The sequence below is a fragment of the Corynebacterium mycetoides genome (assembly GCF_900103625.1).
In the GTDB taxonomy this organism is placed as follows: domain Bacteria; phylum Actinomycetota; class Actinomycetes; order Mycobacteriales; family Mycobacteriaceae; genus Corynebacterium; species Corynebacterium mycetoides.
In genome coordinates, this window is sequence record NZ_LT629700.1 from 1,309,733 (window position 1) to 1,367,403 (window position 57,671).

Sequence of the window (57,671 nt, forward strand, 5' to 3'; positions counted from 1 at the left end):
AGTACGCCATTGCCCCGGCCGGGGAAAAGCTTTCTGTGCCCGGGATGCGGGTGGCCCAGGTGTCCACGCTCGGCGAAGCCATCGCACTTGTCGAAGGGCGATAGAATTGCCCACCATGACCGACCCCTCCGCTGACCCGAAGCAGCTGCGCCGCACACTCGAACGCCTGGCTCCCGGCACGGCCCTGCGAGACGGGTTGGAGCGCATCCAGCGCGGCCACACCGGCGGCCTCATCGTGCTGGGTGACACCCCCGAGGTGATCCAGATCTGCGACGGCGGCATCGAGTTCGACGTCCCCTTCCAGGCGACCCTTTTGCGTGAGCTGAGCAAGATGGACGGCGCCGTCGTACTCTCCAGTGACGGGTCCCGGATCGTGCGCGCGAACGTCCAGCTCGTGCCGTCGCCGTCCTACCCCACCGGCGAGACGGGTACACGCCACCGCGCCGCGGAACGCACCGCCCTGCAAACCGGGGTACCCACCGTCTCGGTCTCGGCGTCGATGAACACCCTGACCCTCTACGCCCACGGGCAGCGCCACCTGCTGGACGAGCCCGCGGTGCTCTCGGCGCGCGCCAACCAGGCCCTGTCCACGGTGGAGCGCTACCGCGCCCGGCTCGATCTGGCGGGCCAGCGCCTCTTCGTCGCGGAGATGAATGACTACGCCACCGTCGCCGACGTCCTCAACGTGCTGCAGCGCCAGATCATGCTGGAACGCGCGGCCAACGACATGGATGAAGGAATCGTGGAGCTGGGTGTCGATTCGCGCCAGCTCAGGCTGCAGCTCACCGAGCTGCGCGGAAGCATCACCGAGGACATCGAGATGCTCGTGCGCGACTACATCACGTCCCCCACCGTCCCCTCGGACGAGCAGGTGGCGGACGCGTTGGCCGCCCTGGGCAGGCTGCCCGACTCCGAGCTGCTCAATTCCGCCTCCCTGGCGCGCCCGCTCGGTCTGCCCGCCTCGGAGGAGAACCTGATGCAGGACGTCTCCCCGCGCGGCTACCGCGCCTTGTCACGGGTGCCCCGGGTGCAGAAGTTTCTCATGGACCAGATCGTCTCCGAGTTCGGCTCGCTCGCGGAGCTCCTCGCAGCGAGCCCCGAGCGCCTGGCGGGCGCCGAACGGGTCTCCCCGCTGTGGGCGCGCCACATTTACGAGGGGCTGCGCCACCTCGCCTAGCGGCACCTAACGGATGGTGAAGTCCGCGGGGTTGGAAGCGGTCTCCCCGATCACGGCGTGCAGGTAATACGCCCCGGCGGGCACGGGCTGCCGGTTGCTGCACTGCCCCGGCCGGGAGCCGGTGGCGGACCAGCGGGCCTCGAACATGCGCGGCTGCCCCGGCTTGAAGGTCTCCTCGCCGGCGACGACCGGCGGGTAGCAGTCCACGTCAGACCAGATGCGCTGGTTGTTGCCCATGGAGTACACCTCGAACCGCAGCTGCTCGTCGTCCAAGTTGATCACGCAATCGGCCTTGGTGGGGTTGGTGATCTTCATGTAAAACACCGGCTGATCGCCGGCGGCGTAGCTCGGCTCGCTCGTCTGCGCCTCGATGGTGAGATCGCCGACCTCGCAAGTGTCCTTCGCGGCGGCATCGACGGTGGAGGAGGCGGTAGACGAGGCGGTCGACGAGGCGGTCGACGATGCAGTAGAAGTCGCCGAGGAGGTAGCCTCCGTCGCTTCCGTCTCGTCGCTCGGCGCCGGCACCGTCGGCTCCGTGGTGATGTTCTCGGTCGGCGCAGCGGAGGTCGTGCTCTCCCCCGCGCCGCCCGCGCCGTCCCCGCCGGAGCCGGAGCGCGCCCACGCTGTCAGCCCCCACACCAGCAGACCGACTAGGACGAGGATGACTACCAGCGCGGCCACGCGGCGGCGCATGTAGATCTCGGGCGGCAGGGGCCGGTTGTCGGTGCTGCGGTGGGGCTGGTTCGTCACAGGATTGACTTTAGCGTGCGAAATGCTCGCTGACGGTCTCGACGCGGCCGTCGGCAAGGCTGTACCTGGCGGCAACCACGCCGATGGTGCCGTCGGCCGCCCCGTCCTGGAGTGCGGGAATACGGTCGATCAGGTGCTGCGCGGTGATGCGGGCGTGCTCGCGCTCGACATCGTCACGCTCGCCCTTGCCGTGGCCCTTCGCCCAAATGACGGAGGGGGCGATCTTTTCCACGAACACGCGCTGCAGCCCGAGCGGGACCTCGGCCTGCTCCACCGCCGTGTAGGCCGCGCCGATGGCGCCGCACGCCTCGTGGGAGAGCACGATGACCAGCTTCACGCCGAGGCTGGACACGGCGAAGTCGACGGAGCCGGAGACCGCCGCGTCCACACAGCCGCCGGCGGTGCGGATGACGAACATGTCGCCGAGGCCGGCGTCGAAAAGCAATTCGACGGGCACCCGCGAGTCGGAGCAGGCGAGCACCGCTGCGACGGGTGCCTGGCCGTCGCGAAGCTCGAGGCGGCGCTCGACGGTGCTGTTGGGGTGCAGGACGTTGTCGGTGGCGAAGCGGTCGTTGCCACTTAGCAGCGTCTCCCACACCTGGGCGGGAGTGGTGGTGTCAGTCATGGCAACTATTGTGGCACTTATTGTGAGCATCCAGACGAAGGTGAGCGACTTTTACCGCGAAAACGCCCGTGACCTGCCGTGGCGGCGGCCCGGCACGACCGCGTGGGGCGTGCTGCTCAGCGAGGTGATGAGCCACCAGACCCCGGTCGCCAGGGTCGCGCCGGTGTGGGAGGAGTGGATCGACCGCTGGCCCACCCCGGCGGCGTTCGCCGCGGCCGGCCCCGACGAGGTGCTGCGCGCCTGGGGGTCGCTGGGGTACCCGCGCCGCGCGCTGCGCCTTCTCGAGTGCGCGCGCACGCTTGTCGACGCCCACGGTGGCGAGGTGCCGCGCGACGTAGATACGCTCCTCACATTGCCCGGCATCGGTGCGTACACCGCGCGCGCCGTCGCCTGCTTCGCCTACGGCGCCAACGTCGCCGTAGTGGACACGAACGTGCGCCGGGTCTACGCCCGCGCCGTTGCCGGGACGTTCCTGGGCGCGCCGCGGGCCGGCGAGATCGACGACGTCGCCGCGCTGCTTCCCGCGACCGACGGGCCCGTGTTCTCCGCCGGGCTGATGGAACTCGGAGCGCGCGTGTGCACCGCCGCCAACCCCGCGTGCGACCAGTGCCCGATCATTGCGGAGTGCGCCTGGGTGGCGGCGGGAAGGCCGGCCCCGAGTGCCGGGGAGCTAGCGCGCAGGAAGGTGCAGAAGTTCGCCGGCACCGACCGCCAGGTGCGCGGGAAAATCATGAAGGTCCTGCGGGAGGCCGACGCGCCCGTGCCCCAGTCGGCCATCGACCTGGTGTGGGCGGACGCGGCCCAGCGCTCCCGCGCCCTCTACTCCCTGCTTGACGACGGCCTCGCCGCCCAGGATGCAAACGGCTACTTCCACTTGCCCCGGTAGTTCAGCCCGCCGGGCAGGTTGACCCACACGCCGCCGCGCGAATTCACCGTCACGGGGCCGACCTTGGTGGACACGGACCCGCCGGACGTGGACAGGTTGAGCCAGGAGTTCTTGCCCAGCTTCTTCTTCTGGCGGAAGTAGATTCCCATGTGGCTATCCTATCCGGCTCGTGCGCGGGGCACGGTGGAGCGCCTACACTGCGTTGGCGTGAACATTGGAACGACCTTTGACGCCTCGGCGGTGGCGGTGGCGTTTACCATCACGCTGCTCGCGGGCATCTCCACCGGCATCGGCGGCGTCCTGGTGGCGCTGAAATCCAATCCGTCGAACCGCTTCCTCGCGGGCTCCCTCGGCTTTTCCGCGGGCGTGATGATCTACATCTCGCTCATGGAGCTCCTGCCCGGCGGAATTGACGACCTCGCGGGAGTCTACGGCGACCGCGGCGACCTGTACGGGGTCCTCGCCTTCTTCGGGGGCGTGCTGCTCATCGCCGTGATCGACCGGCTGGTGCCCGAGCCCATCAACCCGCACGAGTTCCCGGACGAGGGAGGCCGCCTGCAAGCGAGCACGACGATGATGCGCGCCGGCCTGCTGACGGGCGTGGCCATCGCCATCCACAATTTCCCGGAGGGCTTAGCCACCTTCATCGCCGCGCTGGGCGACCCGACGCTGGCGCTGCCCATCGCTGTGGCCATCGCGGTGCACAACATTCCGGAGGGCATCGCCGTGGCCGCCCCGCTGCGGGAAGCCACCGGAAAAAAGTGGAGGGCCGCGGGCTGGGCAACGCTCTCCGGCCTTGCCGAACCTCTGGGCGCGGCCATCGGTTTCTTGCTGCTCATGCCGTTTATGGGGCCGGCGACCCTCGGCCTGGCATTCGCCGCCGTGGCGGGAATCATGGTGTTCATCAGCTTTGACAAGCTCCTCCCGAGCGCGATCGCGACCGGCGCCCACCACCACTGCGTCTACGGGGTCATCGCGGGCATGGCGCTGATGGCGGGCAGCCTCATCGCGCTCAACTGACGGAACCTGCTTTGCGCGATACGCCGGGGGCATCCCCTGATCAAAATTCGCTGATTTTGCCCCCGAAACTTAGTGGTTTTACTAACGTAACAAAAATGAATCTCCGCCCCCGCCTCAGCACGGCCGCAGCCGCCGCAGCTCTCGCGCTCAGCGTGGTCGCCGCGCCCTCAGCCTCGGCCCAAAGCTCCGTCAACCCGAGCCCGCAGCAGCTTGTCGACGGCGTCGCGCACGCCGCCACAACTGCCGCAGACTCCCTCTTGCACGGCTACGACCCCTTCTACGACGAGCCCGTTGCCGACCTCGGCGCGCCCGGCACGCTGCTGCGCACCCAGGACGCCCCCCACCTGCTCAACGTCCTCGGCCCCGACTTCCCCGGCTCCGCCACGAAGATTCTCTACACCTCCACCACCGTCCACGGGCAGGCCGTGGCCACTTCCGGGTTCGTCATCGAACCCGCCAACCCCTGGCAGGGCGAAGGTCCGACCCCGACCATCGTCTTCGCGCCCGGCACCCGCGGGGCGGGCGACGCCTGCGCCCCCTCGCGCGGGCCGTGGTTCACAGCCCGGATCGATGCGACGAAGCCCGCGGCCAGTCTGAACTACGAGCTCGGCTCCTACTACGCCGCCAGCCTGCTGGGGATGCGCGTGGTTGTGGTGGACTACATCGGGCTGGGAACCCCCGGGGCGCACACCTACGTGCTTCACGACGAGGAGGGCCACGCGATGCTCGACGCCGCGCGCGCCGTGGTCCCGTCCGGCGACCCCGTCGGGTTCTACGGCTACTCCCAGGGCGGGGGCGCCGCCGCGGCCGCGGCCGAAATGCACCCGACGTACGCGCCGGAGCTCAACATCAAGGGCACGTTCGCGGGCGCTCCCCCCGCAGACCTCCTGGCCACCATCGACGGCGTGGACACCTCTCTCATCGCCGCCGTTCTGGGCTACGCAGCCAACGGCTGGCTGGCGCGCTACCCCGAGTTCGAGACCCTCTTGTCCGACATCTCCAACGACCGCGGGATCGCGTTCTTTGCGGACACCGCCAACTCGTGCATCCCCGACGACGCCTTGAGGTGGGCCATGACCGACACCAGGACGCTGACCAAGGACGGCAGGTCGCTGCGAGAAGTCGTCGAGGACGCGCCCGCCATCGCGAAACTCTTCGACGACCAGAAGCTCGGCCGGGTCGCCCCGACGACACCCATCCTCGTGTCCACCGGCGGGAACGACACGGAGGTGCCCAGCTCGCAGGTGATCGCGCTGGCGCGCGACTACTGCGCCGTCGGGGCCAACTCGACCCTGCTCAACGAGAACGTCCCCGCGTTCACGCCCGGGAAGAAGTACGCGCTCAATCACGCCGCCGGAATGTTCACGCAGGCCGCGCCGTCGTTCATCTGGATGCTCGACCGGTTCAACGGAATCCCCGCGGCGTCGAACTGCGGCACCTTCTAGGCCGCCTCAACAAACACAACAAAACTGCCCTCCCCCCGCCGAGCTGGCGGGGGGAGGGCAGTTGTCTGCGGGGCGCTGCCGCCTTACAGCGGCGACCCGGCGCCGGCGGGGCCGCGGCCCTCGCCGCGGTCGTCGGCCGAGCCCTCAGCGAGCACCTCTTCCGGGGCGTCCGGCTCGTCGGACGGGCCGTTCCCGGTGGTGCCGCCCGGGTTTTCTACCGGGGAGTCCGCCTCCGACTGCGGGGCGATGTCGCGCACGTCCTCGATTTCCCCGACGTCGAACGTGTCGGCCGGCAGCGGCTTCGGGCGCGGGGTGAACGTGAACTTCGCGTCCTCCGCCACCTTGCCGCGCTCGCGCTTGGCGGACTCGACGTCGCCGTCCCAGTTCTCCACGTCTACCGTGATGATCTCACCGGCACCGATCTCGCCGTAGAGGATCTTCTCGGACAAGACGTCCTCGATCTCGCGCTGGATCGTGCGGCGCAGCGGACGGGCGCCGAGCACGGGGTCGAAGCCGCGCAGGGCGAGCAGGTCCTTGGCCTTGCCGGTCAGCTCGATGCCCATGTCCTGGGCGGCGAGGTTCTTGTCCACACGGCCGACCATGAGCTCGACCATCTGGACGATCTCTTCCTGGGTCAGCTGGCGGAAGACCACGATCTCGTCGATGCGGTTGAGGAACTCGGGGCGGAAGTGCTTCTTCAGCTCGTCGTGCACCTTGTTCTTCATCCGGTCGTACTGCGCGTCCGCGTCCGTCGCGGTGCTTCCGGTAAAGCCCAGGCCGACGGCCTTGGAGATGTCGCTGGTGCCCAGGTTGGAGGTGAAGATGAGCACGGTGTTCTTGAAGTCCACCATGCGGCCCTGGCCATCGGTGACGTGGCCTTCCTCCAGCACCTGCAGGAGCGTGTTGTAGATCTCCTTGTGCGCCTTCTCAATCTCGTCGAAAAGCACCACGCTGAACGGCTTGCGGCGGACCTTCTCGGTGAGCTGGCCGCCCTCCTCGTAGCCGACGTATCCCGGAGGGGCACCGAACAGGCGCGAGGCGGTGAAGCGGTCGTGGAACTCGCCCATGTCGATCTGGATGAGCGAGTCCTCGTCGCCGAAGAGGAACTCCGCCAGCGCCTTCGACAGCTCGGTCTTACCCACGCCGGACGGGCCGGCGAAGATGAAGGAGCCGGACGGTCGCTTCGGGTCCTTCAGGCCCGCGCGGGTGCGGCGGATGGAGCGGGACACGGCGCGGACGGCCTCGTCCTGGCCGATGATGCGCTTGTGCAGCTCATCTTCCATGCTGAGCAGGCGCGAGGACTCGGACTCGGTGAGCTTGAACACCGGGATGCCGGTCCAGTTCGCGAGCACGTCTGCGATCTGCTCCTCGCCCACCTCGGCGATCTCCTCGAGGTCGCCGGAGCGCCACTTCTTCTCCTTCTCCTTGCGATCCTCGCCGAGCTTGCGCTCGGTGTCGCGCAGACCCGCGGCCTTCTCGAAGTCCTGGGCGTCGATCGCGGCTTCCTTCTCCCGGCGCACCTCCGCGATGCGCTCGTCGACCTCGCGCAGGCCCTCGGGAGCCGTCATGCGCTTGATGCGCATGCGGGCGCCGGCCTCGTCGAGGAGGTCGACGGCCTTGTCCGGCAGGAAGCGGTCGTTGATGTAGCGGTCGGACAGGTTCGCCGCGGCGACCAGCGCGTCGTCGGTGTAGGAGACACGGTGGTGCGCCTCGTAGCGATCGCGCAGGCCCTTGAGAATGGTGACGGTGTCCTCCACCGACGGCTCGTCCACCTGGACGGGCTGGAAACGACGCTCGAGAGCGGCGTCCTTCTCAATGTGCTTGCGGTACTCGTCCAGCGTGGTGGCGCCGATCGTCTGCAGCTCGCCGCGGGCCAGCTTGGGCTTGAGCAGGGAGGCCGCGTCAATCGCACCCTCGGCTGCGCCGGCGCCGACGAGCGTGTGGATCTCGTCGATGAACAGGATGATGTCGCCGCGCTGGTTGATCTCCTTGAGCACCTTCTTCAGGCGCTCCTCGAAGTCGCCGCGGTAACGAGAACCCGCGACCAGCGAGCCGAGGTCAAGCGAGTAGACCTGCTTGTCCTTCAGCGTCTCCGGCACGTTCCCGTTGGCGATGTCGAGCGCGAGGCCCTCCACCACGGCGGTCTTGCCCACGCCCGGCTCACCGATGAGCACGGGGTTGTTCTTGGTGCGGCGCGAGAGCACCTGCATGACGCGCTCGATCTCCTTGGCGCGCCCGACGACCGGGTCGAGCTTGCCTTCGCGGGCCGCGGCGGTCAGGTTGCGGCCGAACTGGTCGAGCACGAGCGAGTTGGAGCGCTCGCCCTGCTGCCCGCCGCGGGGGCCGGAGCCGCCGAGCGGGGACGCGCCAGAGCCGGCGCCGGCGAGGCCGCCCTGCTCACTGCCCTCACCCTGCCCTTCGCCGCCCTCGTAGCCGGAAAGGAGCTGGATCACCTGCTGCCGCACCCGCGGCAGGTCGGCGCCCAGCTTGATCAGCACCTGGGCCGCCACGCCCTCGCCCTCACGGATGAGGCCGAGCAGGAGGAACTCGGTGCCGATGTACTTGTGGCCCATCTGCAGGCCCTCGCGCAGAGACAGCTCGAGGACCTTCTTGGCGCGCGGGGTGAACGGGATGTACCCCGTCACAGGCTGCGTGCCGTGGCCGATAATCTCCTCAACCTCGCGGCGCACGTCCTCGAGGTTGATGCCCATGGATTCAAGAGCCTTGGCGGCGACGCCTTCGCCCTCCTTGATCAGGCCAAGGAGGATGTGCTCTGTACCCATGTAATTGTGGTTGAGCGCGCGCGCTTCCTCCTGCGCCAAGACGATAACGCGGCGGGCTCGGTCGGTAAACCGCTCGAACATCAGGTAACCCCTTTTGCTGGAATGATCGTAAAAATGTTGTCCCCCACCATAACGCGCGGCTAGAACAACTCTTCCCCGTTTTCCATTTCACAAAAGGTTATAGGCACTAATCCCGCACGTCAGAGGCCATGTTCACCGTTAGCGAACACCAGGACGAACCGCGTGCGGGCGGGTTTTAGAGCAGGTCGCGCAGAACAGGGTCCGCGATGTTGAGCACCGCGGCGCGGGCGTCTGCGGCGGTGGGGGCATCCACGGCGTAGTTGGCCATCTGGCGGCACGTGTCAAGGTCGTGCAGGCGCAGCGCGGCGCGCACCGCGCTGACCTTCCCCGGCGCCATGGACAGGGAGGTAACCCCCAGGCCCACCAGCACGAGCGCCATGAGCGGGTCGCCTCCCGCCTCCCCGCACACGCCGACCGGCTTGCCGGTCGCCGCCCCGCCCTGGCAGGTAGCGCGGATCATCGACAGTACCGCCGGCTGCCAGGGGGTGAGCAGGTGCGCCAGCTCCCCTTGCATGCGGTCGGCCGCCATCGTGTACTGGGAGAGGTCGTTGGTGCCGATGGAGGCGAAGTCCACCAGCGAGAGCAGCTGCTTCGCCCGGATCGCCGCCGCGGGGGTTTCCACCATGATGCCCACCTTCGGAAGGCCGTGGGCGCGGGCCTTGGCCGCGAACCAGGTCGTCTCCTCCACCGTGGAGACCATCGGGGCCATCACCCACAGCTCGGCGTCCGGGACGGCCGCGCCGGCTGCCGCCAGGGCGGCCAGTTGGGCGTCGAGAAGCTCTTCGCGCGCCTGCGACAGCCGCAGCCCGCGGCGGCCCAGCGCGGGGTTTTCCTCGGGCCCGAGGTCGGCGAAGCTCAGCGGCTTGTCGGCGCCGGCGTCTAAGGTGCGCACGACCACGCGGCGGGTGCCGAAGGACCGCAGCACCGCGGTGTAGGTGTCCGTCTGTTCCTCCACGCTCGGGGCGGACTCGCGTTCAAGGAAGAGGAATTCGGTGCGGAAGAGCCCGGAGCCTTCGAGGTCCTGTGCCGCGGCCGCGGCGGCGTCGTCGGTGGTTCCGATGTTGGCGAGGAGCTTCACCCGGTGCCCGTCACGGGTCGCGCCCTCCCCGGAGGAGCCTGCCAGCGCCACGGCACGGCGGCGGGAGCGCTCGGTGAGTTCGGCGACGTCGGTCGCGCTGGGGGCGACGATGACCTCGCCGACCCCGCCGTCGATGGCGATCTCCACCCGGGCCGCGCCTGCAAGCGCCTCGGTGACACCCTTGACCTGCACGGCCGCGGGGATGCCGAGCTGGGCGGCGAGGATGGCGGTGTGCGAGGTGGCCCCGCCGGCCTCGGTGACGATGCCGCGCACCATAGCCGGGTCCAGCGTCGCCGTCTCGGCAGGCGCGAGGTCGTGGGCCACGATCACCGCGGGCTCCGGGAGGTCGGGGATGCCGGGCTCTGCGACGCCGCGCAGGCGGGCGGTCGCGCGGTCGCGGATGTCGTAGAGGTCGGTGACCCGCTCCGCCATGTAGCCGCCCACCTTGCGCAGCTTGGCCGCGTACGTCTCCACTGCGTCGTGGATCGCCCGGGTCACGCCGGAGCCCTTCTTCAGCTCCTTGTCCACGCCCTTGACCAGGCCGCGGTCCGTCGCCAGCGCCGCGGTTGCTTCGAGCACCGCCTTCGAGGTTTCGGAGTTGGCGTGCCCGGCGCGCTCGCGCAGTGACGCCGCGACGTCGGCCAGCACCTCGCGCACGCGCTGGCCGTCGGCCTCCACGTCGGTGCAGGCGGGTTCGGATTCATCCACGCCCACGGCCGGGGCGACAACGGCGGCGGGGCCGGAGGCGGTTCCGGCGGCGACGCCGATTCCGTGGAGGACGAGGCGTTGAGTCATTTCTTCTTCCTTTCGGTCTCACCCAGCCGGACGATGTGCAGGCCGAGGTAGAGGATTTCATCTTCGGTCAGGGCGGTGTCGAAGCGCAGCTCGACCACCGCGGCGATCTTGCGCGCGCAGGCGATCTCGCGCGGGTAGGCGTCGACAAGCTGGCGCGTGAGGGGCGAGTGCGCGTGATCGAGTTGCTGGTTCCGGGTCAGCCGCACGAACAGGTAGCGCACGTGGGTGATGAAGCGAGCCACGCTTATCGACGCCATGTCCAACGCTTCCCCAAGCTCCGCTTCGACGACTTCCAGCATCTGCTGGATGATCCCGGTCATGCGGTACGTGTCGGACAGGTCGCCGGTGGCGAACCCGGCGTTGACGAGGTGCAGAGCTAGGGCGGTCGCCTCGGCGTCGGGAAGCTGGGCGTCGGCGGGCTGGCGGCGGTTGACCTCGGCGAGCAGCCTCACGCTCAGGTCCCACTCGCGCGGGTAGAGGTTGATCACCTCCGAGCGCAGCAGGTACGTCGCCTCCTCCCCTGTGCGGGCGCGCCACGAGGCGTATTCCAGGTGGTCCGCAATGGCCGTGATCAAGGTCAGCTTGTCCCGCAGCTGCTCGGGGGCGCCCACCGCCTCCAGCGCGGCCGTCACCTGGGCGATGCGGTGCTCGGGCAGGTGCGCGAGCATTTCCGCGGAGTGGTCCGGGTCCCGCCCGTCGGAGGGCACGAAGACGCGCGCCACCTTGGCGTCGTCCACGACGTCGCCCCGGCGCGCGCCGAAGCCGACCCCTCTGCCCGTGACAACAACCTCGCCCTCGCCGCCACGGGCGAGCACGACGTTGTTGTTGAACACGCGCAGGATCTGCATGTCAATTGATTCTACCGACGCGCGGCTCTACCTGGTCACTTCCAGGACCGGGTCGCCGGCGCCGACGGTGCCGTCCGCGATGTCCGCGACGCCGGCCATGCTCTTGGTGTTGACCACCGTGGTGATCACCGTCGCGTCGTGGCCGGCCCTAGCGACGGCGCCGAAGTCCACGCGGGCCAGCGCATCACCCGCGCCGACCGCCTGCTTCTTGGCCACGAGCGGGGTAAAGCCCTCGCCCTTCATGTCGACGGTGTCGATGCCGATGTGCACCAGCACCTCGACGCCGTCGTCGGTCTTGATGCCGTAGGCGTGGCCGGTCTTGGCCACCGAGATCACCGTGCCCGCCACCGGGGACACGACCGTGCCTTCGGCCGTCACCGCCGGGGTGATGCCGACCGCCGTTCCCAGCGCGCCCGACGCGAACGCCTTGTCACCCAGGGCCTCCATGGCCACCGCCTCACCGGCGATGGGGGCGAGCAGCTGCGTGGCCGCGGCCGGGGCTGCGGCCGGGGCGTCCTGCACCGGCGCTGCGGCCGGGGTTTCGGCCGGGGTTTCGGCCGGGGCGTCGGCCGGGGCGTCGACAAGCGCCTGCGCCGCCGCCTTCTCCTCGGCCGTGCGGTAGTCGCTGAGGTAGATGAGGACGAACGCGGTGAAGAACGCCACCGCGATAGCCACGACGTACACCCACACCGGGTTGAACACCGGGATTGTCAGCAAGGAGGTGAACACGAACGCGCTGGTCTGCACCCCGTCGAACGGGGCGGAGAGGATCGCGATGACCACGCCGCCCGTGAAGCAGCCGACGAGCATGCGCGGGTAAATGCGCTTGAACCGCAGGTGGATGCCGTAGAGCGAGGGCTCCGAGATGCCGCCGAACAGGCCGGCCGCCAAAGCGGACCCCGCGGTCTGGCGCATCACCGTGTCGCGGTCGCGAATGGAGATCGCCAAGACGGCGGCCGTCGCGCCGAAGCAGGCGAAGTTCCACACGCCCATGGGGCCCTGGATGAAGTCGTAGCCCAGCGTCTGGATGTTGACGAGCATGAGGGCGTTGAGCGGCCAGTGCAGTCCGAGCGGGACCAGGAAGGGGTAGAGCATCGGGATGGCGATGGCGAAGATGAACGGAGCGTTGGTGTTCAAGAAGGCCAGGCCGGTGCCGATCCAGGCGCCGAGCGCGTAGCCCAGCGGGCCGATCACCAGGGCGGTGAACGGGATCATGACGAGCAGGGTGAAAAACGGCACGAACACCATGTGCACGGACGAGGGAATGACTCTCTGCAGGCCCTTGTATACAGCCGCCGCGATGGCGGCCATGATGAGCGGGACGAACACGTTGCCCGAGTAGTCAGGCAGGTACATCGGCAGCCCCATCACGGTGACGCGGGAGACCTCGGAGCCGAGCAAGGCGTTCGTCTGGGTCACCGCCTCGGGGTGCTCGGCAAGCCCGGAAAAGTCCGGGGTGAACAGGGCCAACATGACCACCGCGGGAACCCACGGGTCGATGTTGAGCTTCTTTCCGGCGTTGTAGGCCACCATGACCGGCAGGAAGAAGAACACGGAGCGCCACATGGCGTCGACGAACTGCCAGCCCGGGGTCTTAACCTCCGCGCGGAAGTCGGCCACCCCGAACGCGTCCATCACCGCGGCGAACGCGATAATCAGCGACGCCCCGAGCAGAACGCCCAGGATCGGGCGGAAGGAGTCGGAGAGGTACTCGAAGAAGGCGTCCAGCCAGGACACCTTCCCCTTCACCCGGGCGCGCTGCTCCGCCTTGATGTCGTCGGCGGAACGGGTGTCAGAGCCGGTTTGCATCTCCGGCAGCGCCTTGAGCGCGTTGTACACGTTCGCCACGTCGCCGCCGATGATGACCTGGTAGTGCGACCCGCCCTGAGGGACGGCCCCCATGACCTTCGGGACGGATTCGAGTTTGGCCTTGTCGGCCAGGGAGGCGTCGTTAAGCTCAAAGCGAAGACGCGTCGCGCAGTGGGTGAGGGAAGCGATGTTTCCGGCGCCGCCGATGCCGTCGAGAATGTCCTCGGCCTGCGACTGCAGGCTGGACGTGGAAGTGGCCATTGTGCCAATCCTTTCTGAAAAAGTGGCCAGGGAATGCAAAAGACCTGGAACCGGACGCGACAATGCGCCAGTTCCAGGTCTTGCCCCGCTGTCACAAGCGGGTAACAACCCTGTGGTTGAGATGTATCTAGATGGTAAGCCCCGCACCACAGCGGAGGCAATCGGCGGGGGTGGCGGAGACCAGAAAAAGGGGTACGTAGTGATGCGCACCACACGTCCGGCGGTTCTGCTGTGTGGGTCCCCGCTCAGCGGGCCCGCGAAAGGGGCAGAGGCTAGTTCGCCTCGGGCTTGACCATCGGGAACAGCACGGTCTCGCGGATGCCCAGCCCGGTCAGGGCCATGAGCAGGCGGTCCACGCCCATGCCGGTGCCGGCGGTCGGCGGCATGCCCTGCTCCATTGCGGCGAGGAAGTCCTCGTCGAGCACCATCGCCTCGTCATCGCCGTGCGCGGCCAGGCGAGCCTGGTCCACGAAGCGCTCGCGCTGGATCACCGGGTCCACCAGCTCGGAGTAGCCGGTGGCCAGCTCGAAGCCGCGGACGTAGAGGTCCCACTTCTCGGTCACCCCGGGTTTCTCGCGGTGGTCGCGCGTGAGCGGGGAGGTCTCGACGGGGAAGTTGATCACGAAGGTGGGCTCGTAGAGCTGGTCGGAGCACAGCTCCTCCCAGATCTCCTCCACGAGCTTGCCGTGCAGCCACCCGGCGTTGGCGGGCACCTTCAGCCCGATCGCCTCGGCGATGCCGGTCAGCTCCTCCACCGTGGAGTCGATGGTCACCTCTGGCTGGCCGGGGAACTTGCGCGCCAGGGCCTCATTGAGTGAGGGGTACATCTCCAGGACTTTCCACTCGCCGGAGAAGTCGTACACGCTGCCGTCGGCAAGCGTGACCTGCTGCGAGCCAAAGACCTCCTCCGCACAGAACTGCACGAGGCCCTTGATCATCTCCGCGCCGTCGGCGTAGGTGCCCCACGCCTGGTAGGTCTCCAGCATGGTGAACTCCGGGGAGTGCGAGGAATCCACGCCTTCGTTGCGGAAGTTGCGGTTGATCTCGAAGACGCGCTCGATGCCGCCGACGACGCAGCGCTTGAGGTAGAGCTCGGGCGCGATGCGCAAGTACAGGTCGATGTCGAGCGCGTTGGAGCGGGTCACAAACGGCCGGGCGGCCGCACCGCCGTGCAGTGTCTGCAGCATCGGGGTCTCCACCTCGACGAAGTCGAGGCCGGTGAGGTACTTGCGCACGGCCGCGGTGACTTTGATGCGGGTCATGGCGTTGTCGCGCGCCGCCTCGCGCATGATCAGGTCGGTGTAGCGACGGCGCACCCGCTGCTCCTCGTTCATCTCCGCGAAGGCGACCGGCAGCGGGCGCAGCGCCTTCGACGCCATCTGCCACCGCGCCGCCATGACGGAGAGCTCGCCGCGTTTCGACGCAATGACGCGCCCCGTCACCGACACGATGTCCCCCAGGTCGACGTCGTCCTTCCAGCTGGCCAGGGCGTCCTCGCCGACCTCGGCCAGCGACAGCATGACCTGCAGCTGCGTGCCGTTGCCCTCCTGCAGGCTGGCGAAGCACAGCTTCCCGGTGTCGCGCTTGAACATCACGCGCCCGGTCACCGAGACGGTGTCCTGGGTCTCCTCGCCCGGTGCGAGGACGGTCACGCCCGGGGCGTCGGCGGGCTCGCCCTCACCTTCGACCACCACAGTGTAGGCGGCGCGGAGGTCTTTCAACGAGGTGGTGCGCTCAACGCGTGCCGGGTAGGCGCCGCGCCCGTCGTCGATAAGCTTCTGGCGCTTGGCGCGTCGGAATTGCTGCTGCTCGCTGATGTCGTGGGTGTCCGGGCTCTGGGTAGTCACACTGACATAGGCTAGTCGGTCGCCTCCGCGGGCGTGGCGAGCACCCTGGTCTCGGCGCTTACCCCTCGATGTTTTTGAATCCCACACCCACGGGCACCCCGACGTTGTCGCTTAAGTGCACGCCGCCGAGGGTGACGGCGCCGAGCAGGCGGGCGTCGCCACGCGTCGGCGCGGGCCCGAAGGCGAGGTCGCGCAACTCGAGGTAGTCGGGGACGAGCCCGGCGGCCGCGAGCACCCCGCGCGCGGTGTCGAGGATGGCGTCGGCGCCGCGCTCGGCGACGTGCGCCCCGGCCGTCAGCGCGGCCGACAGCGCCAGCGCGGCGTCGCGGTCGGCCTCGGGTACGTCAGCGTTGCGCAGCGACATGGCCACGCCCCCGGAAGCGCGCACGGTGGGCACGCTGTGCAGCCTGGCCTCCATCCGCAGCGCGCTGACCGCCTTTTGGGTTGCCACCAGCAACTCGAAATCCTTCTCCCCCAGCACGATGTCGGTGGCGTGGGTGGCGTGGGCTGCGGCGAGCACATGAGCCACATCTCGGGCGATCGCCTCCGCGTCCTCCAGGTGGTCCATGCCCGTGCGCACCGACACCCCGCGCCCGAGCTCGCCATGGAAGACCACGTCGACCTTCTCCTCGGCGAAGACCTCCGGCACCTCGGCGCCGCGGTAGGTCACCATCACGACCGCGCCCAGCAGCGAGCGCGCCGCGCGGATCAGCTGGATGTGGCCGGCGTGGATGCCCTCGCCCAGCGGCACCACGACGACGGACTTGCCCACCTTCCGAAACGCGCGGCCGTACACCGCCAGCCGCTCCGGGTCGGTGACCACAACGGCCTGGCCTGACTCAAACGCCATCACTTACCTGCAATTCTTGTCTGTCTTCGAAAGCGCCCACAGCTCCACCTCGGCGTCGCCGGTGCGCTCCGCGTGCCGGCGTGCAATGTCGGCGAACAGCCGCGACGTCCCCAGCTCGGCGATGGCGCGGTGCATCCGTTCCATGTCGGCCGGCCCCGCCGCGGGCGCCGTGCCGGGGCGCGCCGCGAGGTAGTCCTCCTCGAACGCGTCGGCATCTTCGACGGCCGTGCGCAGCAGCTCGAACGAGTCCCACCGCACCGTGCGCTCCATCGCCGTGAGCTGGACCGCGGCGGCGATCACCGGGCGCGCGGTGTCCGCGATCGGGTGGTTGGTCCCGCCGATCTCCGCGATGAGCAGGCCGATCACGGTCTCACCGAGCTCGTCCGCGGCGGACGTGACCCAGTGGGCGCCGAAAATATTGTGCGCGGCCATGACGACGGCCCCGCGGGTCTCCGCGGCATCGAGAAGCTGCGTGCCCTCGAGCAGCGCGGTGTGGATGACCATCTGCCGCGGCCGGACGTAGGGCGCGAGCGTATCGACGCCCTCCCCCAGCCACTGCGCATCGTCCGCGTCGAGCAGGACGAGATCGACGTTGGCAACGTCCTCGGGCGCGTCGAGGCTCAAGGGACGCACCCGGTGCCCGGCACGCGCCAGGGCCCGGCTGAACTCGCCCTCGCCCCCGACCGCACCGATGGTGAGCCGAGGCGGCATCTAATCGGTCTCCTTCTGCGCCCGCGCGAGCAGCTCGGCGACGGTCAGCGAGCTGCGGCCGTGCTCGTCGCGCCGGCGGCGGCCCCCGCGGCGCTCGGTGACCGGCTGCTCCTGCGCGCGCGCCGGCGCGGGTTCGGCGGGCGCTGAGGGCTCTGAGGGCTCTGAGGGCTCTGAGGGCGCTGAGGGCGCTGAGGGCTCTGAGGGCTCCGAGGGCTGGGCCGGCGCTGCGGGCTCGGCGCTTTGCGCCTGGCGCTCACTGATGAGCTGCGACAGCGGGTTCTGCGCGTCTTTGAGACGGCTACTGCCCCCGAACCGTCCGGCGATCGCGTCGAAAGACGGGGCGCCGGCGGGGCGCGACGGCTCCTGGGCCGGCTCCTGGGCCGGCGTTTCGGCGGGCTTTTCGGCGGGCTGGCGCACGACCTTGATCTTCGCGGTGTCGTCGGTGGACGGGCCCGAGGCGGGCTTCACAGTGGGCGTCTCCACGGGCGCCTCCCGCTTCGTCGACCCGCCCGACCGTTCTAGCTCCGCCACGCGGCGAGCCTCGGCGCGCAGCGCGGCGGGCTCGTACTCGAACTGCCGCCCGGCGAGCTCCTCCAGCTGGGCGCGCAGGCGCGCGAGCTCCGCCTGAATCTCGCGCAGCACCTCTGTGTCCGCGCCGGGATCGGCGGGGCGTTCGTTCTCGCGCGCGTGGGCGAGCGCCGCGCGGTCGGCTTCCCCGCGGGCCTGCGCGGCGTCGAGCTCGGCCTGAAAGCGCTGCTCACGCGCCTCCAGCTCGCGCTCGGCGTTCTCGCGGTCGCGGCGTAGGCGCGTCGCCACAAGCACGCCGGCGGCCGCGGCCCACAGCGCGAGGACGAGAGAGATTTTCAGGACGTTCGCCGAGTTGGTGAACAGCATGACCACGGTGCCCACGATGGCCAGGAGGAAGGGCACGACGATCCACAGCGCGGAATTGTCGCGGGTCTCGCTGGTCGGCTTCTCGGCATTCATGCCCAACACCTTAGCTGGCAGCTTCACCCTCGGTGGGTGGCGACACCTCGCACGCGCGCTCCAGCACAACCCCCGCGATCGCGAGCGCGAGGCCCCCGAACGTCCCGGAGAGGGTGCCAGGGAGGTCGGACTGCGCGGCCGCGAGGACGTCGATACGCGGGGCGATGTAGATGAGCAGACCCGCAAACAGGCCGCCGCAGATCGCGCCGGACCAGGCGCTGGCCTTGCCCAGCAGCATGAAGTTGGCCGCCATCATGGGGTTGAGCTGGGAGCGGTCGAGCCCGACGTTGCCCTCCTCCCGCCGCTTGGCCACCATGTAGGCGATAAACAGGCAGGTCGCGGCCACGATCCACAGCGGCAGGGACGCGGTGACGCCGACGGTGGTCAGCGCCCCGTAGAAGCGGCGCACGAGGATGAAGGCGGCCGCGGCCATGAACCCGGCAAGCGCCGTCAGCGCGGCGATGGATGTTCTGGTCACAGCTTTCTCACCCCTTCGTCGCCCAGCTTATCGACGATCCCCGCAACGCTCTCCCCGCCCAGCCGCGCCCCCGGCTCGATCTCCAGCCAGGGGACGAGCACGAACGCGCGCTCGCGGGCGCGGGGGTGGGGAACGGTGAGGTCGGGGTCGTCGGAGGTATAGCCGGCGATGTCGACGATGTCGACGTCGAGGGTGCGCGGGCCCCAGCGCACGTCGCGCACCCGCCGGGCGTTGCGCTCGAGCGCTTGGCAGCGGCGCAGGAGCTCCTCGGGGGTCTGGTCGACCTCCACGATCAGCGTTTGGTTGAGAAAGTCTCTTTGCTCCACCCCGCCCCACGGCGCGGTGGCGTAGAGGGAGGACTGCGCGACGAGCTCGCCGGCAAACTCTTGGGCCACGCTGGCGAGGTGGGCGCGGGAGTCCTCCATGTTCGAGCCTGCGGACAGTACTGCGCGCACGGCGCCTACCTCCTCAGGTTCTTGCGGGAGCGGCGGGCGACGACGGCCACGTCATCGAAGACGAGCGGGATGGGGGCGTGCGGCTTGTGCACGGTGACTTCGACGGCGTGGAGCGCGGCGTAGGTGTTCAGTGCGGTGTCGGCGATCTCGGTGGCCACGGTTTCCACCAGCTGGCGCGGGGTGCCCGTGGCGATGTCGTGGGCCAGCTGCGCGAGCTCGGCGTAGTTGACGGTCTTCGCCAGGTCGTCATCGCGCGCGGCGTCGGCGAAGTCGAGCCAGCACACGATGTCGAGGGTGAACGCCTGGCCGTGCTGCGTCTCGTGCGGCAGCACGCCGTGGTGGGCGTAGACCTTCAGCCCCGTCAGCTCGATGCGGTCAGCCACGGCCGCCGCCCCGCTGGTCGCGTGCTTGGTTCGCTGCTTGGTTCGCTGCTTGGTTCCAGGCGGCCGCGACGTCGACCGCGTCGCGGGAGGCCGCGACCTCGTGCACCCGCACGCACCACGCGCCCATCTGCGCGGAGATCGCGGTGACGGCGGCGGTGGCCGGGTCGGCGTCGATAGGCCCGTGGTCGAGCCCCCGGCCGGCGCGGATTGCCGTGAGGAAGCGCTTGCGCGACGCCCCCACCAGCACTGGGAACTCCCCGGCAATGAAGTCCGGCAGCGACGCGAGCAGCGCCCAGTTCTCCTCGGCCGTCTTGGCAAATCCGAGGCCCGGGTCCACGACGATCTGGCTGCGCTCCACGCCCGCGGCGATCGCGTCGTCAATGCAGCGCTCAAGCAGGGCGTGCACGTCGGAGGTGACGTCGCCGCCGTGGTCAGAAGCACCCGCGGCGGACACGAACACGTCGGTGCGCCAGTGCATGAGGCACACCGGCAGCCGGCTCTCGGCCATGACGCGGTACATGTCCGGATCCGCCAGGCCCGCGGAGACGTCATTGATCAGGTCGACGCCCGCCTCCGCGGCGACGGCCGCCGTGGAGGCGCGCATCGTGTCCACGGAGGTGCGGATGCCCTCGGCGTGCAGGCCCTCGATGACGGGGCGGATGCGCTGGGCCTCCACCTCGGCGGGCACGCGGGTGGCCCCGGGGCGCGTCGATTCGGCGCCGACGTCGATGATGTCCGCGCCGAGGGCGACCAGCTCGCGGGCGTGGCCGAGCGCCGCGTCCACGTCGAGCCACCGGCCGCCGTCGGAAAACGAGTCCGCGGTGACGTTGACAATCCCCATCACCAGGGTGCGCCCCGGCACCGTCAGCTCTGCGACACTCACCATCGGATACCTACCTCCTGATCAAGCTGAGCACCTCGGCGCGCGAGGCGGCGTTGTGCTGGAAACCCCCGCGCACGGCGGACGTGGTGGTCACCGCCCCCGGCTTCCGGATGCCCCGCATCGCCATACAGAGGTGTTCGCACTCGAGCACGACGATGACGGCCTGCGCGCCTAGCTTGCTCACGAGGGCATCGGCGATCTGGCCGGTGAGGCGCTCCTGCACCTGCGGACGCTTGGCGTAAAGGTCGGCCAGGCGAGCCAGCTTAGACAGCCCGGTCACTTTCCCCTCCGGGCCGGGAATGTAGCCGATGTGCGCCTTGCCGTAGAACGGCACGAGGTGGTGCTCGCACGTGGAGTAAATCGGAATGTCGTGCACGAGCACGAGCTCCTGGTGGTCCTCGGCGAACGTCTTCTCCAGCACGTCGGTGGGCTCGGAGTGCAGGCCGACGAAAATCTCCTCGTAGGAGCGCGCAACCCGCGCGGGCGTCTCCACCAGGCCCTCCCGGTCCGGGTCCTCGCCCACGGCGATGAGCAGCTCCCGCACCGCTGCCTCGGCGCGGGCCCGATCGAACTTAGCGGTCACGGTCATCACCCACCCGCGGGATCTCAGTGGTTTCGGCATCGCTCGGCTTGGCGACGTCCGCGGCGTCCCTCCTCGGCGCCTCCTCGACCCCGTCCGCGGCGTCCTCAGCGGCGCCTACCGCGGTGCTGCCCGGCTTCGCATGCTTGCCGACGCTCCGCGCCGTGTCCGTCCACTCGTGGTCGGGGCGCTCGTTGACGGGCAGCTGGAAACCGACCGGCGCCTCGGCGGGCGCGGCCTCCTCCGGCTGGCCGTAGTTGCGCACGCCGGGGTGCTCGCCCTGGGCGCCGGGGTAGGTCCACCCGGCCGGAGGCTGAGGCCCCCCGTACTCGGGCATCCGGGGTTTGTCCTGGCCGCCGTCCTGGCCGCCCGGGCGCCAGCGGGTGGAGCCGCCCTGCTGACCTGCTCCGGCATTCTTCGCCTCGCGCTCGGCCATGCGCCGCTCGCGGGCGCTTCGCGACATCTCCAGCAGCGACACCCGCTTCGGCGGCTCCTCCCCGCGCTCCTCGGCTAGCTCGACCGGGGTCTTCACCGGCTCGCGGCCGGCCTGCGCGGTGAACCGCTCGTCCACCACCGGCAGGCCCGAGGGCTGCGGCTCGATGCCGTCGAAGATCACCTCGAGGTCGGGCCGGCGCAGCGTCTCCTTCTCCAAAAGCTTCGTCGCCAGGGCGTCGAGGTAGTCGCGGTGGGCGGAGAGGATGGAGTAGGCGCGCTGGTGGGCGGCGTCGATAAGCTCGTGCACCTCGCGGTCGATGGTCTCGGCGACCGCGGGCGAGTACTCGTACTGGTTGCCCGCGCCGAAGCGGGAGAACGGGTCGCCCTGCTCCGTGCCGTACTTCACCGCACCGAGGACGCTGGACATGCCGTACTCGGTGACCATCGCGCGGGCGATCTTGGTCGCCTGCTCGATATCGGAGCTCGCGCCGGTGGTGGGCTCGCCGAAGACGAGCTCCTCGGCAGCGCGCCCGCCCATTGCGAACACGAGGCGGGCGTAGAGCTCGTCGCGGTTGTACATGCCCTTGTCATCCTCCTGCGCCGTCATGGCGTGGCCGCCGGTGCGGCCGCGGGCGAGGATGGTGACCTTGTACACGCGCTCGATGTCCTCCAGCGCCCAGGCGGCCAGCGTGTGGCCGCCCTCGTGGTAGGCGGTGACCTTCTTTTCCTTCTCGGAGATGATCTTGGCGCTGCGGCGCGGCCCGCCGATCACGCGGTCCGTGGCCTCCTCCAGCGCGTCGGCCGTGATCACGTTGCCGCCCACGCGGGCCGTCAGAAGAGCGGCCTCGTTGAGCACGTTGGCGAGATCGGCGCCGCTCATGCCGGCGGTTCGCTTGGCCAGCGCGTCTAGGTCGGCGTCGGGGCCGAGCGGCTTGTCCTTGGCGTGGACCTTGAGGATCTGCTGGCGTCCGGCCAGGTCCGGATTGGTCACCGGGATCTGGCGGTCGAAACGGCCCGGGCGCAGCAGCGCGGGGTCCAAGATGTCGGGGCGGTTCGTCGCCGCGATGAGGATCACGCCCTCGCGCGGGCCGAAGCCGTCCATCTCCACCAGCAGCTGGTTCAGCGTCTGCTCGCGCTCGTCGTGCCCGCCGCCGGTGCCGGAGCCGCGCTGGCGACCCACCGCGTCGATCTCGTCGACGAAGATGATGCAGGGCGAGTTCTCGCGGGCCTGCTTGAACAGGTCGCGCACGCGCGAGGCGCCGACGCCGACGAACATCTCCACGAAGTCCGAGCCCGAGATGGAATAGAACGGCACACCGGCCTCGCCGGCGACGGCGCGGGCCAGCAAGGTCTTGCCGGTACCGGGCGGGCCGTAGAGCAGAACGCCGCGGGGGATCTTCGCGCCCAGCTTCTCGTAGATGCCCGGGTCCTGCAGGAAGTCGACCACCTCCTGCAACTCGTCGACGGCCTCGTCCGCGCCCGCCACATCCGCGAACGTGTTCGTCGGGTTGTCCTTGGTCAGCTGCTTCGCCCTCGAACCGCCGATGCCGAACATGCCGCCGCCCGCCTGCATCCGGTACATCAGGTAGAACAGCAGGCCGAAGATGAGGATCATCGGCAGCATGAAGCCCAGCAAGGACATCAGGAACGAGTCCTGCGTCACGTTCGTCTCATAGCTGTCCGCCCCGGAGGAACGCACCGCGTCAAAGACCTCGGGCGTGGTCCGCGCGGGGTACTGGGCCATGACGGACTCCACGCCCTCGCGCTCGTCGACGGTGATCGGCTCGCGCAGGTCGATGCGGACGCGCTGCTCGCGGTCGTCGATCTGCACCTCGCGGGCGTTGTTGTCCTGCAGCTGCTCCAGGGCGACGGAAGTGTCCACCGGCTGGTACCTGCGGGTGTCGTCACCGATGAGGGTGAACAGGTAGAGGACAATCAGGGCGACGGCGGCGAAAACGCCCCACCGCAAAACTTTGTTGTTTTCCATGTATTCCTGGGTTTCGGGAGCTTAAATTTCCACTGGCTCGGGGCCTTCGTCGCGGCCCGGGGTGGGCTGCTCCCCTTCGGTCACGTCCGAGTACACCCGCGGGTGCAGGGTGCCCACGTACGGCAGGTCGCGGTAGCGCTCCGCGTAGTCCAGCCCGTAGCCCACGACGAATTCGTTCGGGATGTCGAAGCCGATGTCGAGCAGGTTGACCTTGGCCGTCTGCACCTCCGGCTTGCGCAGCAGGGTGATCACGTTGAGCGACTTCGGGCCGCGCCCGGCCAAGTTCTTCATCAGCCAGGACAGGGTCAGCCCGGAGTCGATGATGTCCTCCACGATGAGCACGTCACGGCCCGCGATGTCCTTGTCCAGGTCCTTGAGAATGCGGACGACGCCCGAGCTGGTTGTCGACGACCCGTAGGAGGACACCGCCATGAATTCCAGCTGGCAAGGAATGTCGAGCTGGCGGGCGAAGTCGGTGAGGAAGAACACCGCGCCCTTGAGCACGCATACCAAGATGAGCTCCTGCTCGGCGTCGCGGTACTTCTCCGAGACCAAATCTGCGAGTTCCTGCACGCGAGTGGCCAGTTCGGCCTCCGAAATGAGGATAGCCTCTACATCGCCACCGTAAGGGTTGGCCGGGACATTGAAGTCCTTCGTGTCATGCAGCTCGGTCATAGCGTCACATTGTGCCACTTAAACGGGGGTTTGGACAACCACGGTTATCTACGGTCAGCCACGACCAACCACGACCAACTCCGCGCCGACGCGCCGCACCGCCCGTCCGCCCCCGACGTCGATAGGCCCCTGGCCGTGCCAGCGGACGACAAGGCCCTCAATGGCTCCTAGCTGCGCACCGTGGACCCGCACCCCGCAACTGTGCAGCCAGGCCGCCAGCCGGCGCCGGCGCACGGGCCCCGGGGCGGCGGCGAGCGCGGCGCAGTCGGAGGTGGCGGTAACGTCCACCAGCGACTCCAACAACTCGTTGTCCGCCGCGATCCGGTGCGCCGCTGTGGCCAGCGCCGGCACGCTGTCGCCGCCGATGAGTTCGCTGAGCTGCGGGATCACGCGCTTGCGCACCGCCACCCGCCGAAACGCCTCATCGTCGTTCATCGGATCCTGCCAGGGCTCCACCCCCAACTCGGCGCACGCGCCCGACGTGTCCGCGCGGCGCAGCTTAAGAAACGGGCGCACCACTCCGCGCGCCGTGCGCACCGGCATGCCGGAGGGGTTGCCGCGCAACGCCCCGAGCAGCAGCGTCTCGGCCTGGTCATCGGCGGTGTGAGCCACCCACACGTCCACCCCGAACGACAACAGCGCGTCGTAGCGCGCCTCGCGGGCGCGCGCCTCCACGCTCTCCCCCTCGTTCCCTTCCGCCACGACCTCCACCGGCACCACCGACGCCTCCACCCCCCACGCCCGCGCCTGCGCGGCGGCGCGCTCCGCCACCGCGGCGGACCCGGCCTGCAGGCCATGATCCACCACCACGGCCCGCACATCCTTGCGCTCCGCGGCCGCCGCGGCCACCAACGCGAGCGAATCGGCCCCGCCCGAGAGCCCGATGACGGCGGGGCCGTGGAATGCGTCGAGGGAGCGTCGACAAGCAAGAAAATGCGGCGAGCGGCGCGGCCAGAAGGGCTGCATCAGTAGTCCCTGAGCGCGGAGGCGAGCGTATCGAGTGCGCGGCGCGCGGGCAGGATGTCCGAATCGTTCGACAGCAGCGCAAACGTGTACACGTTGCCCGCGCGGCTGGTCACCGTGCCGACGAGCGCGGAGGTGTCATCCAGCGTCCCCGTCTTCGCGCGGACCCAGCCGCGGCCCGGCAGCTGCTCGTAACGGTCCTCGAGCGTACCCTCGCCGTGTGCGACGGGAAGTGCCTCCAGCAGCGCGGCGAGCTCGCTGCCCTGCGCCGCCGAGAGCACCACGGCGTCGAGAAGCGCAGGGGTGATGAGGTTGAGGGTGGACAAACCGGAAGAATCCGCGAGCGTGGTGCCCGAGACGTCGAAGCCGCGCTCCGCCAGCACATCCAGTGTCGCCTGCGGCGCGGACGACCCGCGGTGCAGCGCGACCTCGCGGCCGATCGCCTCCGCCATGACGTTGTCCGAGTTCTTCATCATCGCGCGCAGCCGCGTGACGAGGTCCGGCGACTGCACCTGCGCCACCACCTCGGCACCCAGCGCGGCCGCGCCAAACCCGACCGTGTCGGCGCCGACCCGATCCGCCAGCGCCTGCGCCACGTCCAGCGCCGGGGTGTGGGAACGCGGCACGTCGCCCTCCGTGACGTCTAAGCCGCGGCCGCCGTTGAGCATCGCCGGCTCCAGCGGGGCGACGTAGCCGGCGTCAATGTCCGCCGGGTCCCAGCCGGGCAGCATCGTCTCCGCAGGCCACAGCGACGTGTCGATCGACACCGAGCTCGCCTCTCCGATCTGGCGGGCAAGCTCATCCATGCCTTCCGCGTTCATCCACACATCCCCCGCCGCCTTGATCACCACCTCCCCCGGCTGGGTGCCGCGCACCACCTGCGTCGTGATGGTGTCCGCCGCACCGAGCTCCGTGATCGCCGCCGCGCCGGTCAGCACCTTCGTGCTCGACGCCGGGCGCAGCGCCGCGTCCGGCTGGATGTCGAAAACGGTCTCGCCGGTCGCGGCGTCGCTAATGCGCGCGTGGAACGTCCCCAATGCCGGATCGGCGGCCAGGGACGCGAGCGCGTCGTCACGCGCCCGCTCATCCACGGGCTCGGGACTCGCCGGCACCAGCAGCGGCGCCGCGGCGGGCAGCTGGTAGGCCGGAGCCACCTCCAGCGCCCCGAGCTCGCGCTGCGCGACCACACCGAAACCCGCGACACCCGCCACAGCGGCGAGTGCCACCGCGCTGGTCACCCACGTCCACAATTTCATCGGCGACAACCTTAGCCCACGTATGATGGAGCACGATTCATCCACGCACCGTTGAATACAAGGAGCATTCATGGCTATTGAGGTCATCATCGAGATCCCGAAGGGGTCGCGCAACAAGTACGAGGTCGACCACGAGTCCGGCAAGATCTTCCTCGACCGCTACCTGTTCACCCCGATGGCGTACCCCGCGGACTACGGCTTCATCGACAACACGCTCGCCGACGACGGCGATCCCCTCGACGCCCTCGTGATCACCCCCGAGCCCGTGTTCCCCGGCGTGACCGTGATCGCGCGTCCCATCGGCGTGTTCAGGATGACCGACGAGGCCGGCGGCGACGACAAGCTGCTCTGCGTGCTCGACGATGTCCGCTACGAAACCTTCAAGGACATCGACGACATCGACAACTTCACCAAAGACGAGATCGAGCACTTCTTCGTGCACTACAAGGACCTCGAACCCGGCAAGGAAGTATCCGGCTCGGGCTGGGGCAACCGCGAGGAAGCCGAGCAAATCCTGCAGGCCGCGATCGACCAGTACAAGCAGGTCGGCGACAACTCCCGCGAGGGCCTGGAAGATGAGAAGGAAGCCAAGACCGAGAACTAGTCTCTCCCGCTAGATCCTGCGCCCGGCTGCCGCGTGGCGGCCGGGCGTTGTGCGTGTCGCGGGTGGTGCTTAGCTGGGGTGCTTCGTTGCGCTTGGCGCGTGGCCGGTGCTCAGCTGAGCGTGCGTGTTCGACCGGAAGGTGTTTTTAGGGTGCCAAACGTGCTGTTTTGCCCTTCCGGTCGAACAGGGCCACCGCGGCGCCGGGGAACAGCACGGCTGGGGCACCCGTGTTCGACCGGAACGCGTTTCCGGGGCGCCAAACGCTCCCTTTCAGCCCTTCCGGTCGAACAGGGCCACCGCGGCGCCGGGGAACGGCACGGTTGGAACAACCGTGTTCGACCGGAACGCGTTTCCGGGGCGCCAAACGCTCCCTTTCAGCCCTTCCGGTCGAACAGGGCCACCGTGGTGCCGGGGAGCGGCACGGTTGGAACAACCGTGTTCGACCGGAACGCGTTTCCGGGGCGCCAAACGCTCCCTTTCAGCCCTTCCGGTCGAACAGGGCCGGCGCTACACCAGGAAGCGGCGACCGTAGGCGAAAGCGGCGGCACCGATGACGGAGGCGACAACCAGGGCAAACAGTGCCTTCGCGACGGTGTTGTTGCCGGTTTCGGCGGCGATGCCACGCTCAGTGGCGGCGGCAGCGGCGGCCGCGGCACTGTCGCCGGCAACAGCACCGGCGCCGGTGGCACCCGCCGCTTCTGCACCAGCGTCGGCCTGGGCGGAGTAGCCCACCGGCTGGCCGGCGGCGCGGGCTGCCTCGAGAGCCTGGCGGGCGACTTCGGCGCCGTTGTCGGCGAGCAGCGCCTGCGACGCGGCGGTTTCCTCGGCGCTCGGGGTCTCCTGGACGCGGTCGATGTCTGAGACGTAGGTTTTGCCGTCGGCGTTGAGGTAGTAGGTGGTCTCGGCGATGGTCAGCACGGGCGGCAGGGAGAGCAGGCCGGCGGCGACGGGGTCGTCGGAGGCCGGGTCGACGTGCTCGGGGCCGAAGACATGCTCCTGCTGAACCTCCTGCGTTACCTCGGTTGCGGGGGCGTCCTGGATGGCGGTGGCCCGGGCGTCGGCGGCAGTAGCGGTGGAGGGGGCGACCTCCTCACCTGCGGAGACGAGGCCGGCGAGCGCGGCTCGGGAGACCTCCACGGCCTTCTCGCGGTCCTCGGAGGCGAGGGCGGAAAACTCCACTGAGGCGAGCTCGCGCTCGGGGAGGTAGTGGGTGCCTTCCTGGTTGAGGAAGTATTGGTTGCCGCGCGCGTCGGAGGTGACGGCGGGGTATTCCTGCGCCTGCGCCGCCGGGAAGATGGCGAGGGCGAGGGCACCGGTGAGAGCGGCGGCGAGGAGGTTCGTGCGGTGGCGCTTCATGGTGGTGTCACTCCAGAGTCTCAAGTTTCAATCTCAACTTTAAGCTTTCACCACAAGACTAACAGCATTAACAGGAACAACAAGCGTCAACACGAAATCGTTACCCCACCGACGCCACCACCGCCTCGAACTGCCACCCCACCACGGCGTTGCGCACGGAATCGGACAGCAGCGGCTGGATGCAGCTGATCGTCAGCAGCCGCCCGGGCATCGGCCCCGTCCCCCACACCGCCGGGTCCTGCGCCAGCGCGTCCTTCGTGGGTTCGTGCAGGTCCGTGGCCACGTACTTGAGCCATGCGTCGCCGGAGGTCTCGGTGCGCAAATACAGGGCGTCGCCGAGCTGGACGGTGTGGGCGCCCGCCTGGGCGTCGAAAAGCGAATCGAAGACCCCCGGCAGCCCCGCGCCGGTGTGCCCGGCGATGACCACGAGGTCGCCCGCGTGCGAGCCGGGCAGCTGGTACGGGCGGCCTGGCGCGGTGTACGCGCAGGCCAGGCCCATGGTGGCGGGGTTGAGGGCGCCGTTTTTCACGCGGCAGTCGCCGGGCTCGAACTCCGCGCGCATGCTTATCGACGGCACCTCCAACGCCACCGGACGCCCCTGCGGCACCACCTCCTCCACCGGCGCCACCGGCGTGGGTGCCTCGGGCTCGTCACCGGGCGCGGCGCACATGCCCACGGCCGCGAGCGGGAGCAGCAGGAGCGCCGCCGCGGCGACGCGGCGGCGCATGTAGATGTGCGGCGGATGCACCCTCCTGGCGGTCGTCGACACGTTTCACCTCCCATAAGCCACCTTCAGCGTATTCGACCGCCGCCCGCGAGCCGGGATCCGCGCACGCGGCGTCCGGGCGGCGTGGCGAAAACGTACACTGGCGGGCATGAAAACTGTTCGAGTTACTGAAGTTCCCGAAAACGCTCAGCTCATTGACGTCCGCGAGCCCGACGAGTTTGCCGAGGTCCGCGCCACAGGAGCGGTCAACCTTCCGCTCAGCGATTTCGCCGCGCGGGCAGACGCGATCAACCCCGACGAGGACATCTATGTCATCTGCCGCTCCGGCGGCCGCTCGGCGAAGGCCGCCGAGTATTTGGAGCAGTCCCGCGGCTGGGACAACGTCATCAATGTCGACGGCGGCACGACCGCCTGGGTGGAGGCGGATCTGCCGCACGAGCGCGGGTAGAGAAGCTGGGCCGCGTCCATCGTTTGTCGGCTCAAGGGTAAGTATTTAGGATTAGGCCATGGCCTTTCTCTTCGAGCTCCCCAGCGCCCTGCTCAAATCCCCCTCGTTCCAGATTGAGCGCGTGCGTCGCCACACGAAGGACGAGGTGGAGCGGGCGCTGAGCGACAGGGGCACGACGATGCGCGAGTTCTGGATCCTCACGTGCGTGACCACCCAGCCGTTCTCGCAGACGCAGCTGGCGGAGCTTTTGGCTATCGACGCCTCCGATATGGTGCGCCTTATCGATTCGCTGGAGCGCAATGAATGGGTCAAGCGCGACCGTGATCCGAGCGACCGCCGCCGGCAGATCATCACGCCGACGAAGAAGGGCGTGAAGGCGCATGCCCAGCTTTCGGCCGATGTCGCGGCCGCGGAGGAGCGCGCCCTCGACGTGTCCACAACGAAGCAGCTCAAGAGTCTGAAGAAGCTGTCCAAGGCCATCTTGCTCGGCGATTCCACGGAAACTACTGGGTAAAAACCAACGAATTTGGTCTATGGGGGCCGCCAACTATCCTTGGCTTCCATGAACGACAAGCTGCTCCGCGCCCACGCGGCGCCCGAACCGCGCACGCTTATCGATATCCTCCGCGCCACCGCCGAGGCCCACCCCGGTGCCGCCGCTATCGACGACGGCTCCGGCGACGTGCTCACCTACTCCGAGCTCATCGACCAGGTCTCGGCGCTCGCCGGGGAGCTGCACCGCCACGGGATTCGCCGCGGCGACAGGATCGGCGTGCGGATGACGTCGGGAAGCCGCGACCTCTACCTCGCAATCCTGGCCACCATGTGGGCGGGCTGCGCGTACGTGCCCGTCGACGCGGACGACCCCGAGGAGCGCGCCGCGCTGGTCTTCGGCGAGGCCGGCATCCACGGCCTCTTCTCCGACGATGGCTTCCGCGCGCTCGCCCCCGCCCACCCCGGCGACACCGAGCTGCCGCAGCTTGACGACGACTGCTGGATCATCTTCACCTCCGGCTCCACCGGCACGCCGAAGGGGGTGGCGGTGACGCACCGGTCCGCGGCCGCGTTCGTGGACGCCGAGGCGCGCCTGTTCTGCCAGGACTCCCCCCTCGGCCCCGACGACCGGGTGCTCGCCGGGCTTTCCGTGGCCTTCGACGCCTCCTGCGAGGAGATGTGGTTGGCCTGGGGGCACGGCGCGTGCCTCGTGCCGGCGCCGCGCTCGCTGGTGCGCTCCGGCCAGGACTTGGGGCCGTGGCTGATCCGCCGCGACATCACGGTCGTGTCCACCGTGCCCACGCTCGCCGGACTCTGGCCCGCGGAGGCGCTCGACAACGTGCGGCTGCTCATCGTCGGCGGCGAGGCCTGCTCCCAGGAGCTCGTGGAGCGCCTCGCCACGGGCGAGCGCGAAATGTGGAACACGTACGGGCCCACGGAGGCGACCGTGGTGGCCTCCGCGACGAGGCTGGAGCCCGGCAAGCCCGTGACCATCGGCTGGGCGCTCGACGGCTGGGACCTCTACGTCGACGACGACGGGGAGCTGATCATCGGCGGGGTCGGCCTGGCGCGCTACCTCGACCCGGTAAAAGACGCCGAGAAGTACGCCCCAGTGCCCGGCCTCGACTGGGATCGCGCCTACCGCACCGGCGACAACGTCCGCCTCACCGACGACGGTCTGGCCTTTATCGGCCGCGCCGACGACCAGGTCAAGATCGGCGGGCGCCGCATCGAGCTCGGCGAGGTCGAGGCCAACGTCGCCGCGCTGCCCGGGGTGTACAACTCCGCCGTGGCTGTGCAGACCACCGGCGCCGGCGACAAGGTGCTCGTCGGCTACCTCTCACCAGAGCAGGGCACGGATCTCGACGTCGCCGAGTTGCGCGAGCGCCTCGCCGAGGTCATGCCCGCCGCGCTCGTCCCGCGCCTGCACGTCATGGAGGAGCTGCCGATTCGCACCTCCGGCAAGGTGGACAAGAAAGCCCTGCCCTGGCCGCTGCCCGCCTCCGTGGAGGTCGCCGGGATGACGCCGACGGAGTCGTGGCTCGCCGAGGTGTGGCTCGACGTCCTTGGTCTGCCGGCCGAGTCGCGCGACGCGGACTTCTTCGAACTCGGCGGCTCCTCGCTCGCGGCGGCATCGCTGGTGGCGCGCCTGCGTGAGCGCGTGCCGACGATCGCCGTGCGCGATCTCTACGACCACCCCCGCCTCGAAGCCCTCGCGGGTGTCATCGACGCCCACGGCGTTGCCGCAGAAGTGGTCACGCGCGATGTCGCCCCGGTCGGGCGCGCCACGCGGGTGGCGCAGACTCTGATCCAGGTCCCGGTGATGACACTGCACGCCGCGACCTTTGTCACGTGGTGGGCGATCATCGCCACCGCGCTGGGCTGGGTGTCGCTGAACTGGGTCGCGCTCGCGGTGCTGTTCGTGGTGGTGTGCACCCCGCTGGGGCGCCTTCCCCTCGCAGCGCTCGGTGCGCGCGCGATCCGCGGGCGGCTACAACCCGGCAACTACCCGCGCGGTGGGCGGGTTCACGTGCGCCTGTGGGCGGCCGAGCGCTGGGTCGCAGCAACCGGTGCGCTGAATATTTCGGGCTCGACGTGGGTGGCGTACTTCGCGCGGCTGCTCGGGGCGCAGGTCGGGCGCGGCGTGGACCTGCACACGGTGCCGCCCGTGACCGGCCTTCTCACCCTGGGCGACAATGCCGCCATCGAGCCCGAGGTGGATCTGAACGGATACTGGCTCGACGGTGACATCCTGCGCGTTGGGACCGTCACCATCGGCAAAGACGCGCGCGTTGGGGCCCGCTCCACCCTACTGCCCGGTGCGGACATCCACGCCGGCGCGCACATCGAACCCGGCTCCACCGTGACCGGCGATAAGCCGGTGAAGAAGGGTGCGCGCTGGGCCGGGTCCCCCGCCCGCAAGGTGGGCCGCTCGAAACAGCGCTTCCCCGACTACCACCCGCCGCGACGCCGCTACTGGGCGTGGCTGTACGGGGCAACCGCGCTGCTCTTAGCCGCCGTTCCGGTCGCCTCCGCGCTGGCCGGCGTGGCGGCCGTGGTGGGACTGATCCGGCTCACCGCCGGCAGCCCGTACGTCGGTGCGCTGCTGTTCGCCCCCGTCGGCGCGCTTGTCTACCTCGCGCTGTACGCGGCTCTAACGTGGGCCGGGGTGCGTCTGTGCTCGCTGGGTCTGCGACCCGGCGTGACACCTGTGCGCTCCGCGCAGGGCTGGAGACTATGGACCATCACGCGCCTGCTTGACGACGCCCGCACGCGCTTCTTCCCCGTCTACGCCGGCGGTCTCACCCCGGCCTGGCTGCGCTCTCTCGGCGCCACCGTCGGCAATGACGTGGAAGTTTCCACCGCGGTGATGATTCCGAAGTTGACCACCATCAAGGATGGCGCATTCCTAGCCGACGACACCCTCGTGGGCACCTACGAGCTCGGCCACGGCTGGATGCGCACCGGCGAGACCACGATTGGCAAACGTGCCTTCGTGGGCAACTCCGGCATCACCCAACCGGGCCGCAAGCTGGCCAAGAACTCCCTCGTGGCGGTGTTGTCGTCGACGCCGAAGAAGTCCAAATCCGGCTCGAACTGGTGGGGCTCCCCGCCCGAGCGGATGCGCAGGGTTGAAGTCACGGCTCTGGGTGGGGAAGCGCTGACGTACCGGCCGTCGGCAAGCATCAAGCGCAAGCGCGGTGCGGTGGAGACGCTGCGGCTGCTCGCACCCATGGGACATGCCGTGCTGGCCGCCGCGTTCATCGGGCTTGTTCATCTTGCTCTGACACAGTGGGGGTGGTGGGCCTACGCCGTCGGCGGGCTGGCGTTCATGGCCGTCGGCGTGCTGGCCGTCGCCATGACGGTGCTGGCCAAGTGGGTGTGCGTGGGCCGCCACGCGCCCGGCGAGCACCCGCTGTACAGCTGGTTCGTGTGGCTCAACGAACTGCAAGACCAGTTCGTGGAGATGGTCGCCGCGCCCTGGTTCTTCACCCACGCCTACGGCACGGGCGAGATGAACCTCGCTCTGCGCGCCCTGGGTGTGCGCGTCGGCCGCGGCGCGTGGATCGACTCTTACTGGTTCCCGGAGACGGACCTGTGCTCCGTCGGTGCGGGCGCGACCGTCGGACCCGGAACCGTGGTGCAGACGCACCTGTTCCAGGACCGCGTGATGTCGCTGGACACGGTTACCATCGGGCGCGGCGCCACTCTCGCGGCGCACTCCGTCGCCCTGCCGGCCGCCGTGATCGGCGACGGCGCGACGGTGTGGCCGGGATCGCTGATGATGCGCGGCGACCAGGTGCCGGGCTCGACCGTGTGGCAGGGCAACCCGATCGAACCTAGGTAGGCGCAGTCAGATGTCACGGCGAAGCATTTCCTCACCGTGACCACCTGGGAGAACGCAGCAGCAAATTACTTTACTGTGACATCTCAGCCGGGTCGGTGTGTTCTGCCGCTGCAGCCCGCCGCCGACGCCGCCGCGCCGCCAGCGCCCGCCACAGAATGAGCAGGAGCACGATCGACACCAGCGCGACCACGGCAATCATCCACCACGACCAGGCCCACCCTGACACGGACGGTTCAGGCGCGTCCGTGTCTAGAGGCACACGCTCCGCGTGCACCAACAACCGGTCGGTGTTCAGGCCGTAGGGAGTGCAAGTGATCAGGGTGATTTTATCCTTGCCGGGCTCGTACGTGACGTGGTCGTAATCCTCCGGCTTGACCACCTCGCGCCCCGTCATTTGATAACGCAGCCGCTCGCCCATGACGTCGATGTAGATGTCCTCGCCCTCTTTGAGCATGGGCAGCTGGTCGAACATCGCGGCGTTGACCATGCCGGTATGCGCGGAAATAACCGCGTTGGTGCCGTCCCCGCCCACGGGCAGGGTTGAACCGTACATGTGGCCGGCACCGTCGTAGAGCACCTTCGGCGCGGTGGTGTGGAAGACGGGGAGGTCGACGCTGATGTCGGGGATGCGGATACGAGCGATGACCGCGAAGTTTTCCGGCAGCGTGAGCTGGTTGATGTAGTAATCGAAACCGTCGTCGGTGGGCACGGGCGGACGCGCATGCGGGCCCGTTTCCAGCAGCCAGGCGTTGTATTCGTGGGCGAGGCGCAGCTGCTCGGCCTTGTCTTCGTCGCTAAGCGATTCCACAGCGCCCGAGTACACCTCGTTTTGGCGGATGAGCTTGTAGTGGTTCGACAGCGTCGACACCACCGGGTACAGCAGGAGCAGCGCCCCGATGATCAGGACGATGAGCGAGACCACGTTGCCCCGTTGATTTTTCTTCTTCGGGGCGGCGTGCCTGGCGGGTGGTGCGGCGAGAGCGGTTCCCACTTAGGCGGCCTGGTCTTCCTCGTTCTTGCGGCAGCGCAGGATGATGCCCACGAGGATCAGCAGCAGGGCAATCCCTGTGAGGCCGATAACTCCCGCGCCTGTCGACGCCAGACCGGAGCGCTGCCCGGGAACGCCGGAGGAGTCCCTTCCGTCACCCGGCTGGCTGGGGTGCCCCGGCTGCCCAGGCTGGACGTGACCTCCGGACGCGTTCGCGCCCGACGATCCCAACCCAGGCGCACCGGCGGAACCGGTTCCGCCGATGGAGGTGTCGCCAGAGTCCGTCCCCCCGTCCGTTGACGGGTCGCACGCCTTGCGGCTCACCACGTTGACGTGGCTGGTGTTGGACACCTCCACGGCGGTGCGCTGGGCATCCATGCCGTCCGTGCGCAGCGTCGCGGTGGTCTCCAGCGTGCCCAGCACCTCGCCGCGCGCGACCGTTCCCCACGGGCCGGTCATGTTGGTCAGGGCGGGCACGCTGACCTCGAGGCGCGCGCGTGGGTCGACCACCCGTGCCGCGGCAAGTGCCGTCAGAGCGGGCGCGGTGAGGGTGAACGTGGCGCTATCGTTGCCCTGCACGTCCACGGTGTAGTCGCTGCCCTCGCGCAGCGCGGTCTCCTTCCCCGCGCCGACGAGCGTCAGCGTGGGGCGGGTGAGTTTGACCACCGTGGTGGTCTCGCGGGTGTCCGGGATGAGTGTCTTCCACCACGGGGCGCGCGCCTCGAGGGTGATGGTCTCCCCCGCCGCCTCGAACTGGAGGGGCCCAATGCCCGCCGCGGCTGCGCGCACGACAACGGGCTGCGCCTCCCATTTCACCGTGTGCCCCGGGGAGAATTCGAAGGTCACCTCGTATGTCGAGATGGTCCCGTCGGTGCTCGGGTTGGGCACATTGAACGCATAGTCGTACTCGACGTACTTGCCGGGCGCCGAGGCGTCCAGCCAGCGCGGCGTTGTGCATGCCGTCAGCGGGTTGGACGCGGCACCGAGCACCTGTGCCTTCGGGGCGACTGTGCGCGACATCGCCCCGGGCACCAGAACGGCAACGGCGGGCGAGTACGAAACCCGCGCGTCGTGCGTGCCGGGGCTATCCAGAACTTCGACAAGGTAGGCGCCCGGTGCGATGCCCGTGAGCTGTGCTTTTCCGTCTGAGGTGGTAGTGCGCGCGACCTCGGGGAATGTGACCCCGTCGCGGACGAGCAGGGGGATGTCGAGCGCATTCAGCTGCTCTTGCCCGGCGCTCGTGGTGGGGTCGATACCCGGAATTCGGCGCACCACCACGTCGCGGTCGCCGATCTCGGCGAACCAGTCCGCCCCCACTGACTCCACGAGATTGACGGTGATCGTCCCGGTCTCCTGCGCGTACGCCGCAGGCGTGAGAGCGGGAAGCGTCGCCGCCGGGGCAAGCGCAACGAGCGCCGCTGCCGCGACTGTGCACAGCAGTCCACCGCGTGGAGTCATGTGGGGCGTCCTTTCCTTGTGGTCGACCTGCTAGGCGTTCTTGCGACGCAGCTGGTAAGCGGCGCCGCCGGCGAACAGCACGAGGCCGAGGGCCAGCAGGGCGAGCATGGTGGTCTCACCGGTGGCGGGCAAGCGGCCGAAGAGGTTGTCCTTCACGTTGTTGACGGTGGCGGTGTAGACGGGGCGGCCGTCAGCGTTCGGGGTGCTGAGGTTCAGCGGGGTCGGGTCCGGGTTGATCAGGTACCCGGCCGGAGCTTTCGTCTCCACGGCGCAGTAGTCCTGCTCGCGGGTGAACTGCATGCCGTACCCGGTTGCGATGGCGGCTTGACCGGTGGCAACGGTAGCGATCGGGCCGGTAACCTTCTGGGTTCCCTCCGGGTTGGTGCTCACCAGCGGGGTGGAGTCCGCATCGATGGTGTAGCGGCCGTTGCCGTCGGCTGTGCAGGCAACCACGTTGAACTCAGCGCCTGCAGCGTCGGCAGAGTCGGCGCCGTCGAGAGTCTTGGTGATGGCAACGTTGACGTACTGCGTCGAAGTTGCGCCGTTGTCACCGTTTTGCTGAGTCGGATCTTCCGGAGTGGTCTTGATCGGGTCTTCCGCGTTCGGGATGTAGACATTGGCCTCATTGCGCAGCTCACCGTTTGCCGGGATCTGCAGAACAGTGGCATCGAAGACGACCTGTGCTGTCAGGCCCGGATTGGTGGCACGCAGCTCTGCGAGCTTCGCCCGGCCAGCCTCGGTGAAGTCAACAATCAGGGTGTTGTTCGCACCGGGCGTCACGGTGTAGTCGGCGGGCGCGAGGGTAGCGCCGCCGGCGTTGAGCAGGGTGACCTCCGCAGAATCCGCCACGTAGGCCAGTTCGGCCATGAGGGGGTCCTCGATCCGGAACTGGCTGATGGAGCGGGTGCCGTCACGGAAGGCATCGCCCACCGGCACCGGTGCCTTGATGGTGTAGGTGATCGCGTCACCCACGCCGACGTTGGTGTCATCGGCAGCCTTAGTGGGGTTGAGCTCCTGGTTCTTCGGGGAGATCGTCGGGTTGTAGTTGATGGTTCCGCCAGACTCGGTCAGCGGAAGGGTGACGTAGAACGGAGCTGCCACGGTGTAGTTGCCGTTCTGCACCTCGGTGACGCGGTAGAGGCCGACCGGCAGGTTCGCGGTGCCCTGGCCGGATACTGCATCGGTGGTGATGGTGGTGGTGGACGCGACGGTCGGAGTCTGGGTGCCGGCAATGATGGCCTGCACCTCGTCCCAACCGGCGGCGGTGTCGAGGTTGTTGGTCAGATTGATGCGCTCAACGGTGAAGTCAAAGGTCTCGGTGGCTGTCGGCGCAGCGGGACCGACCTCACCGATACGCTTGTCAATGGTCAACGATGCGGGGGCGGCGATGTCGACACCAGCGGCAGCAGTTGCCGCCACCTGCGCGGTTGCCGGGGCGAGGGCGAGCGGTGTTGCGGTGGCGAAGGCGGCCGCAGCCACAATCGCGAGGGTCTTCTGGGACATGTGAGACATGATGTTTTCCTTTTCTCGGAGAGGTTTTTTGGGGGGGTGGTTGTGCAGCGGTGCTCTATGTCATGCCGAACAGCCGTTTCATGTAGCGCGCGACCTTACCTTGCTTCAACGCTCTCACCTGCCTCAATTTCGGCATCGTCGCGGCGGAGGTAGCGCCAGGCACCGACTCCGAAAAGCAGCAGCCCGAGCACGAGCAACCAGACAAGGGTTTGCACACCGGTGTCCGGGAGCATCGCTCCGATCAGGCCGCTCATCCGGAAGGCCCCGTACCCGTCGGTGGCGGTAAAGGTCTGCCCGTTGGAGGTGGCGTGGACCTCAACATCGCCGAAGTAGGAGTAGTTGGCGTTGCGCGGTTGATCGGAGATATCGACATTGATGGTGCATGTGACGCTCTCACCCGGGGCGAGGATGCGGCCGGCAGCGAGCGCCGGGCACACCTCAGCGGTGAGCACCCCATCTGCACCGACAACCGCGCTGGCACCGGTCGCGGAGCTAATGGTGCGCCCGGCCAGCGACGAATCAACCACCTGAGCCAGCTCTGCATCGAACACACCGGTGTTTTCCACGGTGTAGGTGATTTCCATCGTCTCGGCAGCATCACCCAAAATCGCGCGGTCGAAAACGCCAGTCACCACACTGATTGGCGTGCCGGGAATGCGCTTGGTTACTTCGAGACCGGGGAATCGGTTCAGTGCTGTGACGGACCACTGATCACCTGCGGTGGATGTGTCCTCCCCGGATGTTGGGAGAGCAACGAAGCTAACCTGCCGGGATGCACCTCCTGCCGCAGGTTCAGTGGTGTCCTTGGTTAATGAGCCGACCTGGGCGATTGTGAAAACGGAATCCACATCGGGGTGTGCGTCATCAGTTTCGATGACGGTGCAGTCCTGGTTGACGGGTATGTCTTTGATGATGTGGGTGCCGCCGGGTTTGAGAGTGAAGGTTTCACCGCCTGGGCTGCAGGATTGAGTGAAGGTGAAGGTGGGTGCGTTGGCGGCGTTGCCTTCGGACAGTTTGCTAAACGCGACGTCGTAAAGCGCGCGCGTATGCGTAATTTCCGTGCCGACAGTGACCACTGGGCTGTCGCTCGGGGCGTCGCCGGGCACTGCAAAGGTGGTTTCCTCGCTGGTAGCGGGAGAAAGTGCCCGGGCGATAAAGCCGAGCGGATGTGGTGCGCCCACATAAGTGTCGCCCTCCCACTGGGCAAAGCGCACGGTCGGGCGGCGGTCACCGTTGACAACTTCCACTTCTCCGCGGGCGGCCAGGGCCGGGCTTGCAGAAAAGTCGACGGTGCACTCGAGGCCGACGGGAACATCGACGAGATCGCCGGTGCTCGGCGCCGGACCGTTTGTGTTCAACGTTCCGCTCGGGACGCTGTCGAGGGCGTACGTCCGCGTGAAGGTGTAGTCCCCGCAGGCGAACTGGGCGGTGTAACCGGCGGGGCTTGCGCCGACGAGGTAGCCGGTGTGCAGCAGTGCCAGGCGCACCGGGGCCATGCGGCGTTCCACGGTGTTGGTGAAGGCGAACTCCGCGGCTTCGCTCACGCCTGGCAGGGGTGCTCGGCCAGACACGCTACCCGGCTCGGCGGTGGCGGTGAGCTCGACGGGAAGCGCGGTCGGGTCGGTCTCGGTTACCTCGCACAGCGCCCCAGCCGGTATTTCAGCCGCAGCCGAAGTGTAGGTCCACTGCTCTCCGGTGGTGTCAAAGTCACTCTTCGCCAGTGACGTCGGCAGCACGTTGGTGCTGCTATACCCGATGGCCTCGCATCGCATGGTGAAGTTGAAGCGCGTCTCATCGGTTATCAGGTCGAGGTCCTTGGCCTGACCGGTCACCCGCTTGCTCAGCGCAACAGGGGCCATTTCATAGGCGTAGCGCTGGTTAAACGCGAACTGGTTTGCGGCGTCGGTGCCCCCGTTGGCAATGATGCCGGGCGAGGTGGTTTCGGCCGCATCTGTCTGCGCGATTGCCGCATTGGCGCCGACGGCCCACTCCGCGTCCTCGGGACGCAGGTATGCCCGCAGCTCACCGAGGCTGAGCTCGACCGGGCCGCGCGCCCCTGCCGTGACCTCACAGTGGGCGCCGACGGGTACCCCGGCAAATGTCGCCGTTTCGTCTGCTGGCACGGTGCGCGCCTGGCGGTAGACCTCGCTCCCAGCGTCCGCTTCCGCGTCACGGCAGGCAAGAGTGAAGGGCACTGCGCTTATCGACGCCCCAATTACGCCGCCCCCAGCTTCAAACTGTTCCCGCACAGCAGGTGGCAGATCAATGGAATTGCTCAGGGTGGCTGTGGTGGAGCTGCGGGAGAACACATTGGTCACTGCTGTCTCATTGCCGCTTGCGCCGACGGTGAAGGTGGCCGGGCCGTCCACGACGGCTGCTGCGCCTCCGGCGGCGATGCGGGTCGAGTGGGTGATCCCGCCCGTGGGCGGAAGGAGATTTTCGGAGACGGTGCATTCCGAACCCTGGGTGACGCCTGGAAGGTTGACGCTGCCGCCGTCGGTGACGGTGCCGGTCACGGTTGTTCCCTGCGTGCCGTCTGGGGCGTGGCACACTACGGCGACGGTGAAGTCGCCGGCCGAGATTGCGTCTCGTCGCGTCGGTGAGATGAGGCGCTGGCCGTCGGCGTCGAACTCCACACGCTTGGTAGCCCTCACGTCTGCCTGCAGGTAGGCGTAGGTTGCGCTGACGTTGAGCACGGACTTCTCACCGATCGTGAACTCCACACCGAAGTCGATGGCGGAAGGGTCGGTGGAGCTCAGTGCAACGACTCTGTCGATGGTGTAGGTGTGTCCGGAAAAGTTGGTGCGCTGCAACGAGTCCGGGGTGGCCTCGGTGATGGTGCAGGTGCTGCCCAGCGGGAGCTTGTCAGCTGGCAAGTGGAACTGCTCCGCATTGCTCAGGGAGAACTCTTCGGTGATGAAGGTCGGGATGGCAACGATCGCCTCGGTCGCTGTGCCGGCGGCGGCATCGGCGATCTGCGCTGCGGCGAGCGTGGCCGGCTGCGGTGCAACTTCGCAGGTCAAGCTGTAGTTCATGCCCCCTGCGGGAATGAGGCTGGCCACACCGTCGAGGCTTTGCGTAACGGTCAGGCCGTCGCCCGCGGAAGCGAAGGTGTTGGTGACGGTACGTGTCGTCACCGGCTGCGAGACGGTGAAGGTGGCATCTGCAACATTGGTGGACATGCGGACACTTTGGGTCAGTTGCGGCTGGTCCTCACTGAAAGAGCAGCTGTTACCGTAAGGCACACCCATGACACCACCCTGATCATTGGCGGCGGGATTGTCTGCGCGTAATGCTGCGGTCGACCCGCCGAGAATCTCGGCGGAACCGGACAGATCGATTACGCTCCCGCCGATGGTGCGGGTGCCACAGTTGAAGCGGATGGTGAAGGAGTTTGGAATCACTGCGGTGGTGGTGCTGGTGACCACCTTGGACACCGACACGGTGCCGAGCCGGGGGTTGTAGGTGTTGGTCAAGGTGATGATGTGCTGCTCTTGGCCGGGTGTCGCCCACACCGTGAGGATTGGCGTTGTCTGAGCAGCCGCGTTGTCCACTACCGTCTGGCGCCCGCCGGCGTCAGTGGACTGCAGCTTCGCGCCGGCGAACAAGGTATTCGCCGTGTCGCCTGGCGTGTTCTCCCACACGTTGCAGTTTGAGCCAACCGGAATCGCGGTGATGGCGGCTTCGGAGCCGCTTCCGCCGAGGCTCTTCGTGCCGGTGAAAACCTTGCCGGAGGGCGCGGTGCACCGGTAATTCACGGTGTAGGAAGGATTGCTTAGGTCGGGGCTTGTGGCGGCGGGACCGTCGATATGCTTGCGAACTGCGATGTCTCGGGTGTTGTAGACGTATGTGGTGCGGATGCTCATCAAACCGGTCACGCCCTGGGTGTCCGGCAGGGAAAAATGGTAGGTGTTCGGCGCGGCCGCGTCCGGTTGGACAGTCTGGCCGCCGAAGGTCACCGTGCGGTTATCCACCCGGATTTGGCCGGACTGCACCTGCGGCAACTCAGTCAGCGGGCGGATGGTGCAATCCTGGGCAACGGGGACATCGGTGATGTCTGCGGTTCCCGCCACCACCGTTGCCGTTCGCGTGGTGTTGAGGGTGACTACTTTGCGGCCGAGATTCGATGCGACGCAGATGAGCTCCACATCGAAGGCGCTGAGGTTGACACCGTCTGCGATTGGCTCGCCGAGCAGCTCAGTGCTCAGGCGCAGAGTGCCGGAGCGGTAGTCATAGCGGTTGGTGGCGTACGCCGGATTTGTCGCACCGAGGGTGACCGAGTAAGTGTTCACTCCCCCGTTCGGTGCTGCTGGAGCGGTGGTGGAAGCGGAATTCCACTGCAGGTCGTGGCTCACGCCGGCAGGTGGTGTTGAGGTAGTGCGTGACTCTGTCACAGTGCATTGCGCGCCCCGGGGCAGGTTCGGTGCTGTCTGGGTTGCGCCGTGGGCAAGCGTAACTGTGTTCTGGAGTTTCACGCCAGGGTAGGCATTGGTGAACAGCGGGCTGCCTGGACCGGTTCCGGGCACATCCGCGCAGGCATAGGTGATGTCGAAGGTGCGGCCCTGGACGTCGCGGAAGTTCGCGGCGGATCCTGTCACCGTCTTCTTCAGCTCAATCGCAGCGGGCTGGAAGCGCGATTCCCACCTGACGGCGCAGTTGACCGCACGGTTCTGGGCGGCGGCGACGCGAACTTCTGAAGTACCGGCTGCTTTGTCGTTGGCCAGTACGAAGCCAGCCGGTGCGGCAACCCCCTCGCGGATGGTGAAGGATTCCGGGGTTCCGGCGGTGTTGGTAAGGGTGCACGACCACACCGGATCGTAGCGGTTGAATGCCTGCCCGTCGGCCGTGTTGGCGGTGGAACGGAAGGCGTAGGAATCCTGGGGCACAGCGCCGGCTCCGATGCGCCGCACCACCGGAGTTGTCGTGTTCGGGGAGACCGGGATTTCAGAGTAGATCCCGTTGTCGAGCTGGAAAGCCTGGTAATTAGCTGTTGATGCCGTACCGGTGGCAGCGTTTTCGAAGGCGGAATCGACCGTGGCGAGCTGGTTGGCGGAACCGAAGGTGACACGGCCGATGGCGATACCGAGGGCAACACCCTGGGCACCCCTGTTATCGGTTCCCATGCTGATTTCGAGAGAACCCGGGTTGTCCGCGCCGACAACGAAAGTACCGTAGGTGCCGGATGAGCGGGTGTAGCAGACGAAGTCCCTGACTCGCCCGCCGGCATTCTTCCATTCAGATCGCGCGGGTTCAGTAGCTGGCCCGAAGATGGCGTCCGTGCGGGTACACGCGGGATAGGAACCGGACGGCGTGACCCTACCTAAGATGTCGACCCCGCCGTTGCCGCTTTCCACACTGATGATCTCACCCGGCGTTCCGGCGCCGGTCGATTCTGCATCGGCCACCAGGAGGCGCAGATTAGACACCGTTCTCCCCGACGGGTCCGTCAGCGCGACGTTGCTCAGAGTAATGCGGGCGCTGGGGTTGGGTTGGCTGGTGTAGTTCATCTGCAGCACGTCTTGGACGGTGGCATTCGGGTTGCGTTCGAAGAATCCGGTGCCCGCCTTACCGAACGCTGCCAGGTTCCATCCCGGATTTGTCAGGGTGGACAGGGCACCGTCGGTGGCGACATTAACGTTGAACGTGAGGGTGTACCCGCCGATCTTCTTGGTCACCGTCCCGTTAGCGGTCAGACCTTTGGCATCAATCCAGCAGATTTGGTTTGCCCATGCCTCCGCCGTTCCGGTGCCGATGCGCATCGCGCAGTCGCCGAAGTTAAGGCTGTCCTGGGTAGTTGTTTGCGCCTGGGCTTGAGGTGCGTTTCCGGGCACTGCGATGATGCTCAGCGCGATGAGCAAGGCAGCGAAGACCGCGCCGACACGGCGAATGCGCAGCATGAACAAGCGAGACACGGAGGGTGACATAAACGAGGTGAGCCTTCCAAGACACAGTGACCCGAGGCGAAATATTCTCGCCTTGAGAAAGATGCTGATCCCCCTAAGCTGAAAGGCTCACGTCCGACAGCATTCCTGGAGACAATTTTGGCAGGCTATTTTAAGGTTGTCAACGTTCGCCCAGATAGTAGCCAGATCTTATGTATAATTTCACGATTTTCAACGCTTTATACGGTTCCCCTCAGCACGTTCCTGCGTAAAGCGCTCTCAAGATGGATCCCTATGCATTCACCTATGCAGACGACTCCGGGGTTAGATTGGCCTGTCGATCAGCGTCTAGCGCCCCGTAAACGTGGGCCGGCGCCCCTCGGCGCGGGCGCGCCCGACCTCACGAATGTCGTCCGAGCCGAAAGGCGCACGCAGCGCCGCCTCCCGCTGAGGGGCAGTAAACAGATCCGGGGCGAATTCCGCCTTGATGTTCTGCATGGTCAGCGGCGCTTTCGCCGCCACGAGATCGGCCAGTTCCAGCGTCCGTTCCAACGTCCCTCCGATGGCAAAACCGCAGGACACAGCAGTGTCCAGATCCATCGGCGCGCCGCCGATCAGCATCAGCCGCGCCCGGGAGGCACCGACGTGCTCCGCCAGGGAACGCACCACCCATTCATTGACACCGATGGCCATGTCCCCCACAGGAAGCAAGAACCGCGCAGAACGGGCGGCGACACGGATGTCGCAGGCCATGGACAGCATCATTCCTGCGCCGATGGCGGGGCCGTTGATGTAGGCGATGACGGGCGCGCGGGATGACCGGATGGCGTCGATAAGCGAAAATAGGTGCTCGAAGAACGAGCCGTCGAACTCGTCTTCGTCAAGGTCGGCGCCGGCGGAAAAGACGGTACCTGCCCCGGTGAGCACGATCGCGCGTGCGCCGTGGGCCGCCGCGAACGCAGTGGACAGCGTGCGCAGCAGCTCTGTAGATAGGGCGTTGCGCTTCTCGTCGCGGTCGAGCGTGAGCACCGCGACGTCGCCGCGCGACTCGGACTTAATCACCGATCTGGTCTCGTCCGCGCTTGACAATCAGCGGGTCCGGCTCACCGACGACATCGTGGTCTTTGTTGGTGTACTCGAACTTGCTCAGGATGTAGCGCATCGCGTTGATGCGGGCGCGCTTCTTGTCGTTCGACTTGATCGTGATCCACGGCGACTCGTCGGTGTCGGTGTAGCGGAACTGCTCCTCTTTCGCGCGGGTGTAGTCGTCCCACTTATCCAGCGAGGCCAGGTCCATCGGGGACAGCTTCCATTGGCGCACCGGGTCGACCTGGCGAATGGCGAAGCGGGTGCGCTGCTCCTTTTGCGTCACGGAGAACCAGAACTTGGTCAGCGAAATGCCCGAGCCCAAGATCATGTTCTCCAGCATGGGCACCTCGCGCAGGAACTCGGCGTGCTGCGATTCGGTGCAAAACCCCATGACGCGCTCCACGCCGGAGCGGTTGTACCAGGAGCGGTCGAAGAAGACGATTTCGCCCGCCGACGGGAAGTGCTGGATGTAACGCTGGAAGTACCAGGACGTGCTTTCGCGTGGCGACGGCTTCTCCAACGCGACCGTCCGCGCACCACGCGGATTGAGGTGCTCGTTGAAGCGCTTGATCGTGCCGCCCTTACCGGCTGCGTCGCGGCCTTCGAACAGGATGATGTGGCGCTGCCCGGTGTCTTTGGTCCAGTTCTGCCATTTGAGCAGCTCGATCTGGAGCGCACGCTTGGTTTTCTCGTACTCTTCGCGCGTCATCCGCTCGTCGTAGGGGTAGTTCTCGCGCCACGTCTCGATCGGGGTGCCGTCGGCCTTCAGCAGGACGGGGTCGTCCTCGTCGGAGTCGTCGACCCAGTAGCCCTCGATCTGGGCAAGGTCGAGCATCGGCATGTCGTCTGCTTTGTGGTCAGCCATGGCGTTCATTCTAACCGCGGAATCGAGGTCGCGCGCTGCGAAGAAACATCCCGCGTTCACGGCCCAGTCATGCGAAAACCCCGCCGCAGTGCGACGGGGTTCAAGGCAAAGGACGGGATCAGACCCGTGTGCCTTTAGAGGTACTTCGCAGCGAGACCGGCGAGGTCGCCAACAGCCTTGAAGAACTCACCGAAACTCTTAGCGATAGCGCTGAGAGTGCCGCCAATGGCGTCTTTGGAGGAAAGCTCAGCCCAGCCGGAGGAGAAGTTGGAGTCAGCAGACATAGTAGTGTCCTTTCGAGAAGAATCGGGGGTTAGGTACTCAGCGGAAGCCGAGGAGTTAGCGGATTAGCTCTCAGAGGAGCCAGCGAAGAGGTTGGAAGAGCTGCCCTCAGAGGAGCCGGTCAGGAGGGCGGAGGAGCCTTCAGCACCGTCGAGGGAGGAGCCCTCGCCGCCGAACCAGCCAGCGATGGTGCTTACCACGTCGTAGAAAGAGCCGGTGCCGTCACCGAAGAGCGTGGCGAGAGCCTTGAGCCCGGTGCCGAGATCCTTGAGCTGGGTTGCGATCGTTGCGAGATCCATGTTTTTCCCCTTTTGGAGTAGGTGCCAGAGTAAGCCTGGCATATCTGGACAAATTCTGACACCCCGTTGAGCGCCACGGGTGAAATCTTGCCACAGATTTCGGTTCCGTCAACATTTAGTTCCAAGAATTTTGCGGGCAAACTGATGCCACAAAGTTATTAGGGGGGCAAAACCAGAGGTCAGAGAAAATTAACCATCCGTGACCAGCTGGGAATATTCGCGAGTTCCAGTGAATACGAGGTAAACAGCATCGATTATCTGTAACAACACCCAAAAGCGCCTCGATATACTGCACCCCGCCGGGCAACGAACCACGCCAAACGTTGCCCCTATCCGGGGGTAGCAGGGACATTCCCGTCATGGACGGTGCCGGTTCACTGACGGCCACGTACATTCGCCCTCGACCCGTCGTGGCGCGGAGTCGACAGCTGGGCGCGGACAAACGCATAAAGTAAAGGGTCGAGACCTCTGGCAGACGTTACCCGCATGAACAAGGAGTTCCATGACCAACACCACCGAATGGGTCGAGACCCCCAACGATGAGGTCCCCGCTGCCCCCGTAGGCGCGACAACCTACCGCGTCAGGTATATCGCCGAGGGCGCACGAGGCCCAGCAACAATGAGCGGGCTGGTCACCGTGCCCGCCCACCGCCGAGAGGACGGCGCACTCTTCAGCTGGGCGCACGGCACAACGGGACTATCCACCAACAGCGCCCCCTCGCTGCATGTGAAGGGTGACCCCATTGAGCGCTACATCACCCCCTGGACCGAATACCTGCAGCGCTGGGTGGACGAGGGATACATCGTCACCCAGCCCGACTACGAGGGCCTCGGCGTCGAAGAGGTGCCCGCAACCTACATGCACCGCGGATCGCTGGCGGCCTCCATCAACCGGCTCGTTGAGGAGGCGCGGCTGAAGTTCGGCGCGGACGGCGGCTGGCTCAACGTCGGGTTCAGCCAGGGCGGCTACGCAGCACTTGCCGCCGCCTCCTCCGACGAGACCGCCGACGGGCTTGCCGCCACCATCGCCATCGCCCCCGGTGACACCGAGTTGGTGAACAAGAACCTCCGCCTCATGGGCGTGCGCCCCGTCGACGTCGCCCGCATGCTCAAAGGCACCGCCGTGCGCTTCTTCCCCATCGTGATCGCCGGCGCCATCAATTCCTTCGACTCCGTCGACCCAGCAGACTTCCTCAGTGAACGCGGCGCTGAGCTCGTCGATAAGGCGGAGAAGCTCACCCTCCCCGAGCTGCGCGACGAAGTCGCCGACACCTCCGGCGGGGAACTGTTCATCTCCAATGCCAACACCAAACCCATGCAGGACCTACTCGACGAACAACGCCTAGAACTCATGGCCCCGCAAGGGCCCGTCTTCGTCGTTGCCGGGGCCAAAGACACCACGATCAACCGCGAAGCGCTGAAATCTGTGCTGTCTGCGTGGGAGTCCGCCGGGGTTTCAGTTGACTACCATGAAGTGCCCGGGGCCACCCACTCCGACACCGTGCCGCGCAGCTGGGAGGCGCAGCGGGAGTGGCTGGCGGCGCTGGGATAGGTGGTCGACGGGGGGCTAATACGCTAGGTCGAGTGCGACTGACGTGGCGCAGGAACCGTCTTCGTCTTGTGGGGCGGCACCCCACAAGACGACCGAGAAACCACCCCGGCAAAACCTCAGGTCGCCTGTGACGCATGTGACGCCTGTGACGCCACAATTATCATCGTCTTGCAACCTGAGAAAGCAAGCAAAAAGGGCGCCCTCCACATCGGGAGGGGCCCCTTTCGGCGTCGTTAAGCCAACGACGTTACATCATGCCCATTGCCTCCGGGTCCATCCCGGCACCGGCGCCAGCGCCAGCCGGCTCGGGCTTGTCAGCCACAACAGCCTCGGTGGTCAGGAACAGGCCCGCGATGGAGGCCGCATTCTGCAGAGCAGAACGCGTCACCTTCGCCGGGTCGTTGATGCCGGCAGCCATCATGTCCACGTACTCGCCGGTCGCAGCGTTGAGGCCATGACCCAGCTCGAGGTGCGCAACCTTGTCCGCCACCACGCCCGGCTCCAGGCCGGCGTTGAAGGCGATCTGCTTCAGCGGGGAGGACAGGGATTCGCGGACGATCTTCACGCCCGTGGCCTCGTCACCCTCGAGGCCCAGGTCGTCCTCGAGCACCTTCGCAGCCTGCAGCAGGGCCACGCCGCCGCCGGCGACAATGCCCTCCTCCACGGCAGCCTTGGCGTTGCGCACAGCATCCTCAATGCGCAGCTTCTGCTCCTTGAGCTCCACCTCGGTGGCGGCGCCGACCTTGATCACGGCAACACCGCCGGCCAGCTTGGCCAGGCGCTCCTGCAGCTTCTCGCGGTCGTAGTCGGAGTCGGAGTTCTCGATCTCGGCGCGGATCTGCTTCACGCGGCCGTCGATCTGAGCCTGGTCGCCAGCGCCCTGCACGATCGTGGTCTCGTCCTTGGTGATGACAACCTTGCGGGCCTGGCCGAGCAGCGCGAGATCGGCGGTTTCCAGCGAGAGGCCGACCTCCTCGGAGATGACCTGGCCGCCGGTGAGGATGGCCAAATCCTGCAGCATGGCCTTGCGACGATCACCGAAGCCCGGCGCCTTGACAGCAACGGACTTGAAGGTGCCACGGATCTTGTTGACCACCAGGGTGGACAGAGCCTCGCCCTCGACATCCTCGGCGATGATCAGCAGCGGCTTGCCGGACTGCATGACCTGCTCGAGAACAGGCAGGAGGTCCTTGACGTTGGAGATCTTCGCGGAAACCAGGAGGATGTACGGATCCTCGAGAACGGCCTCGCCGCGCTCCATGTCGGTGGCGAAATAGGCGGAGATGAAGCCCTTGTCAAAGCGCATGCCCTCAGTGACCTCGAGGTCGACGCCGAAGGTGTTGGACTCCTCGACGGTGATGACGGACTCCTTGTTCACCGCGCCGTTGCCCACGGCGTACATTGCCTCGGCGATCTTCTCACCGATGGAAGAATCGCCCGCGGAGATGCCTGCGGTCGAGGCGATCTGCTCCTGGGTCTCGACCTCCTTGGCGGTCTCGAGCAGGTAGGCGGAGACCTTCTCGGTGGCGGCCTGGATGCCGCGCTTAATACCCATCGGGTTGGAGCCAGCCGCAACGTTGCGCAGGCCCTCGCGCACGAGCGCCTGGGCGAGCACGGTAGCGGTGGTGGTGCCGTCGCCGGCGACGTCGTCAGTCTTCTTGGCTACTTCCTTAACCAGCTCGGCGCCGATCTTCTCGTACGGATCCTCGAGCTCGATTTCCTTCGCGATGGTCACGCCATCGTTGGTGATGGTCGGCGCGCCCCAGGACTTCTCCAGAACAACGTTGCGGCCCTTCGGGCCCAGGGTGACCTTGACGGCATCAGCCAGCGTATTCAGCCCGTTTTCCAGGCTGCGGCGTGCTTCCTCGTCAAATGCGATCATCTTTGCCATGTGAGTTAGCTGCTCCTCTTACATTGAGAGTGTGTTGGTATACGGCGCCACTCAACGTCGGATTCGAGCAGGCGCCCGCGACGGCACGGCTGGTGAGTGAGGCAGCCTCACCCGCTCAAAAACTTTTAGCACTTGACTTGCTTGAGTGCTAACCCCCATTTTTAGCAGTCTGAGCGGGCGAGTGCAAGGTTGGGTGGGATTGACGTTTCGTGGTGGCGGTGGGATGTCACGGTCAGCCGGTGGCGGGGTGCAAAACCCCAGTTCGGCGATGGCAGTTTCGGGTTGACCGTGACATTTCAGGCGGTGGAATGTCACGGTCAGGCGGTGGTGGGGTGCAAAACCCCAGGTCGGTAACGCCAGCACCAGTTTGACCGTGACATTCCACTCCAACAGGAAGACCTCAGCACATTTTCCCGCGCGCTCGGGTGCTGAAATCGCACTGAGATCTTCGCCCGAGTCTCTTTCAGTGCGACCTGCAAGGGCTTCTGAAAACAGGGTTAAACGACAAAATGTGTGTCCGGATTCATCGATTTGTTTGGGTTGATCAGCGGTAATCCGGAAAGTATATGATCTTGGAGCTTATATCCGTCCCAGGGCGGCGAAATATTGGGGTGTGACAGCAGCGTGTGGTAGGCGCCGGTGTTGGCTTGATCAATGCCGAAGAACCAACCCCGATGCCAGGTGTGCGGCGGCGAGACGAAACGCAACGGGAAGACCTCCGCCAACCGCACCCGGTGGCGGTGCAAAATCTGCGGCGCTTCCACCACCAAGCAGCGCCCCGATATCACCAACTCCGCAGCCTTCGCAGCATTTATCGCCCACCTCACGACCGGTGCGAGCTTGAGAACCGCTGCTGCCGAAGCAGGGTGTCATCCGCGTACCCTGCAACGCCGGTTTGAATACTTCTGGCTAGTTGATGTCCCCGATCCCACGATCGGGCACGAAGGCCGGGTCTACGACCAGGTCTTCATCGACGGCACCTACACCGCCGGCGGGTGTCTCATCGTAGCCGCCACCTTGGATCACGTCATCGCCTGGCACTGGTGCACACGTGAGACCACCGGCGACTACCAAAAGCTCCTCGAACGTATCCCCGCGCCCCTGATCGCTGTCATCGACGGCGGCCAAGGCGCTGCCAGCGCAATCAAGACATGCTGGCCCACAACGAAAGTGCAGCGCTGCCTCGTCCACGCCCAACGCGTGGTACGCCGACACACCACCTCACGCCCACGCACCGATGCAGGACGAGCGATCTACCAGCTCGCGCTCAACCTCACGAAGATCACCGATCTTGACGAGGCGGCCGCGTGGGGTGCGCAGCTACACGAATACGGCAACGTCTACCGCGACTGGATGAACCAGAAAACGTGGACAACCGACCCGGCGACACGGCAACGCACCTGGTCATGGACGCATGAACGCACCCGCAAGGCCTACAACAGCCTCAACCACCTGTGGCGAAACAACCTACTGTTCGTCTACCTCGAACCACCCGACGGTGTCCTCGATGCCAACCGGATCAAATCCACCACCAACAGCCTTGAAGGCGGCATCAACGCCCAACTGAAACTGCTGACCCGCACCCACCGCGGACGATCCGGGGAGCATCAGCGTCGGATGCTGGAGTGGTGGCTGTATCTGCAAACGGAACTGCCTGACGATCCTGTTGAGATCGCCAGGCAGTCCAACTGGGGCCAGGACCAACTCGCCAAAGTATCCACCCTGACCCACAACGAGAACCACGCCGACCACGAAACCGGACGACCAGCCCTCTACGACAACGCTATCGACACCAACTACACACACTCAATCGGCATCCAAAAAGGCCACATCTAACCCCGCGACACGCCGACAACAGACACACATTTTGTCGTTTAACCCTGAAAACATGGCACCGGCTAAACGCCCAAAGAAAGGCCAATGACCCCGGCGATGTGCTACTTAAAGCAGGGATCGACCCGGGGCCTTCGTACCAGACGGTATATAATTTTGACGTGGAAGTCAACTCCAGACCCTCGGGGCAGACGACGCTCGACGACCTGCGCGCATGGTTCTCCTCCCCGCGAATGGACACCTACGCGACCCACAGCTTTCCTGTTGAGCTCTACCTGTGGAACACACGAATAACCAAAGCGTTTCTGGAAGATATCCAGCATTTCGAGGTACTGTACCGAAACTGGATTGATGGCATTCTTTCCTTAGAGTACGGCCCGAAGTGGTTCGACAACCAGCGCGCAGACGGCACCAATGCTGGGCTCGCATTCAACAACATGGATAGGCGCGGAGTTAATAAGGCTCGCACACGCGCTGGCGGGGCGGCAGCTAGTCCCGGGAAGGTCATTGCGGAACTCACCTTCGACTTCTGGTTTCACCTTCTCGACCGCCGCCACGCCGCAACCCTCCACCCCAAATTTGTCGCAGCCCTCGGCTATACGCATAGCATTTCAGCGCTGATTACCCGGATCGCCCCCATATACGCCTTGCGTAACCGCTGCTCGCACCACGAACCCATCATCAGGCATGACCTTACGGAAGAAGCAGCTTATGTAGGCAACATTCTGGAGAGCATTCATCGAGTTTCATCGTGGATTGACCCAGAGGCCGGCGAATGGATCGCCGGGAGTTCTCGGGTCCCCGAGCTGTATTCCCTCCGACCTACATAGCTTCATCCAGCCGACCCTTCGGGGCGTTCGAAATGAACAAGGAAGTGCCCCGAAACGGGGCTCTCAGCTCATCTGGTCACGCCCTCCGCCCACACCAAAGCCGGCATCCAAAGCGCCGACGCCGCCGGTGGTACGTTCGAGCGCATGACCTCCCCCAACATCACCCCCAACCGCGACCGCATCTTCGCCGACCTGTCCGCACTGGTCTCGTTCAACTCGCCGCACTCCGTGCCTGAGCTCGCAGATCAGCACGAGGCTGCCTGCGCGTGGACGGTCGCCGCGCTGGAATCCCTCGGCTTCGACGTCAAGCGCCACCCCACGATTGACAACGCCGACACCATCATCGGCGACCGCATCGTTGACACCGAGGCCCCGACCGTGCTGCTCTACAGCCACTACGACGTCGTGCCCGCCGGTGATCCGGCGGCGTGGACCTCGGACCCGTTCACGCTCACCGAGCGCGACGGGCGCTGGTACGGCCGCGGCGCCGCGGACTGCAAGGGCAACCTCGCGATGCATCTGGAAGCGATCCGTCTTCTCGACGCCGCCGGGAAAACGTCCGCCAACCTCAAGGTCGTCATCGAGGGCTCCGAAGAGTTCGGCGGGCAGGGCGGTCTCGAGCGCCTCATTGAAACCTCGCCCGAACTCTTCCGCGCCGATGTCATCCTCATCGCGGATTCCGGCAACGTCGCCGTCGGCACCCCGACGCTGACCACGCAGCTGCGCGGGGGTGCCCAGGTCCAGGTCAGCGTGGAAACCCTCGCCGGCGACATCCACTCTGGCGGCTTCGGCGGCGCCGCCCCTGACGCGGCGGACGCGCTCGTGCGTATAGCCAGCTCACTGTTCGACGAGCACGGGCGCACCACCATCGACGGCGTCGACTGCCTGGGCAAGTGGGAGGGCGACGCCTACGACCGCGAGACCTTCCGCAAGGACGCCGGAGTGCTGGAGGGCGTGCAGCTCTACGGCACCGTGGACGACGAGCCCGCCGACATGGTGTGGGCGCGCCCCGCCGTGACCATGATCGGGTTTACCTCCCGGCCCGTCTCGGAGGCGCTCAACGCGATCAACTCCCGCGCCAGCGCCCAGTTCAACCTGCGCGTGCCGGCCGGGATGAGCACCGCCGAGACCGTCGAGAAGCTCGAGCAGCACATCCACGCCAACGCCCCGTGGGGCGCGAAGGTCAGCGTCGAGGTCTCCCAGGTCAACGAGCCGTTCGCCACCGACATCACCGGGCCCGCCGTGTCGTTGCTGGGCGAGTGCCTGAAGGATTCCTACCGCGCCGATTCCCTGGCCGTCGTCGGTTCCGGCGGCTCCATCCCGCTGACCATCACCCTGCAGGAGCACTTCCCCGACGCCGAAATCGCGCTGTTCGGCGTGGAGGAGCCGATGTGCGGCATCCACGGGGTGGACGAGTCCGTGGACCCGGCCGAGATCGAACGCATCGCCGTGGCCGAGGCGGAGTTCCTGCGCCGCTCCGGGGCAAGCTTCGCGGCAAAATAAAATAGGAAACCGTGTTGCGCGTCACTTCCTCAGCGGCTAGTGTGATGCGCATGACACGAGCAGTCCGACTTGTACGCCTAGTAGGTAAGGCTACGCACCCCGGCCACCATTAGCCGGCCTTTGTGGCACGGGGAAGTAGTCGCTAGGGCAACCCAGAAAACCAAGGACCGGCCTCCCCGTTACGCCGCAACAAGAAGGACACCGGCCCACCATGGCACCTACTGCAACGACTGTCTCCCGCCCCACCACGTTCCACGCCCCGGCACTGACCGAGGACCGCGATCCGTTCCAGATCCGCTACGACATCGACAGCAAACTGCCCAGGGAGCTGCGCGCCGAGGCGCACGGCATGGACTGGGGCCTGTTCCGCGCCACGTACGCTCCCGCCCCGACGGTTCAGATCGGCCTCGTGGGCGTCGACAAGCTGAACTTCAGCGATCACCGCTACACCGTCGAGGTCACGCAGACCTCGAAGACGAAGGCCCCCGAGTCGACCTACCACGAGGTCACCGCGACCGGGCCAGCGGCCGCGATGAGCACCATCCTCAACGAGCACGGCCGCTACGTCGAGATCCTCTCCTACCACGAGATCACCCTGTACGAGGCCACCGTCACCTGCGTCAAGGTTGCGCACCAGGTCGACCACACCCGCACCGCGTGGGCCGTGGGCTTCGGGCACAGCCCCGCGCACTCCGTCGCAGCCGCACTGTCCTCCGGCGCGCAGCGCATCTACGGCAACCTCTGAGAACTGGTAAGGTTGTCGGCATTGGTTGGCCGCGCCGCAAGATAGCCCCTGAAGTGTTAAAAGACGCTGCCTCTTTTGTGCTCCGGCGCTCCGGACGGGTATCACGAAGCAGGCGCTGTCCCTGTCCCGTCCACCTGAAGTAAGGAGGGGTACGCGTTGTGCTGTCTCTTTTGATTGCCCTCGTCGGCGCCACCATCGCGGCGCCGCTTCTGCTGCGCACGATCGGCCGTGTCGCATTCGCCCTGATCGCCCTAGTCCCGCTCGCCGGATTCATCTGGATTGCCAGCCTGTTCCACGGCGGGGTATTCGCTGACGGCGGTGCTGTCATGGCGTCCTACCAGTGGATGCCGAGCACGAACCTCAACCTGGACTTCCGCCTCGACGCGCTCTCAGGCCTGTTCAGCCTCATCATCCTCGGCTGCGGCTCTCTCGTGCTGTTCTACTGCTGGGGCTACTTCGACTCCAACCCACGCCGCCTCGCCACCTTCGGCGCGCAGCTGACCATGTTCGCCATGGTCATGTACGGCCTTGTCATCTCGGACAACTTCCTGTTGATGTACACCTTCTGGGAGCTCACGTCCGTCCTGTCGTACCTCCTGGTGGCGTACTACGGCGAGAGGGCGTCGTCACGCCGCTCCGCCATCCAGGCGCTCATGGTTACCACCTTCGGCGGGCTGGCAATGCTCGTGGGCATCATCCTCTTCGGCCAGCAGACCGGCATCTGGAAACTGTCCGACATCGCGACGTTCGGCGGCGTGGCGGAGACCCCCGGCATCGCCGCAGCCATCATCCTGGTCATGCTCGGCGCGCTGACCAAGTCCGCCCAAGCCCCGTTCCACTTCTGGCTGCCCGGCGCGATGGCCGCCCCCACCCCGGTGTCCGCTTACCTGCACTCCGCGGCCATGGTCAAGGCCGGCATTTACCTGGTCGCCCGCCTCGCCCCCGACTTCGCGGCCGTGCCCACCTGGCACATCGTGGTGTGCGGCACAGGCATCTTCACCATGCTGCTCGGCGGCTGGATGGCGCTGAAGCAGAAGGACCTGAAGCTCATCCTGGCCTACGGCACGGTGTCCCAGCTCGGCTTCATCACCGCGGTCATCGGCATCGGCTCGCGCGAGGCCACCATGGCGGGCCTGGCGCTGACGTTCGGCCACTCCCTGTTCAAGGCCGCGCTGTTCATGATCGTCGGCGCGATCGACCACACCACCGGCACCCGCGACATCCGCGAGCTGTCCGGGCTGGGCAAAAAAGAGCCCCTCTTAGCCGTGTTGGCGATTATCTCGGCCGCGTCGATGGCCGGCATTCCGCCGCTGTTCGGGTTCGTGGCCAAGGAGACCGCCCTCGACGCGGTGCTGCACGAGGAGCTGCTCCACGGCATGCCGGGCAAGATGCTGCTCGTGGGCCTGGTCGCCGGCTCCATCCTGACCATGGCGTACTCGCTGTACTTCATCCACGGGGCCTTCGCCACCAAGCGGGGCGCCACCACGGAGGAAGTTGCGCAGATGGACTCCATCGGCCCCACCCTGTGGCTGTCGCCGGCAATCCTCACCGCGCTCACGGTCGCGTTCGGCCTCTTCCCGGGCTGGATGAGCCGCGCCTTCAACGAGTACCTCGACGTGCGTTTCCCCGAGGTCGAGGGCAACTACCTGGCCCTGTGGCACGGGTTTACTATTCCCCTGCTGCTTACTGGAGTGATCATCGGTGCCGGCGCGCTCATGTTCTGGCAGCGCGACGTGGTGGCCAAGGCGCAGTTCGAGCGCCCCGCGCTTGGCGACGCCGACGATGTCTGGGACAACATCATCCGCACACTGCGCATCGCGTCGCTGCGCCTGACGGCGTCGACGCAGCGCGGCTCGCTGACCATCAACCTGGCTACCATCTTTCTAGTGCTCATGGTGGTTCCCCTGGCGGGGCTCATTCTCGGGCCGTCCACCGACATCCGCATGATTGTGTGGGACAGCCCCTGGCAGGGAATGACCGTAGTGTTCATGTCGATTATCGCCGTGGCCGCAACCCTGCAGCGCAACCGCCTCTCCGGCGTGGTCATGGTCGGCCTCACAGGCTTCTCGCTGGCGTTGATTTTCGCGCTGCACGGCGCGCCCGACCTCGCGCTGACGCAGGTGCTGGTGGAGACGATCGTCATGGTCGTGTTCATGCTCGTGCTGCGCAAGATGCCCACCGACCTCGAAAGCCGCAGCGATTCCGACGTGCGCCTGCGCGCGTGGCTGTCCATCGGCACGGGGCTGTCGGTGGTCATCGTGGCCATGACGGCGATCTCCTCGCGAATCGCGGAACCCATCTCCGGGCCAATGCCCGACTTGGCATACGAGATCGGCCACGGCCGCAACGCCGTCAACGTGCTTCTGGTGGACCTGCGCGCCTTCGACACCTTCGGCGAGATCACCGTGCTGGCGATCGCGGCCACCGGCGTGGCCAGCCTCATCTTCGGCACGGGGTCGTTCTACCGCGACTCGCGCCGTCCCGTGCTCTCCTCGTCGGTGCCGCGCTGGCTGTCCTCGTCCGTCAACAGCGAAACGGCGCAAAACCGCCACATGATGGTCGAGGCCGCCACCCGCATCCTCTTCCCGTCGATGATGCTCTTAGCCGCGTACTTCTTCTTCTCCGGCCACAACGCCCCCGGCGGCGGCTTCGCCGGCGGCCTCGTCGCCGCCCTGGCGTTCGCGCTGCGCTACCTCGCCGGCGGCCGCGACGAAATCGAGGAAGCCCTGCCCGTCAACCCCGAAGCCATCCTGGGCACCGGACTGCTGCTCTCCGCGGCCGCCGCCGTGGCCCCGATGTTCTTCGGCTACCCGCCATTGACCTCCGGCTACATCGAACCCGACCTCCCGCTCATCGGCCAGGTTGCCATCCCCTCCGCCCTGCTTTTCGACGCCGGGGTCTCCGTCATCGTGGTCGGCCTCATCATGCACATCCTCACCTCCGTCGGCGCGCACCTGGACAAGGAAGAAGACGCCCGCAAGGAGCGCGCTCGGGAACGCGCCCGCGCCATGCAGGAGAAGAACGAGCAGCGGCGCGCGCTGCAGGCCAGCAAGCGTCGCGAGAGGGCGTCGGCAAGCACTAGCGAAACAGGCGAAACAGGAAGGAGCGAGTAGATGGAAGCGAACCTTTTCCTGCTCATCGGCTCAGGCGTGCTGATCTCGGCCGGCGTGTACCTGCTGCTGGACAAGGCGATGACCCGCATGATCATGGGCATCATGCTCATCGGCAACGGCGCGAATCTGCTACTGCTGCAGTCAGGCGGGCAGGCGGGATCCCCGCCGATCCTCAACCGCGACAACGAGCTCTACGGCGAGCAAACGTCCGACCCGCTCGCCCAGGCGATGATCCTCACCGCGATCGTGATTTCGATGGCGCTCGTGGCATTCATGCTGGCGTTGGCGTACCGCCAGTACCGTT

At 67.0% G+C, this 57,671-nt stretch carries 48 protein-coding genes (2 of these 48 running past the window's edge); 16 read left to right on the plus strand and 32 right to left on the minus strand.

The genetic code is table 11. The features are described from left to right. Window positions 1-104, plus strand: partial view of a DNA repair protein RadA gene (gene radA, locus BLS40_RS06330; protein WP_092150198.1) — the end only. It extends 1,279 nt beyond the left edge of the window; 104 of the gene's 1,383 nt are visible here — the last part of the coding sequence; its start codon lies beyond the left edge, outside the window; the stop codon is at window positions 102-104. 2 nt (window positions 105-106) lie between these two features. Next, the gene (disA, locus tag BLS40_RS06335; protein ID WP_407922396.1) at window positions 107-1,177 is read left to right on the plus strand and encodes a DNA integrity scanning diadenylate cyclase DisA; all 1,071 of its coding nucleotides are present in this window, start codon (window positions 107-109) and stop codon (window positions 1,175-1,177) included. A gap of 6 nt (window positions 1,178-1,183) precedes the next feature. On the opposite strand, the gene BLS40_RS11405 is transcribed toward disA, so the two are convergent. Both BLS40_RS11405 and BLS40_RS06345 read right to left on the minus strand, forming a co-directional pair. Next, the gene (locus BLS40_RS11405; protein ID WP_092150204.1) at window positions 1,184-1,927 is read right to left on the minus strand and encodes a hypothetical protein; all 744 of its coding nucleotides are present in this window, start codon (window positions 1,925-1,927) and stop codon (window positions 1,184-1,186) included. Window positions 1,928-1,937: 10 nt separating this feature from the next. Then, window positions 1,938-2,552: a carbonic anhydrase gene (locus BLS40_RS06345; RefSeq protein WP_092150207.1), complete on the minus strand. Its 615-nt coding sequence runs from the start codon at window positions 2,550-2,552 to the stop codon at window positions 1,938-1,940. Between BLS40_RS06345 and BLS40_RS06350 the strand changes: the two genes are divergently transcribed. Further along, the gene (locus BLS40_RS06350; protein ID WP_092150210.1) at window positions 2,551-3,438 is read left to right on the plus strand and encodes an HhH-GPD family protein; all 888 of its coding nucleotides are present in this window, start codon (window positions 2,551-2,553) and stop codon (window positions 3,436-3,438) included. The genes BLS40_RS06345 and BLS40_RS06350 overlap by 2 nt on opposite strands. Here BLS40_RS06350 and BLS40_RS06355 read toward each other — a convergent pair. Then, window positions 3,417-3,587: a DUF4236 domain-containing protein gene (locus BLS40_RS06355; protein ID WP_092150213.1), complete on the minus strand. Its 171-nt coding sequence runs from the start codon at window positions 3,585-3,587 to the stop codon at window positions 3,417-3,419. The two genes, BLS40_RS06350 and BLS40_RS06355, sit on opposite strands and share 22 nt — an antisense overlap. Window positions 3,588-3,645: 58 nt before the next feature. On the opposite strand from BLS40_RS06355, the gene zupT reads away from it, so the two are divergent. Both zupT and BLS40_RS06365 read left to right on the plus strand, forming a co-directional pair. Continuing rightward, window positions 3,646-4,458: a zinc transporter ZupT gene (gene zupT, locus BLS40_RS06360; protein WP_231908403.1), complete on the plus strand. Its 813-nt coding sequence runs from the start codon at window positions 3,646-3,648 to the stop codon at window positions 4,456-4,458. 95 nt (window positions 4,459-4,553) lie between these two features. Beyond that, window positions 4,554-5,903 carry a lipase family protein gene (locus tag BLS40_RS06365; RefSeq protein ID WP_092150218.1) on the plus strand — a complete coding sequence of 450 codons (1,350 nt, stop codon included), beginning with the start codon at window positions 4,554-4,556 and terminating at the stop codon, window positions 5,901-5,903. A gap of 83 nt (window positions 5,904-5,986) precedes the next feature. Here the strand turns inward: BLS40_RS06365 and BLS40_RS06370 are convergent, their stop codons facing one another. The 17 genes from BLS40_RS06370 to dacB all read right to left on the minus strand — a co-directional run bounded on the left by BLS40_RS06370 (window position 5,987) and on the right by dacB (window position 26,048). Next, window positions 5,987-8,767 (minus strand): ATP-dependent Clp protease ATP-binding subunit, encoded by a 2,781-nt coding sequence (locus BLS40_RS06370; protein ID WP_092150220.1) that lies wholly within the window; start codon window positions 8,765-8,767, stop codon window positions 5,987-5,989. 175 nt (window positions 8,768-8,942) lie between these two features. Next, on the minus strand, window positions 8,943-10,640 hold the full coding sequence (gene ptsP / locus BLS40_RS06375; RefSeq protein WP_092150223.1) for a phosphoenolpyruvate--protein phosphotransferase: 1,698 nt from the start codon (window positions 10,638-10,640) through the stop codon (window positions 8,943-8,945). Next, entirely contained in the window at window positions 10,637-11,488 is an 852-nt protein-coding gene (locus tag BLS40_RS06380; protein WP_092150226.1) for a PRD domain-containing protein, read from the minus strand. Before BLS40_RS06380 ends, ptsP begins: the two co-directional genes overlap by 4 nt. A 27-nt stretch (window positions 11,489-11,515) precedes the next feature. Then, entirely contained in the window at window positions 11,516-13,558 is a 2,043-nt protein-coding gene (locus tag BLS40_RS06385; RefSeq protein ID WP_092150229.1) for a glucose PTS transporter subunit IIA, read from the minus strand. 272 nt (window positions 13,559-13,830) lie between these two features. Beyond that, window positions 13,831-15,405: a lysine--tRNA ligase gene (lysS, locus tag BLS40_RS06390; RefSeq protein ID WP_092150232.1), complete on the minus strand. Its 1,575-nt coding sequence runs from the start codon at window positions 15,403-15,405 to the stop codon at window positions 13,831-13,833. A gap of 58 nt (window positions 15,406-15,463) precedes the next feature. Further along, entirely contained in the window at window positions 15,464-16,255 is a 792-nt protein-coding gene (locus tag BLS40_RS06395) for a pantoate--beta-alanine ligase (RefSeq protein ID WP_092150235.1), read from the minus strand. 3 nt (window positions 16,256-16,258) lie between these two features. Then, entirely contained in the window at window positions 16,259-16,966 is a 708-nt protein-coding gene (locus BLS40_RS06400; protein ID WP_092150238.1) for a 6PGD fold domain-containing protein, read from the minus strand. Next, window positions 16,967-17,953: a DUF6779 domain-containing protein gene (locus tag BLS40_RS06405; protein WP_157672446.1), complete on the minus strand. Its 987-nt coding sequence runs from the start codon at window positions 17,951-17,953 to the stop codon at window positions 16,967-16,969. 10 nt (window positions 17,954-17,963) lie between these two features. Further along, window positions 17,964-18,431 (minus strand): DUF3180 domain-containing protein, encoded by a 468-nt coding sequence (locus tag BLS40_RS06410; protein ID WP_092150241.1) that lies wholly within the window; start codon window positions 18,429-18,431, stop codon window positions 17,964-17,966. After that, window positions 18,428-18,886: a 2-amino-4-hydroxy-6-hydroxymethyldihydropteridine diphosphokinase gene (gene folK, locus BLS40_RS06415; RefSeq protein WP_092150244.1), complete on the minus strand. Its 459-nt coding sequence runs from the start codon at window positions 18,884-18,886 to the stop codon at window positions 18,428-18,430. Before folK ends, BLS40_RS06410 begins: the two co-directional genes overlap by 4 nt. Before the next feature lie 5 nt (window positions 18,887-18,891). Beyond that, a complete protein-coding gene (folB, locus tag BLS40_RS06420) occupies window positions 18,892-19,269 on the minus strand; it encodes a dihydroneopterin aldolase (protein ID WP_092150247.1) in 378 nt (125 codons plus the stop codon). Continuing rightward, complete coding sequence (gene folP / locus BLS40_RS06425; protein ID WP_407922399.1) at window positions 19,262-20,155, minus strand: dihydropteroate synthase; 894 nt, start codon at window positions 20,153-20,155, stop codon at window positions 19,262-19,264. The genes folB and folP overlap by 8 nt, the downstream gene beginning before the upstream one ends. A 7-nt stretch (window positions 20,156-20,162) precedes the next feature. Continuing rightward, the gene (folE, locus tag BLS40_RS06430; RefSeq protein ID WP_172808006.1) at window positions 20,163-20,735 is read right to left on the minus strand and encodes a GTP cyclohydrolase I FolE; all 573 of its coding nucleotides are present in this window, start codon (window positions 20,733-20,735) and stop codon (window positions 20,163-20,165) included. Beyond that, on the minus strand, window positions 20,725-23,154 hold the full coding sequence (ftsH, locus tag BLS40_RS06435) for an ATP-dependent zinc metalloprotease FtsH (RefSeq protein WP_092150253.1): 2,430 nt from the start codon (window positions 23,152-23,154) through the stop codon (window positions 20,725-20,727). Before ftsH ends, folE begins: the two co-directional genes overlap by 11 nt. 21 nt (window positions 23,155-23,175) lie before the next feature. Continuing rightward, the gene (hpt, locus tag BLS40_RS06440) at window positions 23,176-23,829 is read right to left on the minus strand and encodes a hypoxanthine phosphoribosyltransferase (RefSeq protein ID WP_172808007.1); all 654 of its coding nucleotides are present in this window, start codon (window positions 23,827-23,829) and stop codon (window positions 23,176-23,178) included. Between the two features lie 54 nt (window positions 23,830-23,883). Further along, window positions 23,884-24,795 carry a tRNA lysidine(34) synthetase TilS gene (gene tilS, locus BLS40_RS06445; protein ID WP_092150256.1) on the minus strand — a complete coding sequence of 304 codons (912 nt, stop codon included), beginning with the start codon at window positions 24,793-24,795 and terminating at the stop codon, window positions 23,884-23,886. Further along, the gene (gene dacB / locus BLS40_RS06450) at window positions 24,795-26,048 is read right to left on the minus strand and encodes a D-alanyl-D-alanine carboxypeptidase/D-alanyl-D-alanine endopeptidase (protein WP_092150259.1); all 1,254 of its coding nucleotides are present in this window, start codon (window positions 26,046-26,048) and stop codon (window positions 24,795-24,797) included. Before dacB ends, tilS begins: the two co-directional genes overlap by 1 nt. A gap of 70 nt (window positions 26,049-26,118) precedes the next feature. Between dacB and BLS40_RS06455 the strand changes: the two genes are divergently transcribed. Continuing rightward, window positions 26,119-26,652, plus strand: a complete 534-nt coding sequence (locus BLS40_RS06455) for an inorganic diphosphatase (protein ID WP_092150262.1) — start codon at window positions 26,119-26,121, stop codon at window positions 26,650-26,652. Window positions 26,653-27,159: 507 nt separating this feature from the next. Here BLS40_RS06455 and BLS40_RS06460 read toward each other — a convergent pair. Next, the gene (locus tag BLS40_RS06460) at window positions 27,160-28,032 is read right to left on the minus strand and encodes a hypothetical protein (protein ID WP_157672447.1); all 873 of its coding nucleotides are present in this window, start codon (window positions 28,030-28,032) and stop codon (window positions 27,160-27,162) included. A 76-nt stretch (window positions 28,033-28,108) separates the two neighbouring features. Further along, a complete protein-coding gene (locus BLS40_RS06465; protein ID WP_157672448.1) occupies window positions 28,109-28,777 on the minus strand; it encodes a sortase family protein in 669 nt (222 codons plus the stop codon). A gap of 106 nt (window positions 28,778-28,883) precedes the next feature. Here BLS40_RS06465 and BLS40_RS06470 point away from each other — a divergent pair, with 106 nt between their 5' ends. Genes BLS40_RS06470 through BLS40_RS06480 form a run of 3 tightly spaced genes read left to right on the plus strand, consistent with a single transcriptional unit; the run spans window position 28,884 to window position 33,525 of the window. After that, a complete protein-coding gene (locus tag BLS40_RS06470; RefSeq protein ID WP_092150271.1) occupies window positions 28,884-29,183 on the plus strand; it encodes a rhodanese-like domain-containing protein in 300 nt (99 codons plus the stop codon). Window positions 29,184-29,241: 58 nt separating this feature from the next. Beyond that, a complete protein-coding gene (locus BLS40_RS06475; RefSeq protein WP_092150274.1) occupies window positions 29,242-29,697 on the plus strand; it encodes a MarR family winged helix-turn-helix transcriptional regulator in 456 nt (151 codons plus the stop codon). Between the two features lie 48 nt (window positions 29,698-29,745). Next, window positions 29,746-33,525 (plus strand): Pls/PosA family non-ribosomal peptide synthetase, encoded by a 3,780-nt coding sequence (locus BLS40_RS06480; RefSeq protein ID WP_092152210.1) that lies wholly within the window; start codon window positions 29,746-29,748, stop codon window positions 33,523-33,525. Window positions 33,526-33,595: 70 nt separating this feature from the next. On the opposite strand, the gene BLS40_RS06485 is transcribed toward BLS40_RS06480, so the two are convergent. The 8 genes from BLS40_RS06485 to BLS40_RS06515 all read right to left on the minus strand — a co-directional run bounded on the left by BLS40_RS06485 (window position 33,596) and on the right by BLS40_RS06515 (window position 45,900). After that, entirely contained in the window at window positions 33,596-34,516 is a 921-nt protein-coding gene (locus tag BLS40_RS06485) for a class C sortase (RefSeq protein ID WP_092150277.1), read from the minus strand. Beyond that, window positions 34,517-35,971, minus strand: coding sequence for a hypothetical protein (locus BLS40_RS06490; protein WP_092150280.1), 1,455 nt, complete (start codon window positions 35,969-35,971; stop codon window positions 34,517-34,519). A 30-nt stretch (window positions 35,972-36,001) separates the two neighbouring features. Next, window positions 36,002-37,483 carry a SpaH/EbpB family LPXTG-anchored major pilin gene (locus BLS40_RS06495; protein ID WP_092152211.1) on the minus strand — a complete coding sequence of 494 codons (1,482 nt, stop codon included), beginning with the start codon at window positions 37,481-37,483 and terminating at the stop codon, window positions 36,002-36,004. A 95-nt stretch (window positions 37,484-37,578) separates the two neighbouring features. After that, the gene (locus BLS40_RS06500) at window positions 37,579-43,380 is read right to left on the minus strand and encodes a DUF5979 domain-containing protein (protein WP_231908550.1); all 5,802 of its coding nucleotides are present in this window, start codon (window positions 43,378-43,380) and stop codon (window positions 37,579-37,581) included. 333 nt (window positions 43,381-43,713) lie between these two features. Further along, window positions 43,714-44,427 carry an enoyl-CoA hydratase-related protein gene (locus BLS40_RS06505; protein WP_092150286.1) on the minus strand — a complete coding sequence of 238 codons (714 nt, stop codon included), beginning with the start codon at window positions 44,425-44,427 and terminating at the stop codon, window positions 43,714-43,716. After that, window positions 44,420-45,319, minus strand: coding sequence for a polyphosphate kinase 2 (gene ppk2, locus BLS40_RS06510; protein WP_092150289.1), 900 nt, complete (start codon window positions 45,317-45,319; stop codon window positions 44,420-44,422). The genes BLS40_RS06505 and ppk2 overlap by 8 nt, the downstream gene beginning before the upstream one ends. 134 nt (window positions 45,320-45,453) lie before the next feature. After that, complete coding sequence (locus BLS40_RS10965; RefSeq protein ID WP_157672450.1) at window positions 45,454-45,603, minus strand: hypothetical protein; 150 nt, start codon at window positions 45,601-45,603, stop codon at window positions 45,454-45,456. A gap of 63 nt (window positions 45,604-45,666) precedes the next feature. Then, window positions 45,667-45,900, minus strand: coding sequence for a hypothetical protein (locus tag BLS40_RS06515; protein WP_092150292.1), 234 nt, complete (start codon window positions 45,898-45,900; stop codon window positions 45,667-45,669). Between the two features lie 502 nt (window positions 45,901-46,402). On the opposite strand from BLS40_RS06515, the gene BLS40_RS06520 reads away from it, so the two are divergent. Then, the gene (locus BLS40_RS06520) at window positions 46,403-47,452 is read left to right on the plus strand and encodes an alpha/beta hydrolase family protein (RefSeq protein WP_092150295.1); all 1,050 of its coding nucleotides are present in this window, start codon (window positions 46,403-46,405) and stop codon (window positions 47,450-47,452) included. A 247-nt stretch (window positions 47,453-47,699) separates the two neighbouring features. On the opposite strand, the gene groL is transcribed toward BLS40_RS06520, so the two are convergent. Both groL and BLS40_RS11075 read right to left on the minus strand, forming a co-directional pair. Beyond that, window positions 47,700-49,343, minus strand: coding sequence for a chaperonin GroEL (gene groL / locus BLS40_RS06525; RefSeq protein WP_092150298.1), 1,644 nt, complete (start codon window positions 49,341-49,343; stop codon window positions 47,700-47,702). 497 nt (window positions 49,344-49,840) lie between these two features. Then, entirely contained in the window at window positions 49,841-50,113 is a 273-nt protein-coding gene (locus tag BLS40_RS11075; RefSeq protein ID WP_172807979.1) for a hypothetical protein, read from the minus strand. On the opposite strand from BLS40_RS11075, the gene BLS40_RS06530 reads away from it, so the two are divergent. From BLS40_RS06530 to BLS40_RS06555, 6 genes are all read left to right on the plus strand, one after another. Next, window positions 49,998-51,179, plus strand: a complete 1,182-nt coding sequence (locus tag BLS40_RS06530; RefSeq protein ID WP_092148108.1) for an IS1249 family transposase — start codon at window positions 49,998-50,000, stop codon at window positions 51,177-51,179. The genes BLS40_RS11075 and BLS40_RS06530 overlap by 116 nt on opposite strands. 158 nt (window positions 51,180-51,337) lie before the next feature. After that, on the plus strand, window positions 51,338-52,006 hold the full coding sequence (locus BLS40_RS06535; protein ID WP_092150301.1) for a hypothetical protein: 669 nt from the start codon (window positions 51,338-51,340) through the stop codon (window positions 52,004-52,006). Window positions 52,007-52,150: 144 nt separating this feature from the next. After that, on the plus strand, window positions 52,151-53,509 hold the full coding sequence (locus BLS40_RS06540; protein ID WP_092150304.1) for a M20/M25/M40 family metallo-hydrolase: 1,359 nt from the start codon (window positions 52,151-52,153) through the stop codon (window positions 53,507-53,509). A 211-nt stretch (window positions 53,510-53,720) separates the two neighbouring features. Further along, the gene (locus tag BLS40_RS06545) at window positions 53,721-54,254 is read left to right on the plus strand and encodes an acetyl-CoA acetyltransferase (RefSeq protein ID WP_092150307.1); all 534 of its coding nucleotides are present in this window, start codon (window positions 53,721-53,723) and stop codon (window positions 54,252-54,254) included. A gap of 158 nt (window positions 54,255-54,412) precedes the next feature. After that, entirely contained in the window at window positions 54,413-57,367 is a 2,955-nt protein-coding gene (locus BLS40_RS06550; RefSeq protein WP_092150309.1) for a Na+/H+ antiporter subunit A, read from the plus strand. Beyond that, window positions 57,368-57,671, plus strand: partial view of a Na(+)/H(+) antiporter subunit C gene (locus BLS40_RS06555; protein WP_092150312.1) — the 5' portion only. 191 nt of this gene lie beyond the right edge of the window; only the first 304 of its 495 coding nucleotides appear in the window; the start codon lies at window positions 57,368-57,370; the stop codon falls past the right edge of the window.

What these genes read in the sequence shown, in the direction of transcription:
- BLS40_RS06350 (WP_092150210.1), top strand. Translation starts at nt 2,551, where the DNA reads ATGGCAACTATTGTGGCACTTATTGTGAGCATCCAGACGAAGGTGAGC.
- BLS40_RS06345 (WP_092150207.1), bottom strand. Translation starts at nt 2,552, where the DNA reads ATGACTGACACCACCACTCCCGCCCAGGTGTGGGAGACGCTGCTAAGT.
- BLS40_RS06355 (WP_092150213.1), bottom strand. Translation starts at nt 3,587, where the DNA reads ATGGGAATCTACTTCCGCCAGAAGAAGAAGCTGGGCAAGAACTCCTGG.
- BLS40_RS06365 (WP_092150218.1), top strand. Translation starts at nt 4,554, where the DNA reads ATGAATCTCCGCCCCCGCCTCAGCACGGCCGCAGCCGCCGCAGCTCTC.
- BLS40_RS06370 (WP_092150220.1), bottom strand. Translation starts at nt 8,767, where the DNA reads ATGTTCGAGCGGTTTACCGACCGAGCCCGCCGCGTTATCGTCTTGGCG.
- ptsP (WP_092150223.1), bottom strand. Translation starts at nt 10,640, where the DNA reads ATGACTCAACGCCTCGTCCTCCACGGAATCGGCGTCGCCGCCGGAACC.
- BLS40_RS06380 (WP_092150226.1), bottom strand. Translation starts at nt 11,488, where the DNA reads ATGCAGATCCTGCGCGTGTTCAACAACAACGTCGTGCTCGCCCGTGGC.
- BLS40_RS06385 (WP_092150229.1), bottom strand. Translation starts at nt 13,558, where the DNA reads ATGGCCACTTCCACGTCCAGCCTGCAGTCGCAGGCCGAGGACATTCTC.
- BLS40_RS06395 (WP_092150235.1), bottom strand. Translation starts at nt 16,255, where the DNA reads ATGGCGTTTGAGTCAGGCCAGGCCGTTGTGGTCACCGACCCGGAGCGG.
- BLS40_RS06400 (WP_092150238.1), bottom strand. Translation starts at nt 16,966, where the DNA reads ATGCCGCCTCGGCTCACCATCGGTGCGGTCGGGGGCGAGGGCGAGTTC.
- BLS40_RS06405 (WP_157672446.1), bottom strand. Translation starts at nt 17,953, where the DNA reads ATGAATGCCGAGAAGCCGACCAGCGAGACCCGCGACAATTCCGCGCTG.
- folP (WP_407922399.1), bottom strand. Translation starts at nt 20,155, where the DNA reads ATGGTGAGTGTCGCAGAGCTGACGGTGCCGGGGCGCACCCTGGTGATG.
- ftsH (WP_092150253.1), bottom strand. Translation starts at nt 23,154, where the DNA reads ATGGAAAACAACAAAGTTTTGCGGTGGGGCGTTTTCGCCGCCGTCGCC.
- hpt (WP_172808007.1), bottom strand. Translation starts at nt 23,829, where the DNA reads ATGACCGAGCTGCATGACACGAAGGACTTCAATGTCCCGGCCAACCCT.
- tilS (WP_092150256.1), bottom strand. Translation starts at nt 24,795, where the DNA reads ATGCAGCCCTTCTGGCCGCGCCGCTCGCCGCATTTTCTTGCTTGTCGA.
- dacB (WP_092150259.1), bottom strand. Translation starts at nt 26,048, where the DNA reads ATGAAATTGTGGACGTGGGTGACCAGCGCGGTGGCACTCGCCGCTGTG.
- BLS40_RS06455 (WP_092150262.1), top strand. Translation starts at nt 26,119, where the DNA reads ATGGCTATTGAGGTCATCATCGAGATCCCGAAGGGGTCGCGCAACAAG.
- BLS40_RS06470 (WP_092150271.1), top strand. Translation starts at nt 28,884, where the DNA reads ATGAAAACTGTTCGAGTTACTGAAGTTCCCGAAAACGCTCAGCTCATT.
- BLS40_RS06475 (WP_092150274.1), top strand. Translation starts at nt 29,242, where the DNA reads ATGGCCTTTCTCTTCGAGCTCCCCAGCGCCCTGCTCAAATCCCCCTCG.
- BLS40_RS06480 (WP_092152210.1), top strand. Translation starts at nt 29,746, where the DNA reads ATGAACGACAAGCTGCTCCGCGCCCACGCGGCGCCCGAACCGCGCACG.
- BLS40_RS06490 (WP_092150280.1), bottom strand. Translation starts at nt 35,971, where the DNA reads ATGACTCCACGCGGTGGACTGCTGTGCACAGTCGCGGCAGCGGCGCTC.
- BLS40_RS06495 (WP_092152211.1), bottom strand. Translation starts at nt 37,483, where the DNA reads ATGTCTCACATGTCCCAGAAGACCCTCGCGATTGTGGCTGCGGCCGCC.
- BLS40_RS06500 (WP_231908550.1), bottom strand. Translation starts at nt 43,380, where the DNA reads ATGCTGCGCATTCGCCGTGTCGGCGCGGTCTTCGCTGCCTTGCTCATC.
- ppk2 (WP_092150289.1), bottom strand. Translation starts at nt 45,319, where the DNA reads ATGGCTGACCACAAAGCAGACGACATGCCGATGCTCGACCTTGCCCAG.
- BLS40_RS10965 (WP_157672450.1), bottom strand. Translation starts at nt 45,603, where the DNA reads ATGTCTGCTGACTCCAACTTCTCCTCCGGCTGGGCTGAGCTTTCCTCC.
- BLS40_RS06515 (WP_092150292.1), bottom strand. Translation starts at nt 45,900, where the DNA reads ATGGATCTCGCAACGATCGCAACCCAGCTCAAGGATCTCGGCACCGGG.
- BLS40_RS06520 (WP_092150295.1), top strand. Translation starts at nt 46,403, where the DNA reads ATGACCAACACCACCGAATGGGTCGAGACCCCCAACGATGAGGTCCCC.
- groL (WP_092150298.1), bottom strand. Translation starts at nt 49,343, where the DNA reads ATGGCAAAGATGATCGCATTTGACGAGGAAGCACGCCGCAGCCTGGAA.
- BLS40_RS06530 (WP_092148108.1), top strand. Translation starts at nt 49,998, where the DNA reads ATGCCGAAGAACCAACCCCGATGCCAGGTGTGCGGCGGCGAGACGAAA.
- BLS40_RS06540 (WP_092150304.1), top strand. Translation starts at nt 52,151, where the DNA reads ATGACCTCCCCCAACATCACCCCCAACCGCGACCGCATCTTCGCCGAC.
- BLS40_RS06545 (WP_092150307.1), top strand. Translation starts at nt 53,721, where the DNA reads ATGGCACCTACTGCAACGACTGTCTCCCGCCCCACCACGTTCCACGCC.